This window comes from Nonomuraea sp. NPDC049480 (assembly GCF_044465905.1).
Taxonomy (GTDB): Bacteria; Actinomycetota; Actinomycetes; order Streptosporangiales; family Streptosporangiaceae; genus Nonomuraea.
Map to the genome: position 1 here is coordinate 111,972 of NZ_JBITMD010000012.1, position 55,035 is coordinate 167,006.

Sequence of the window (55,035 nt, forward strand, 5' to 3'; positions counted from 1 at the left end):
TCCCTCGCGGGGGTGCTCGACCTCGTCGAAGGCGACCGGCGCTGGCTCAGCTCCGGCGCCGTCGCCGCCGCACTCGGCCGGCGGGTGCCTCGCGGCGCGCAGGCATCCCACGGTCGCTCTCCGCATGCCGACGACGAGACGGTCCGCCTCTACATCGCCGCGTCCCCGCTGCTGAGGCTGCCGCTCGGCGTGCGCCAGCTCGTCGTCCAGGGCTCGGCCGACGACCTGGACCTGGTGGACTTCGGACGCCGGTACACGCAGGCGGCGCGGCAGGCCGGGGACGAGGTGACCTATCTGGAGATGCCCGGCGACCATTTCGACGTGATCACCCCCGCCACCCCCATCTGGCAGGCCACGGCCGAGGCCATCGCCGGAGCCCTGGCGTGACGGCCCGCCTGGACATGGCCGCCGCCCCGCCGTACGAAGGAAGTATGGAGGTCACGATCGTCGGCGCCGGTCTCGTCGGCTGCCTGCTCGCCTGCTTCCTGGCCCGCCGCGACCACCACGTCACCCTGTACGAACGCCGCGAGGACCCACGCGAGCAGGGTCCCGACCGCGGCCGGTCGATCAACCTGGCCATCTCCGAACGCGGCATCGACGCCCTGCGCCGCCTGGGACTGGACGGAAAGGTGCTGGCCGAGGCGCTTCCCATGGCGGGCCGGATGATGCACGCCCCCGACGGCGCCCTCGCCTTCCAGCCCTACAGCGCCGACCGGGCCCACGCGATCAACTCCATCGGGCGCGCCGACCTCAACAGGGAGCTCCTGGACGCGGCGTCCGCGCTGCCGAACGTGGAGGTGCGGTTCGGGCACAGGCTCACGGGGCTGGACGAGCGGCGCGGGAGGCTCGAGTTCGGGGCGCGGACGGTGGACGGGGTGCGCGTGGTGATCGGCGCGGACGGGGCGTACAGCGCGGTCAGGGCGCGGCTGCAGCAGCTGCCGGGCGTGAGCTTCAGCCAGGACTACCTGGACTACGGCTACAAGGAGCTGTCGATCCCGGCGCGGGACGGTGAGTTCGCGATGGATCCCGGCGCGCTGCACATCTGGCCGCGCGGCCGGTCGATGATGATCGCGCTGCCGAATCCGGACCGGTCGTTCACCTGCACGTTGTTCTGGCCGCACGAGAGCATCGCCGCCCTGGACAGCCCGCGGAAGATCAGGGCGTACTTCGCCGGGCACTACCCGGACGCGTTCGAGCTGATGCCCGGCCTGGTGGAGGCGTACCAGGGGAACCCCGTCGGGCACCTGGTCACGATGCGCTGCTCGCCCTGGCACGTCAGCACGGACGCCATGACGATCGGGCTGGCCGGCGACGCCGCGCACGCCATCGTGCCCTTCTACGGACAGGGCGCGAACTGCGGGTTCGAGGACTGCGTGGAGCTGGACCGCTGCCTGGCCGAGGCGGGGGACGACTTCCCGCAGGCGCTGGAGCTGTTCGAGCGGCGCAAGGAGGACACCGACGTGATCGCCCGGCTCGCCCTGGACAACTTCGTGGAGATGCGCGACAAGGTCGGCTCCCGGATGTTCCTGGCGGGCAAGAGGATCGAGCACGCCCTGGAGCGCGTGCTGCCCGGCTACGTCTCCCGGTACGAGCTCGTGTCGTTCTCGACGACCCCGTACGCCGAGGTCGAGCGCCGCGTCGCGCGCCAGCGCCGCTGGGCCGCGGCCGGGGCGGGGGCGGCGATCCTGGCCCTCGGCCTGGCCGCGGCCGGCCGCCGCACCCGACCGTGGGGACAAAACGGACAACCCATAGCATGACGGGGTGATCGTCGGAGAAGCGCTCGGCCTGCTCGGACTCGGCGTCGCCGCCGGTGTGGTGAGCACGGTCGTGAGCCTCGCCTCGGTCGTCTCCTACCCGGCGCTGCTGGCCTTCGGCTTGCCCCCGCTGACCGCGAACGTCACCAACACCGTCGCCCTCGTCTTCACCGGCATCGGCGCGGCCGCCGGATCGCGGCCCGAGCTGGCCGGGGAGGGCCGCCGGGTGCTCGCCCTCGGTCCCGTGGCCGCGCTGGGCGGTGCGACGGGCGCGTTCCTGCTGCTGGTGACCCCGGCCAGGACGTTCGAGCTGATCGCGCCCTGGCTGATCGCGATGGCGTCGCTGCTGCTGGTCCGGCCGCCGTCGGGGCGGCCGCACGGCGAGCACGGGGTGCTGGGACGGGTGGCGCTGTTCGCCGTGACGATCTACGTGGGGTATTTCGGCGCGGCCGGCGGCATTCTCGTGTTCGCCGTGCTCACGGCCATGCTCGACCGTTCCGCGGTCAAGCTGAACGCGATGAAGAACGTCATGGCGGGGCTGGCGAACGCGGTGGCGGCGCTCGGGTTCGCGATCTTCGGGCCGGTCGACTGGGGGGCCGCGCTGCCGCTGGCGGCCGGGTTCCTGGTGGGCGGGTGGGCCGGGCCCAAGATCGCGCGCCGGATGCCGGGGCACAGCCTGCGCTATCTGGCGGCTGCGTGCGGGCTGGCGGTGGCGATCAAGCTGGGCTGGGACTCGTACGCGCGCTGACGGTCAAGCCGCGCCGGTTCTCGCGTCCACCGGACCCCGGCCCGCCGAGGCGTGCTCGGCGACGAGCGCGGCGAAGCGCATCGTCACCTCCCGCCAGATCGGCGTGGACACCGGCTCGTCGGCGACCGCCCTGGCGTACACCGCGCCGGGGTCGAAGCCGTCGGCGCGCCACTCGCGGATGCGCGACGGCAGCACCTCGGGATGGAACTGCACGCCCCACGCCCGCTCGCCCACCCGGAACGCCTGGTACGGGCACGCTTCGGTCTCCGCCAGCCAGACGGCGCCCGCGGGCAGCCGGGTGATCGCGTCCTTGTGGTGCTCGACGGCCTGCACCACCGGGGGCAGCCCGCGGAAGAGCGGGTCGCCCGCGGCCTCCGGCCGGATGGTGAGCGGGACGCTGCCGTTCTCCGGCGCGCCCGCGTCGCCCGTGACCCGGCCGCCCGCGACCTCGGCGAGCATCTGCCCGCCCAGGCAGATGCCGAACAGCGGCACGGCCTCCGCCAGCGCCTGCCCCACCAGCCGCCGGGCGCCGGCCAGCCACGGCGCCCGGTCGTCCTCGCCGGGCAGGTAGCCGCCGCCGAGCACGATCAGCGCGTCGTGGCGGAGCCGGGCGGGCAGGGGGTCGCCCTCGTGGGCGAGTACGACGTGCAGCTCGTGCCCGGCCTCGGCCAGCCAGCCGCCCAGGCGGCTCGGGCCGCCGCTCCGGCTGTTCTGCACGATCAGCACGTCACCCATCACACGCCTCCGCCATCCACTCGGTGATCCGCTCGTCCACGTCCTCGACGCGGGTGAGCTTGAAGAAATGCCACACGCGCCCGCCGGGCGCGGGTAACGTCCTGGCGATCAGCGGGTGCGCGACCCGCCGGGGCAACGCCAGCGCCAGGGACAGGCTCCGGGCCTTCGGCCGCACCTCGGCGAACTTGCGCTCGCTCTTGAGGAACACGCCGACCCGCACCGCGTCCTCGTGGATCGGACCGAGACGCCCGATCAGCAGGTCGTAGATCTCCCGGTAGACGGGCGGGAACGGCGCGAACGTCTCGTCCACCGTGCAGCCGGGCACGCACACGTGCGACTGCCGCTCGCGGGCGAACTCCCGATCGCACTCGGGGCAGACCCACCGGGTCACGGCAGGTTGGCCGCGCGGGCGGTGTGGCGCAGCAGCAGCGCGGTCGTCACCGGGCCGACGCCGCCGGGGACCGGCGTCAGCCCCCCGGCCACGTCCGCGACCGCGTCGAAGTCGACGTCGCCGGTGAGCCCGCCGTCGGCGGTCGGGTTGGTGCCGACGTCGATCACGACCGCGCCCGGCGCGACGTGCCCGGCGCCGATCAGCCCGGCCCGGCCGGCGGCCGCGACCAGCACCTCGGCGGAGGAGGTCACGGAGGCCAGGTCGCGGGTGCGCGAGTGGCAGACGGTGACGGTGGCGTGCCGGTCGAGCAGCAGGTGGGCGAGGGGTTTGCCGACCACGGTCGAGCGGCCGACCACCACCGCGCGCCGCCCCCGCAGATCCACCTCGTAGTGGTCGAGCAGGGCCATGACGGCCGCCGCCGTGGCGGGCGGGAAGGCCGGCAGCCCGGCGGCCAGCCGCCCGAGCGACAGCGGGTTGGCGCCGTCGACGTCCTTGCGCGGGTCGATGGCCGCGGCCAGCTCCTGCGCGGAGGCGCCCGCGGGGAGCGGGGTCTGCAGCATCACGCCGTGCACGTTGGGGTCGCCGCTGAGCCGGGCCAGGGTCTCGCCGATCCGCTCGGGGGCGGCGTCCGGCCCCAGGTCGACCACGTCGCAGGCGATGTCCACGCCGGCCGCCGCCTTGGCGATCGACCGGACATACCACAGGCTGGCCTCGTCGCCCGTGGCCACCACCACGGCCAGCCGCGGTTGCCGGACCGTCGCGGCCTCGGCCTGGGTCTGGGCGCGGATGGCGGCGGCCAGGTCCTTCCCGGTCAGCGTCTTCAACGGTTGATCTCCTCGCGTACCTCGGCGGTCACCCAGTCTGCCCTGGCGACGGCCGCGTCCACGCCGGAGACGCGGATCTTCAGCTCCTCGCGTACTCGCTCGTCCTTGATGCCGCCCAGGTTGATCTCGACGTTCACCCTGGCGGTGGTGAGCGCGGCGCGGGCCGCCTCCGCCGCGGCGGCCACGTCGGTGACCACGTTGCGGTTGCCGATCGGCAGCAGCAGCTCGCACAGCTCGATCACCCGCGTCGCGGCCTCGACCACCCCGGCGGGCGGCTCGGCCGCGCCGGCCAGCGCCCTGGCGATCGCGGCGCTGCGCTCCTCGCCCTTGGGCAGCCGGTAGGCGTCGGTGACCGCGGTGAACGCCGCCGCGTCCTCCTCGGCCAGCCGCAGCGCCCGCGTCCGCAGCGTGTCGGTCTCCGCGATGACGGCGACGACGGTCTCGGCGTGGCCGGCGTACTTCTCGCCGGTGCTGTAACGGGCCACCATGCCCAGCAGCGCGGCGGCCTGCGCCGCGTGCAGGGCTGCCGTCGCGCCGCCGCCCGGCGCGGGCACACGGTCGGCCAGCTCGGCCAGGAAGTCGACGATCTTTGAGTCGCGCATGGCGGCATTCTGCCAGGCCACGCGGCCCTCACTCGCGGTACATCGGCCGTGTGGCGTCCTCGGGCCGGGTCTCCGGCTGGTGGTACGGCGCCGGCGCGGGGGTGTACGCGGGCGAGTAGACCGCCGGTTGGGCACCGGCCCGCCAGCGCGACGGGAACACCGAGACGACCAGCAGCGTCACGCCGAGGGCCAGCTGGAGTCCCGTATATCCCAGGGTGAGGTAGCCGTTCTCCAGGGCGGCGGGCAGCAGGTTCTGCGGCATCAGCCGCGCGCCGGTCACCATCTCGATCAGGGGGACGGCGCCCAGACCGGTGTAGGACAGGCCGCCGAGGAGCGAGGCCACGGGAGACAGGCGCGAGCCGGCCAGGAGGGCGAGGCCGATTCCCGCGGCGACGAGCGCGCCCACCGCGAGCCAGGAGACCTGGAACGCCACCTGGGCTTGGGTGCGGAGTTCGCCGACGCCGAACCACAGCCCGGCGGCGACCAGCGGAGGAAGGAGCAGCCCTGCGACCACTCCGAGAGCATGACGGGCACCATTTGACATGATCGAACCCCGTTTGTGTGGTTGGAGCCCAACCTACCGCGCGGTGTCGCGCCGCGTGGCGTGGTCTCCGAGTCCGCTTGGTGCGGACGAGTTCCGTGAGGACGCTGAGAGCGTCAGATCGTTTCTGCAAACTCCCTGTGAACGTGCAGCGAGCCTTTGCCTGAGGCGGCACACGCGGGCATCGTGGGCCGCATGAGACCAGCGATCCTGAAGACCGCACTCAGCGCCTTGATCGTGCTCCTGCTGGGCCCGTTGCTCATGACGGCGCCCGCGCAGGCCACCTCGAAGCCCGATCAGTTAGCGCTGCCCAACGGGTTCCAGCCGGAGGGTATCGCGATCGGGCCCGGGCCCTATGCCTACTTCGGCTCCCGCGCGACCGGTGACATCTACCGGGCCGATCTGCGCACCGGTGAGGGATCGGTCATCAGCAAGGGTCCGGGCACGCCTTCGCTCGGGCTCAAGACCGACGCGCGCGGCCGGCTGTTCGTGGCCGGCGGGACGGGCGGCAACGCCCGGGTGATCGACCTGCGTACCGGGGAGGTCGTCAAGTCGTACCAGCTGACCACCGACCCGGCGTTCGTCAACGACGTCATCCTGACCGGCCGCGCCGCCTACTTCACCGACTCCCGCAACGCCGTCCTGTACAAGCTGGAGCTCGGCCGCGGTGGCGCGCTGCCCGCCGAGGCCACCACGATCCCGCTCACCGGCGCGATCCAGTACACGACCGGCAACAACGCCAACGGCATCGCCCCCAGCCCCGACCACAAGTCGCTGCTGATCGTCCAGTCGAACACCGGCAAGCTGTTCGAGGCCGACCCGTCCACCGGCGTCACCACCGAGGTGGACCTGGGCGGCGAGCTGCTCACCAACGGCGACGGCCTGCTGCTGTCCGGCCGCACCCTGTACGCCGTGCTCAACCGCGCCAACACCGTCGCCGTCATCTCCCTGGCCCGCGACGGCTCGTCAGGCAAGATCGTCAAGCGCCTGACCGACCCGCGCTTCGACGTCCCGACGACGGTAGCCGCCTTCGGCAACCGTCTCTACCTGCCCAACGCCCGCTTCACGACCACGCCGACGCCGGACACCCCGTACAACGTGGTCGCGATCAAGCGGTGACGCGGGCGGCGGTCCCGGCTCAGCTCTTGATCGTGTAGCTGTCGCCGTAGACCTTCCACTTCAGCGGTGGTTCGAGGTCGAGGTTGCCGTTCTTGAGGAACACGCGCTGCATCGTGTCCACCCGGCTCGTGTCCTCGTGCGCCTCCTCGGCCTTCATCGCCGCCTTGCGCGCGTCCAGGAACGCGTTGAGGTACGTCACCTCGTTCCCGCCCTGCGCCGGGGGCTTGGCCTTGGCCAGGGCGGTCTTCCTGATGCCGCCGAAGCTCAGCTTGTCGCTGCCGGGCCCGTGCATGACCATGGCGTCGTAGTAGACGAACTGGCCGAGCGCCCGCAGCCCGTCCTTCTTGGCCTGCCGGACGGCGGGGTTGAAGTAGACGCGGTCGCGCTCGTCGTTCTGGGCCCGCTGGAAGACGGAGTCCTTGGCGGCCGTCTTCCAGTCCTTGGTGAAGTTCGGGTCCAGGCCCTTGTGCGAGTCGGTGCCGTTGACCTTGCGTAAGGCGGGCAGGTATTCGGCCAGGACGTTGCCGGGCTTGCGCTCGGCGTAGAGCTCGACGAGCTCCAGCATGTCGCCGGTGCCGGAGCAGAAGCCGATGATCCCGGCCGTGTAGCCGCGCTCGTCCTCGATGTCCTCGATGTAGCCGTACTGGGCCTTCCAGTCGAGCGAGGAGTTCTCCGCACTGGACACCAGGCGCATGGCGATGTCCTTCTTGTGCGGGTCGGTGAGGTCTGTCGCGGCGGTGACGCCGGTGACCGTGAGGGAGAGAGTCAGGAGAGTGGCTGTCAACACCAGAGGGGCTCCTGGTTCGTTAGGAAAGATTCCTAACGAACCATACTCTTGGGGCTGGTGTGAAACTAGCGGGATGGGCGGAGTGCCGCGAGTTGCTCCTCGAACGGCACGACCTCCTCGTGCTCCGCCCGCGCCCGCGGCGCGCGGTGCAGCAGCAGGTCGGACAGCTCCTCGGCGGCGCGCTCGATGCGCTCGCCCAGGCCGTCGGTGAAGGCGTCGCGCCCGCCGCCCCAGTCCTCCGAGGCGGCGTACACGGCGGTCGGCACGACGACGGCCCGCAGGTACGCGAACAGCGGCCGCAGCGCGTGCTCCAGCGCCAGCGAGTGGCGGGCGGTCCCGCCGGTGGCCGCGATCAGCACGGGCTTGCCCGCGAGCGCCGTGTTGTCGAGCACGTCGAAGAACGACTTGAACAGCCCGCTGTAGGAGCCGCTGAAGATGGGCGTGACCGCCACGAGCCCGTCGGCCTCCGTGACCGCCTCGATGGCCTCGCGCAGCCTGGCGTTCGGGAACCCGGTCACGAAGACGTTCGCGATGTCCACGGCGAGTTCGCGCAGCTCGATCACGCGGGGCGCGCCGCCCTCCGGCAGCCGCCGCCGCACCGCCTCGGCGAGGCGGTCGGCGAGCAGGCGGGTCGAGGAGGGCTGGGTCAGCCCCGCCGTGACGACGACGAGCTTCATGGGGTACTCCTTCAGGCGTCGACGGGCTCGGTGGCGGCGGGCTCGGTGGCGGCGGTCTTGGCGGCGGCGGTCTTGGCGGCGAGCAGGGAGGCGTGCGTGGGCGCCTCCGGCACCTCGGCCGGCCGCCCCTTGGCGAACTCCGCGCGCAGCACCGGCACGACCTCCTCGCCGAGGATGTCGAGCTGCTCCAGCACGGTCTTCAGCGGCAGCCCAGCGTGGTCCATGAGGAACAGCTGGCGCTGGTAGTCGCCGAAATAATCCCTGAACCGCAGGGTCCGGTCGATGACCTGCTGCGGGCTGCCCACGGTGAGCGGGGTCTCGGCCATGAACTCCTCCAGCGACGGGCCGTGGCCGTACACGGGGGCGACGTCGAAGTACGGGCGGAACTCGCGTACCGCGTCCTGGGAGTTCTTGCGCATGAACACCTGGCCGCCCAGCCCCACGATGGCCTGCTCGGGCGTGCCGTGGCCGTAGTGCGCGTACCGCTGCCGGTAGAGGCCGATCAGCCGCTGGAAGTGGTCCTTCGGCCAGAAGATGTTGTTGGCGAAGAAGCCGTCGCCGTAGTAGGCGGCCTGCTCGGCGATCTCCGCGCTGCGGATCGACCCGTGCCACACGAACGGCGGCACCCCGTCGAGCGGCCGCGGCGTCGCGGTGAACCCCTGCAGCGGCGTGCGGAAGCGGCCCTCCCAGTCCACCACGTCCTCGCGCCACAGCTTGTGCAGCAGCGCGTAGTTCTCGATGGCCAGCGGGATGCCCTGCCTGATGTCCTGGCCGAACCACGGGTAGACGGGCCCGGTGTTGCCCCGGCCCATCATGAGGTCCACCCGCCCGTCCGCCAGATGCTGCAGCATGGCGAAGTCCTCGGCGATCTTCACCGGGTCGTTGGTGGTGATCAGCGTGGTGGCGGTGGACAAGATGAGGCGCTCGGTCCTGGCCGCGATGTAGCCGAGCATCGTCGTGGGGGACGACGGCACGAACGGCGGGTTGTGGTGCTCGCCCGTCGCGAACACGTCCAGCCCGACCTCCTCGGCCTTGAGCGCGATCGTCACCATCGCCTTGATCCGCTCGTGCTCGGTCGGCGTCCTGCCGGTCGTGGGGTCCGTGGTCACGTCGCCCACGCTGAAGATTCCGAACTGCACTTTAGTCACCATCCATGACTGTTGAAACTTTGACGGCTACGGTAGCGCTAGGCCCTCCCCGGATATTCCATCATCTTCCGGGTGCGTCTCAGTCCTGGCGATGGGCGGCGCGGGCGCGGAACGCGGCCGCCTTGGCCCGGTTGCCGCAGCCGCGCATGTCGCACCAGCGACGGGTGCGCCGATGTGAGGTGTCGACGTAGAGCCGGGTGCAGGGCGCCGCCTCGCACTCCCTGATCAGCACGGCCTCCGGGCCGCCGAGCAGCTCGGCGGCCGCGCGTGCCGTGCTGGAGAGCGCGGCCCGCAGGTCGCCGGCGCGCTCCAGGCCGTGCCCGGTCAGTGCGACGCTCGCCGGCGGGTGCCGGGCCGCCCGGTTGAGTACGTCCCGGTCGGCCGCCTCGTACGGAGCTCCGGTCCCGGCCGCGGAGGCCAGCCGGTAGATCGCCTCCCGCAACGCGACCGCCAGGTGGAGGTCGTCGTCGCTCGCGGCGGGCGGCGCGTCGAGAAGCCGGGCTGCGACCGTCCACCGGGCCAGGTCGGCGGGCGTCGCCAGCAGGTCGATGCGCTCGTTCCGCCGGTGCCCGATCGTGCCGGCCAGGTCGAGACCGAGGTTCCCGCTGACGAAGGTGAAGTCCATGGCCTCATCGTAACCGGATTGACAAGTTACTTCTGGCGCTGCCAGGGTGAGTAACCGGCAAATCAGGTTATTTATGAAGGGTGTGAAGCCGTGGCGACGTCGCTCTCCACCACCGGTGGCAGGACGCGCCGCCGGTACGGGGCCAGACACCGGTGGGTCGTCCTGGCCGTGGGCGTCGGGGCACAGGGCAGCTTCTCGGCGATGTTCTCCGGCATCCCGGTCACCGGGATCGCGATGCGCTCCGGCTACCACCTGTCCACCGGGGAGCTCGGGCTGGTGCTGGCGTGTCTGGGGCTGGGCGTGGCGGTGTCCGACATCGTGTGGGGGCTGCTGACCGACAGATTCGGGGACCGGCGCATCCTGCTCGTCGGGCTGACCTCGACCGGCGCGCTGCTGGCGCTGATGGCGGCGGCCTTCACGCCCGGGGACGGCGCGGGGGTGGTCGCGCTGGCCGCGTGCCTGCTGGCCGCCGGAGCGCTGGGCGGGAGCGTCAACGGCGCCTCCGGGCGCGCGATCATGACGTGGTTCGCGGACGGGGAGCGGGGGCTCGCGATGAGCATCCGCCAGACGGCGATCCCGGCGGGCGGCGCGGTCGGCGTCGCCCTGTTGCCCTGGCTGGCCGGGTCGTACGGCTTCCACGCGGTCTACGCCGCCCTGGCCGCGCTCTGCCTGCTCGCGGCGGCGGCCACGTGGCGCTGGCTCCACGAGCCCACGATGCACCCGGCCCGAGCGGCGGACGACGCGACGGCAGCCGCCGACGCGACGGCCGGCACCGAGGCGGCCGCCGTGACGAAGGCGGCGGGGCGGTCGCCGTTGCTGCGGTGGGACATGTGGCGGGTGGCGCTGGCCAGCGCCCTGCTGACCGTCCCGCAGTTCGCCGTCCTGTCCTTCACGGCGATCTTCCTGCACGACGTCAAGGGCGAGGGGGCGGCACTCGCCAGCGCCACAGTCGTGATCGCCCAGATAGGCGGCGGCGCGGCCCGCATCTGGACGGGCCGCCGCACCGACCGCCGGGGCAACCGCCGCACCTACCTGCGCGGCATCGGTGCGCTCACCGGCGTCGCCATGGCGGCCGCCGCCGTGCTGACCGCCGCCCCCACCCCCGTCGCGGTGACCGCCCTGGCGCTCGGTGGCCTGCTGGCCAACTCCTGGCACGGCGTCGCCTACACGGAGATCGCCGCCATGGCGGGCGCGGCCAGGGCGGGCACCGCGCTCGGCCTGGAGGGCACGACCGTGTTCGCCGCCACGTTCCTCACCCCGCTGCTCATCCCCGTCGTCCTCGCGGCCGCCTCCTGGGAGGCGGTGTGGATGCTCGCGGCGGTCGCGGCGCTGCTGGCCGTCCCCCTGGCCCCCGGCCAGAAGGGGGTCACAGCGCGTTGATGCCGGCCGGGCCGAGGATCCGCTCGGGAGCGCCACGCTCGGCGACCGTGATCATGGCCTGGCCGATCCGCTCCGTCGTGGTCACCGCCGACGGGAACAGCCGCCGCAGCACCGGGTAGAGATGGCGCGTCACCATGTACGCCAGCCGGTACAGCCGCGTCCGCGAGGTGACGCCGTGCAGGGGCTGGATGTAGCCGGGCCGGAACATGTACGCCTCGAACGGCAGCGCCAGCAGCGCGTTCTCGGTCTCCCCCTTCACCCGGGCCCACATCGCCCGCCCGTGTGCGTCCGTCCCGACCCCCGACACGTACACGAACGTCGAGCCGGGATTGAGCCGGGCCAGCGTGTTCGCCACGGACATCGTGTAGTCGTACGTGACGTGCCGGTAGTCCTTCTCGCTCATCCCCGCCGACGAGACGCCCAGGCAGAAGAAGCATGCGTCGAAGCCCGCCAGGTCCGCCTCGATCGGCGCCAGGTCGAGCAGGTCGCCGTGGACGATCTCGCGCAGCTTGGCGTGGGTGATCCCGGCCGGGGCGCGGCCGACCGTGAGCACGGCCGACACCCGCTCGTCGACCAGGCACTCCCGGAGCACGCCCCGCCCGACCATGCCGGTCGCCCCGAAGATGATCACGTTCATGCCGGGCTCGCCCCGATCGTCTCGATGATGTCCTCAGGGAGAGGATAGGGCCGCTCGACGGGCACCAGTCCGTCCACGCCGGCGCCGCTCCGGACCGCCGCGTGCACCTCCCGCGCCAGGTCCGTGACGTCGGTGATCGCCATCGTCCACGCGTCCACGTAGCGACGCACCGCCTCCCCCGACAGCCCGATCTGGATGGACCGGTACGGCAACGCCTGGTGGTGCGCCCCCCGCTCGGGATCCCACTGGATCCGCACCGGGCTGCGCCACCACGGCGGGACCGGCGATGGCCGCGTCGTACGCCTGGTAGACGGTGATCGAATCGTCGGTGTACGCGGCGCGGATCTGCCGGTAGGGCACGGTCATCCCGTCATTGTGCCGAAGATCCCGTCCAGGGGGACCGGGCCAGGTCGCGCACCGCGTCGGCCAGGCGCGCCTCGGCGGCCCGGGGGATCGCCAGGCCGCGCGTGGAGATGCCGATCGCCCACCGGGTGCCGGGCACCACGGCGCTCGCGCAGGCCACCTCGTCCCTGAACTGCCCGTGCTCCTCCACCACCTGCCCGGGCCGCAGCCCCGACAGCTCCGCCTCGACGTCCTCCACGCTGGCCGGCGTCACGGAGGTGAAGCGGCGCAGGCCGTACCCGGTCAGGACGCGGCGCCGGGCGCGGGACGGCAGCGACAGCAGCAGGGCCTTGCCGAGCGCGGTCGCGTGCGGGGCCGTCTCCAGGCCCGCCTGCAGGTCTTCCAGCCACGGCGAGCGCGGCCCCTCCGCCACGTCCACCACGACCAGCCGCCCGTCGGACAGATGCGCGAGATAGGCGGTGTGGCCGGAGACGGCGGCCAGGTGCCGCAGCACCGCCGAGGCGTGCGGCGGCCGCTCGAACGCCTCCAGCATCTCGTGGAAGCGCTCGGCCACCTTCGAGCCGACCAGGTAGTCGCCGTCGGGCCGCCGATGCAGGTAGCCCTCGTAACACAGGGTCCGTACCAGGTGGTAGGAGGTGGACAGGTTGAGGCCGCATCGGCGGGCGATGACCTTGACCGGAAGGGGCCGGTCGGCCCGCGCCACCACCTCCAGCACGCGGAGCGCGCGCGAGACGCTGCGGATCAGATCGCTGGGTTCTTCGTCATCGGTCATCATCCCAGGATCTGCGCCATTTGAAATCGGGACCCTACCCCAGGCGACACACCCGTCCGACGATGAGGACATGCCGGATATACCGCAGTGGGCCAGTCAGGCGTTGTCCGGGGTGTACGACCCCTGCTGCCGGGAGAAGGGCATCTCGGTCGTCGAGATGGGCCTCATCAGGTCGGTCGAGGTGGACCAGGACGGCCGGGCCCGGGTCGAGCTGCTGCTGACGTCGGGCTGGTGCCCGTTCGCCGCCCGCGTGCTGACCGAGGTGCGCGACCGGATCGAGGAGCAGCCCGGCGTGGACCGGGCCGAGGTCGAGGTCGTCTGGGACGAGGCGTGGACGGTGGACCGGCTCTCGCCGCGGGCGGCCCGCCTGCTGCGCTTCCTGCCCGCCCCCGCGCAGGTGCCCGACAAGGAGGACTATCTCAGGAGGGAGCTGCGATGATCGACGATTTCTTCGTGTTCGACAGCGTCGCCCACGTGTTCAACTTCGAGCCCAAGAACGCCTACGGCTCGGCCGGGCAGATGTTCTCCAACCACCTGTACGCCTTCCACACCACGCTCACCCCCGAGGGCGAGACCAAGCTGCCGCCCGAGGAGTTCCTGAGGCAGTGGACGATCGAGGACATCCGCCGCATGGTGTTCGAGGAGTCCGACACCGACATGCTGGTCGCGATGCCGCTGCCGCTCACCGACCTCTACCACGACGGCCTGTCGCCCTGGCAGGAGTGCGCCGAGCTGGCCGCCCGCGACCCCGACCGGACGGTGTTCTGGGGCTCGGTCAACCCGCTCGAAGGGCGCAAGGCGCTCGACCTCATGGAGCGCCAGGTGGGGGAGTTCAACGCGCGCGCGTTCAAGCTGTACAACGTCCGCTACGACTACGGCGCGCCGTACCCGTGGCGCATGGACGACCCGCGCGTGGCGTTCCCGATCTTCGAGAAGGCCCGTGACCTCGGCGTCAACCTGATCGGCGTGCACAAGGGCGTGCCGCTCGGCCCGCAGCCGATCGAGCACACACAGACCTGGGACATGGACGGCGCCGCCGCGAACTTCCCCGACATCAACTTCGTGATCTTCCACGTCGGCCTGCCGTTCATCGACGAGACCTGCTGGCAGCTCATCCGCTACCCCAACCTGTACGCCGACCTGGCCGCCACGATCAACTTCATCGTGCGGGCGCCCAGGATGTTCGCCGAGATCATCGGCAAGCTGCTCTTCTGGTGCGGCGAAGACAAGATCATCTATGGCTCGGAGGCGCCGATCTTCCATCCGCAGTGGGCGCTGCGCGCGTTCAGGGACTTCCGGATCCCGCAGGACATGTGCGACGGGTACGGCTACCCGCAACTCACCGACCAGGCCAAGCGCAAGATCCTCGGCGAGAACCTGCTAAGGCTGCATGGCCTTGGTCCGGTGCACGGCCTGTAGCAGCCCGATCGCGAGCAGGCCGGCGACCGTGGCCGAGCCGCCGTACGACACGAACGGCAGCGGCACGCCCACGATCGGCATGAGCCCCACCGTCATGCCCACGTTCACGAACGTCTGGAACGTGAGCCACGACACCACGGCCCCGGCCAGCACGGTCCCGTACGGCGAGGCGCTGTGCCGCGCGATCGACAGCCCGCGCCACAGCAGCACGCCGATGGCGAGCACGATGGCGGCGGCCCCGGCGAAGCCGAGCTCCTCGCCCGCGACGGTGAAGATGAAGTCGGTGTGCTGCTCCGGCACGAAGTGCCCGGCGGTCTGCTCGCCGTTGAACAGGCCCTTGCCGGACAGGCCGCCGGAGCCGATCGCGATGCGGGCCTGGGCGGCGTTGTACCCCACGCCGCCCGGGTCGGCCGCCGGGTTGGCCAGCACGAGCAGCCGTTCGAGCTGGTACGGTCGCACCAGCCCCAGCTTCCACGCCGCCACGCCCGCGCCCGCGGCCCCGGCGACGAGCACCAGCAGCCACCGCTTGGGCGCGCCGGACACCAGCAGCGCCCCGGTCACCATGGCCGCGAACACCAGCATCGTGCCCAGGTCCGGCTGCAGCGCGATCAACCCGATCGGCACCGCCGCCAGCACCAGCGCCAGCAGCACCCCGCCGAACCCGGGCCGGTGCTGCCCGTCGCGCAGCTCGCCGAGCGGCACCGCGAACGCCAGCGCGAGCGCCACCTTGGCGAACTCCGACGGCTGGAACTGCACCCCCGGCGCCAGCACGATCCACGAGTGCGCCCCGTTCACCCGCACCCCGAGCGGGCTCAGCACGCCCGCCAGCGAGACCAGCGCCAGCACGTAGGCCAGCGGCACATATGCCCGCAGCACCCGCAGGTCGCACCGGGACACGAACCACATCAGGACCAGCCCGATCCCGACCGCCACCGCCTGCCGGACCAGCAGCGCGTAGTCGCCTTCCATACGCGTGGCCGACCACACCAGCAGCAGCCCGGTCACGGACAGGGCCAGCGCGAGCAGCGTCAGCGTCCAGTCGGGCGCGGCCAGCGTCGGCGCCCAGACGACCCGCCGCTTCCCGGTGATCGCGATCATCCCCGCTCCTGTGTTGAATGGTCGCGCTCACTCGGCCCTCGCTGGTCACGCGAGCTACCGCTCTCGGGCCTGAACGTTCGCCGCTCCAGTGTCGAATGGTCGCGCTCACTCGGCCCTCGCTGGTCACGCGAGCTACCGCTCTCGGGCCTGGACGTTTCCGTCAGTTCGATGATGCCCTCCCAGATGTCGCGGGCCGCCGGCGCCGCGCCCTCCGCGCCCCGGCCGCCCTCCGACAGCACGACGACCACGGTGTAGGCCGGATCCGGGGCGAACGAGGCGAACCAGGAGGTGTCCCGCCGCCCGAACGACTCCGCCGTCCCCGTCTTCCCGGCCACCGCGACCTTGCCGAACGGGAAGCCCTTGAACGCGCCCTCCGCCGTGCCCTTCCTCGGCACCTGGCTCAGCGCGGCCCGCATGAACCGCAGCGTCTCGGCCGAGGCGGGCAGCTTGCCGGCCACCGGAGGCGTGATCGTCTTGATCGCGGTCCCGTCCGGCCGGACGACCTTCTGCCCGACGCGCGGGTGGTGCAGCGTCCCGCCGTTGGCGATGGCCGCGTACGCCCGGGCCAGCTGCAGCGGCGTGACGAGCACGCCGCCCTGCCCGATGGAGAAGTTGGCCGCGTCGCCGCCCCGCCACACGCCGCCGCCGCGGCAGTTCTCCCTGGCGATGGCGGTCAGGTACGCCGCACGCCCCTGATCGGTCATCTCCGGGTAGCCCTTGACCGCGCGACGGCAGCTCTCCTTCCGCGTGGCCTGCCAGTACGCCTTCTTCGCGGCGGCATCGGGCACCGCCCCGGCCGCCTCGCCGGGCAGATCGACCCCGGTCGGCTCGCCGAAGCCGAACCCGCGGGCGGTCTTCTGCATGGTCTCGGAGCCGCGCTGCCACAGCTCGTCGGCCAGCCGGTAGAAGATCGTGTCGCACGACTCCACCAGCGCCCCGTGCATGGTCATGATCCCGAGGTCGGCGCTGGCGAAGTTCCTGAACACCCGGTTGCCCACGGTGTAGCCGCTCGGGCAGTCGTAGAAGGCGCCGAGGCCGTACCCGGCGGACGCGGCCGCCGCCACCGACGTCACCTTCCAGGTGGAGCCGGGCGCCCACTCGCCCTGCACGGCCTGCGACAACAGCGGCAGCCGTTTGTACTCGCGAGCGGTCACGCCGTCGGTCCACACGGCCGGGTCGTAGGCGGGCAGCCCGGCCAGCGCGACCAGCCGCCCGGTCCTGGACTCCATGACCACGGCCGCGCCCGACTCCGCGCCGGCGGTGGCCAGCGCCCGGTCGAGCGCCTGCTCGGCGACGGTCTGGATGCGGGAGTCGATGCTGGTCACGAGCGTGTTGCCGGGGACGGGCGGATCCTGGCGGAGCGTCCTGGTGACCCGCCCGGTGTTGTCGACCGCCACGTCGCGCCGGCCCGGCCGTCCGGCCAGCTCGCGGTCGTACACGCCTTCGAGCCCGTCGCGGCCCTCGGCACCCTGCACGTACCCCAGGGTGTGCGCGGCCGCCGGGCCCAGCGGGTAGACCCGCACCGGGCGCAGCTCCGTCCGCACGCCGGGGAAGTCCTGCTGCCGCTCGCTGATCTGCAGCGCCACCGGCGCCGTGACGTTCTCGGCGACGGGGATCGGCTCGTACGGCGACCCCTGCCAGCACGGCTGCGGCACTTGCGGCCCGCACAACCGGACCTTCTCCGCGAGCTGCCGGTACGGCTGCCGCAGCACCTTCCCGAGGCGCTCCAGCACCGCCCGGCCGCCGTCGGGCTGGTGGGCCAGCTCCACGGCGTCCACCGTGACCACCGGCCTGGTCCGGTTCGTGACCAGCGGGCGCCCGGCCGCGTCGAGAATCTGCCCCCGGACGGGCGGCACCGCGACGGTCCTGATCCGCACGTCCGCCGCCGCCCGCACGTACTGGGCCCCGTTGACGACCTGCAGGAACCACAGGCGTCCCACCAGCGTGGCCACCATCGCCACGACGACCAGCCGCAGGACGAACAACCTGGCCCTAGACACGCCGCATCGCCATCCTCGGCTCCACCACGGAGGGAGAGCGGCGGCGGCGCGGCAGCACGGCGCTCACCGCCGTCCCGAGCGCCACCGTCCAGCCCAGCGTCCACGGCAGCGCCGCGACCACCGCCTGCCACGGCTCGTCGCCGAGCGCCACCGCCGCGCCCGCCTGCAGCAGCGTGCCGAGCGCGGCGCCCACGGCGCCGACCAGCCAGGGCCTGCCCTCGCGCCACCGGCCCTCCGGCAGCGGCCTGCCCTGCTGCAGGCGCCCCGCCAGCAGGCCCGTCACGGCCAGCACCAGCGCCGTGCGCCCCACCGTGCCGTCGGCGGGCGGCGTCACGTCGGCGGCCAGCCCGCCGGCCAGCCCGGCCACGCACCCCCAGACCGGCCCCCTGGACTGCGCCAGCCACACCACGGCCAGCACCACCAGGTCGGGCCCGCCCCAGGGCGACCTGTTGACCAGCAGCACCTGCAGCAGCGGCGCCGCGAACAGCAGCAACACCAGCGCCACGGCTCACCTCCCGGGAGCGGGCACGACGACCGCGACCAGGTCGAGGGCGGACAGCCGGGCGGCCGGCCGCACCAATGCCGTGCGCGTGGCCGCGCCCGGCACGCTCTCGACCTTCTCGACCGTGCCGATGGGCAGGCCCGCCACGTACGGCCTCCCGCCCGCCGAGCCCAGCGTCACCACCTCGTCGCCGGCCTGGAGCGGCGCGTTCGGGTCGAACAGGCTCAGCCGCAGCCGGCCCTCGCCCGGCAGCCCGGTCACCACGCCCAGCTCGCCGGAGCCCGCCATGCGCGCGCCCACCGACGAGCCGGGATCGGTGATCAGCGACACCGACGCGGTGGCCGGGCCCGCCCAGGTGACCTTGCCGACGAGGCCGTCGGCGTTCAGCACCGTCACGTCGCGTACGACGCCCGCCGCCGAGCCGGCGTCGATGGAGACCTTCTGGCCCTGCCCGAACCCGACCACGTGCGCGGCCACACCCTGCAACCGCGCCGCCGCCTGGCTCTTCGCCCCGGTCGCCCCGGTCGACCGCAGGTCGGACCGGAGGCGCACGTTCTCCTGCTCCACCGCCCGCAGCCGGGCGTTCTCCTGCTCCAGTGCCCGCAGGCGGCCCTCGCCGCCGACCGACCGGGTGACCATGCCCACCGCGCTCTGGACCGTGCCGTACACCGTGGAGCCCGCCGCGCGCAGCGGTGCCAGCGGCATGAGCGTACGGTCGACCGCGACGAGCAGGACACCGGCGAGGAGCACGAGCAGGACGATCGTCCGCTTCACCGCCGGGACCAATCGGGCAGCAGGACGTCGCGCATCGCCTGGAAGCGCTCGACGCAGCGGCCCGCGCCCAGCGCCACCGAGTACAGCGGCTTGTCCACGACCCTGATCGGCATGCCGGTGGCCTGGCCCATGCGCTCGGCCAGACCGCGCAGCAGCGCTCCGCCGCCGGTCAGCACGATGCCGTTGTCCAGCAGGTCGCCGGCCAGCTCGGCCGGGCACTGGTCGAGCGTCGTCTGCACGGCGTCGATGATGTTCTGCACCTGGTCCTCGATGGCCTCGCTGATCTCCTCCGAGGTCACCGTCGCCGTCTTCGGCAGCCCGCTGACCAGGTCGCGGCCGCGTACGGGGGCGCTGGCGTCCGGGGCGATCGCCCGCGGAGCCGCGGCCGGCTGCGCGGCGACCTGCTTGGGCCTGGACCGGAACGGGTTCCACCGGCTCGGGGCGGGCGGCGGCTCGAGCCCCTCCTCTTCGACGACGATCGGCGGCAGGCCGCCGCCGGCGGGGACGCCCACCCGGTGCTTGCCCCGGGGAGCGATCTCGGCGCCCTGGGCGGGCGCGGGCCGCACCATGCCCAGATCGATCTTCAGTCGCTCGGCGGTACGGTCGCCGACCAGCAGCGCGTGCTCCTTCTTGGCGTACGTGATGATCGCCTCGTCCAGCTCGTCGCCGCCCACGCGCAGCGACTTGGCGACCACGACGCCGCTCATGGAGACGATGGCGACCTCGGTGGTGCCGCCGCCGATGTCGACGACCATGTTGCCGGTGGCCTCGCCGACCTTCAGCCCGGCGCCGATCGCCGCGGCCATCGGCTCCTCGATGATGTGCACCCGCCGCGCGCCCGCCTCGTAGGCGGCCTCCTTGACCGCCCGCTGCTCGATGGAGGTGGTGCCGCTCGGCACCGCCACCACGATGCGGGGCTTGGCCAGGAACCTGCTGGGGTGGGCCTTCTGGATGAACATGCGAAGCATCCGCTCCGCCGCGTCCAGGTCCGCGATCACGCCGTCCTTGAGCGGCCTGATCGTGGCGATGTGCGGGGGAGTACGGCCCATCATGCGCTTGGCCGCCTTGCCGACGGCCACGACGGTGTTCTTGTGAAGGTTGATCGCGATGACGGAGGGCTCGTTCAGCACGATGCCCTTCCTGCGGACGTACACGAGAGTGTTCGCGGTACCTAAGTCGACCGCTATGTCATGACCGAGAAGACCCAATGCGAATGCCATGTGCCGCACAGCCTTTCGACCCGGGATGGGCAGGGGGACACTGCCCGCACTCGCGCTGCCCCCGGCGGTCTCACCGCAAACGAGATATCTCTGTAGCCGCGGCCGTCTTCGCAGGTCAGAGCGGGCTGTAGGGCGGCGTTCACATCCCGGTCATGGACCGCCCCGCACCCGCAGGTCCATTCCCGCACCGCCGGCGGCATCCGCTCGGCCGGCGCCCCGCAGACCGAGCACAGCTTGGACGAGGGAATTACCTGACGGCTCCCGTCCGGGCCCGGCCGCTCAGCGGGCGGTGCGCCAGCTCTGCTCCTCCACCAGCTCCGTGCTGCGCCACCCGTCCGGGGTGCGCCGCATGCGGTGGTGGTACCAGCCGCCGCCGTGCAGGAAACCCTCGGTGCCCGCGTCGGTCATCTCCCGCGTCGGCGCGAGAGTGTCGGTGAAAGGGGCGCTGACGTGCGCCTCGCCGTCCCGGAAGTCGATCGCGGGCGCGCCGATCAGGTGCAGGCGGCCCGGCCAGTGCGCGAGCACCTCGGCCAGCCACGCCTTGACCTCGTCCCGCGTGCCCTTGATGCCGCCCGCCGAGGTGTAGTCGATCACCGCGTCCTGGCTGAACACCCGGTCGAGCAGGTCCCACTGTCCGGAGTCGACGGCGCGGGTGTAGCGGGCCAGCAGGTCGGCGATCTCGAGGCGGTCGGCGATTTCCTGAGCGTCCATGAGGTGATCGTCGCGCTAGGAGTGCTCCGTGACCAGCCCTGTCAGCCGTTCACGCGAGGCACGTACGGTGAACGCCTCGCATCCGGCGCAGAAGTAGCCGCGGCCGAACGTGAACTCCACCGCCCCCTTGCCCAGGTTCACCAGCAGGCGCTCGTTGTCCACGCTCACCGTCCGCGGGTTCTGCCGGGCCGGCATGAGAGACCGCAGCGCGTCCGCCATCCGCCGCCGGCCCTCCGGGGTGAACGCGACCGGGGCGAAGATGTCGTGCACGGTGAGCGCCCGGCCCGCGGCGACGTCGTAGGTGACGGCCCGCCGGTGCTCGCCCGACATGAGATAGCGGACCGAGACGATCTCCGCGTCGTCGCGTACCAGGACGTAGGTCCCCGTCACCGCCCCGGTGGCCGCCGGGTTCGCGCGCAGGTCCCGCAGGGTGTCCCCGACGCGCTCGCCGACCGGCGCGAACAGCGCCGCGTTGATCCGCTTCGCGTCGCGGCCGGTGGCACGCGGGTAGGAGACGTCGACCGTCAGCCGCGGCCGCTGCTCGCGCCAGACGGCCTCGCCGATCGTGACCGGCTGAGGCCCGGCGGGCTGCCGCGCGGCGGGGACCACCGCGACGACCAGGAGCAGCGCGGCGGCGTACAGGAGGGCCGTGCGCCGCACCGTCACCACCAGCCCGGCCGCCGCGAACGGCCCGGCGAGGAACCCCGCCTGCAGCCCCGCCACGGGGTCAACCGGAAGCTGGGCCAGCCCGCCGGCCACCACCGAGAGCCCCCACACGGACAGCCAGGGCGACAGGCGGCGCTCCGCCAGGTTCGACCGGGCCAGGCCGAGGTAGACCAGCCCGGCCAGCAGCAGGACGTAGAGGCCGGCGGCGAGGTTCTCCAACGCCGTCTGCCGGACGGACAGCGCGGGCACGGCGCTGCCCGCCTCGACGCCGAACCCGTGCAGGGCCCCCGCCACCACGGCCACCACCAGCGCCGCCCCGGCCGCCCGCGCCGCGAGCATCCCGCGCTCGCGCCGGGACGTGACGTGCTCGCGCGCCTCCTCCTTCCAGGCCCGGTACCGCTCGGCCAGCTTCCCCCAGGTCTCCTCGCCCTCCAGCTCGACGATCCGGACGAACCTGGTGAGGCCGACCTGCGAGTGCACGATGAACAGCAGCGCGGCGAGCCCCGGCACGACGAGGCCCGTGAAGACCGCCGCCTCCCCGGCCGGCGAGATCCCCAGCAGTCGCTCACCGGTCACCGCGTAGGCGATCACGCTGCCCGCGTTCCAGCCCAGCGCCGCCGCCAGCGCCAGTGCCGCCAGCAGCAGCAGGTAGTCGGACGCGGGGAAGAGCCGCACGAGCTGCCCGCGCACCGCGACGTACACCAGGACCGCCGCCGACACCCCGAACACCGCCGCCACGGCCCACAACCAGACCATGGCGGTCGTGCCCAGCACGGGGTCGGGCGGCGCGAGAAAGGCGAGCGCCCGTGCGACCAGCGGAGTCTCGGCGTCGTACGTCCGCCGCGTCAGCAGCGTGTACCGCGACGTGACGGCCAGGCAGAAGTACGTCAGGGCGAGCGCCGCCCCCGCCACGAGCAGGCTCCACCGCCGATCGGGCCGCACCGGATCCGGCGCCGCTGCCGGCCGCTCCCTGCCGGGGAGCACGATCTGGAGCCCGGTGCCGGCCAGCGCGAGCAACAGTGGCGGCACCGCGATCTGGGCCGGCTCGGCGACCAGCGTCGCCCCGATGTCGCGGGCGTACTCCACCGCCCAGGCCGCGTCGAGCGGGGCGGCGAGCAGCAGTTCCCGCATGCCGCGATCGATGGCGACGACGGCCGCGTACACGATGGGCGCCGCGCACAGCGCGATCCACGCCAGCACGAACGCCCGCCCAGGCCGCCCCTCCACCGGTAATCGCCGCCGCAGAGCCCCCTCCAAATAGCTCGCCACGATGGCCGCCAGCACCACGGCCACCTGGTGGAAGTAGCCCAGCGACAGCGGCAGCCAGGCCAGCAGCGGCTCCCGGTCCCGGATGAGAACGCTCCACACCACCGCCCAGCCCACCACCAGGAACGGCAGCACCCACCGGCGCGGCCGGAACGCCCGCTTCGCGACCTCTAGGGCCTTCGCGGACTGGGCGCCCTTCGCGGGCTTGGTGGCCTTCGCGGGTTTGGTGGCCTTCGCGGGTTTGGTGGCTTTCGCGGGCTTCGCGATCTCCGATGGTTTCGCGGGTTCCGGGGCAGCGGCGGGCAGCGTACGCGTCACGGCCAGCGCCGCCAGCGCGGCCACCAGCGCCGTCGCCATCCCCCAGGACGCGGCGTACGTCGCGGGACCGGCGAACGCGGCCTCCCGCGCCCGCGCCCACGCCAGCACCGTGAGCACCCCGGCCGGCCCGCCCGCCAGGCACCAGCACACCACCAGCCCGACCCCCGACGCGCCGAACCCCGACCATCTGAACACGACATAAGCCCCGGCCGTGACCGTCACGGAGAACCCCGCCAGGGCCGCCGCCGTGATCACCACCGATCCCCCGCCCAGGCCGGGGAAGACCAGCGCCCCCGCGAACGGCCGGCCGAGCAGGAACCCGCCCACGGGCGGCAGGGCGCACAGGCCCGAGACGATCAGCGCGCAACTCGCGGCCGCGAGCAGGAACATGCGGGTCGATTTCGCCACGTTCCGTCCTCTGCCCGCACGGGGTCGCCTCGCGCATCGTGGTGACCGGGAAGTGACCGGCGGGTGAGCGCGCCCGCGTGCCACGCGGGCGGGCTCACGACCCTGGATTCGCACACCGCCGGCGGAGCAGCCGGGCCGGCCGGAGCGCCGGGTCAGCACCACCGGTGCCGGCAGCACCTGTGATCAACCGGAACGACGAAGCCCCAGACTCGCGGCGTGTGCCGTGAGCTGGGGCTTCATCTCCCGCGTGACCGGGTCGGACCTGGTCCGCCATGGAGCCTGGTGGACGATACTGGGATTGAACCAGTGACCTCTTCCGTGTCAGGGAAGCGCTCTCCCGCTGAGCTAATCGTCCTTGTGAGGTGGCGACGGGATTTGAACCCGTGTGGACGGCTTTGCAGGCCGCTGCCTCGCCTCTCGGCCACGCCACCGAGCCGGAAGCTCCGAGCGGAAGACGGGATTCGAACCCGCGACCCTCACCTTGGCAAGGTGATGCTCTACCACTGAGCCACTTCCGCCTTCGCCCCGCTCGCGCCGGGCGACGAGAGAACTCTAGCGAATCCTGGCCCAGTCCCCAAACTGGAATACCGCCGCCCGCTCAGCTGTGACCGCCGTTGACCGTGACCCGCTGGCCGGTGATGAACGCGCCCCCGTCCGAGGCCAGGAACGACACCGCCGCAGCCACGTCCGCGGGCGTGCCCATCCGGCGCAGCGGCACCTCCGCCACGTAGCCGCTCTGGTCGAGGTCCGCGTGCCGCTCCACCGGGATCCAGCCGGGGGCGACGACGTTGACCGTGATCCCGTACGGGCCCAGCTCGCGCGCCCACGCCTCGGTCATCGCGTGTTGTGCGCCCTTGGCCGCGATGTACGCCGACATGCCGGGCAGGTTGCGGTCCACGATGTCGGAGCCGATCTGGATCACCCGGCCGCCGCCCCGCTCCCGCATGCCGGGCAACACCGACTGAACCAGCAGCGTGGGGCTCTTGACGAAGAAGCGGAGCTGGTCGAGGTGGTCTTCCCAAGTGAGCTCCGCCAGGGGGATGGACGGTTGCGGCCCGGTCGCGTTGGCCACCAGCACGTCCACCGGGCCTAACCGCTCGGCCACCCGGGCGGCCAGGTCCGCTACGCCGGCCTCGTCCGTGATGTCGGCCGGGTACGCCTCAGCGGTGCCGCCCGCGGCGCGGATCCCGGCCACCACCTGCTCCATGCCTGCGATGTCCCGGTGGGAGTTGACGGCGACGGCCAGGCCGTCGGCGGCCAGCCGGCGCGCGATCACCGCGCCCAGGCCGCGGGAGGCTCCGGTGACGAGGGCGACTCTTGTCATGACGCTCGACTCTAGCCGTCTTCAGCGGCTCGGCTGCAGGCCCGCCGGGTGCGGCCCTTCGGTCTGCAGGCGGTACTCCCGGCCGGAGACGGCTCGGTTGTGGTCGATGACCCGCTCCGACGGCGGCCGCTCCCCGTCCATGACGGCCCGCTGCATCCGCTCGAAGCGTTCGTGGGCCTCGCGCACGTAGCCGGTCCCGAGCGTCGTCTGATCGATCTGGGTGGCGATCAGGTGGCGGATGAACCGCTTGTTCGGCTCGAACGTCACGGGCGGCGGCAGGGCGGGGGCCAGGACCTGATCGGGGTCGCGGCCGTCGAACCGCTTGAACAGCTCGGCGGCCAGCCGCAGGTGCTCCAGCTCCATGTTGAGGTGCAGCTCCCAGATGCTCTTCACCTTCGGGTCGGACTCGGTCTCCATGAAGGAGTAGTAGAGATAGCACTCGTTGTACTCGTGGTTGAGCAGCCGCTCCCACCAGCTCTCGCCCGGGTCGACCAGCGACTCGTAGTGGGTGACGTGCTCCTCCTCGATCAGCCCGATCTCCTGGTAGAGCTGCCGCGCGATCGGCTCCATCTGCGTGGGGCCCACGTTCATGTAGTAGTTCATGGTCTGCTGCTCGGCGGACATGATCGTGAGCGCGTGCAGGCGGGACAACGGCTCGGTCCGGCTCCTGTCGTACGGCTGCCGCACGTTGTCGCGGCCGTCCCGGTGGTGCAGGTACGTCGGCCGTCCCGGCATGACCTCGGTCAGGTTGTCGACGATCTTCTCGGCCTTGCGGTGCTCGATCATCTCGTACAGGTTGGCGTAGCGGTACAGGTGGTCGAAGTCCTCCAGCACGCCGAACTCGTAGGCCTGGCGCAGATACGGATCCGGCTCCATGCGGGCCACCCACGCGGTCAGGTCCACCGCGACCTGCTCGTAGGCGATGGTGGTCTCCAGCACCGAGGACACCCCGGGCAGCAGCCAGTTGACCGCCTTCTGCTGCTGGGCCTCGATGTAACGCACCCGCGCGAGCTGCCGTTTGAGGTCGGTGCCGGGGCAGTGGCGGGCGAGCTGGTCGTCCAGCGGGATACCCCGCTCCTGCAACGGATCGAAGGCCATGTCGCCGCCCGTACCCGGGGGCCTGGCGGGCAACCTCCGCGTTGCGTCCCGGGAAGGCCCGGGTTCGGTAAGGAAGCGCGTGCCCGCCGCGGCCCCCGGGTAGGGCGCCAGCGTGGCTGAACAAGATGTGATCGAGCTGCTCATGGCACAGCACGGGCGGATCAGGGACCTGTTCGACGAGGTCGAGCAGGCATCCCCGGACAAGGTGGAGGAGGCGTTCGGACGGCTGACGCGGATGCTCTCGGTGCACGAGACCGCCGAGGAGGAGATCGTCCACCCGTACGCGCGCAGGAAGCTCGACAACGGGCAGGGCGTGGTCGCCGACCGGCTGGGCGAGGAGAACCACGCCAAGCGGCTCCTCCTCGACCTGCACCGGGACGGCGTGGACCACTCGCGGTTCTGGGAGCGCCTGACCGAGCTGCGCACCGCCGTCATGATGCACGCGCGGGGCGAGGAGCGCTACGAGTTCGCCAGGCTGCGTGCCTGCACCTCCACGGCCGAGAGGCGGGCCATGGCGGCGGCGGTCCGGGCGGCCGAGACCCTCGCGCCGGTGCGGCCGCATCCCGGCACGGAAACCGCCGTCAAGAATCTGCTGATGGGGCCGCCCCTGGCGATCATGGACCGGGCCCGTGAGGTGATCCGCAAAGCCCTCGGCAAGGGCTGAGGGCATCCTTCGACGCTGGGCGAAATGTCGGCGTACTAGCGTCGTCGGCATGGAACACATCGCTCGCGACGCCGACATCGCGCCCGTCGCCGCGCTCATCGCGGACCCGACCCGGGCGGCCATCCTGACGGCGCTGCTCGACGGGCGGGCGCTGGCGGCCGGCGAGCTGGCCAGGATCGCCGGCGTGAGCGCCGCCACCGCGAGCGCGCACCTGGCCAGGCTGCTCGACGGCCGGCTGGTGGACGTCGTGCGCCAGGGCCGCCACCGCTACTACCGGCTGGCCGGTCACGAGGTGGCCGAGGTGCTGGAGGTGCTGGCCAGGATCAGCGCCCGGCCGCCGGTGCGGTCCCTGCGCCAGTCCCGGCAGGCCAGGCTGCTGGAGGAGGCCCGCACCTGCTACGACCACCTGGCCGGGCGCGCCGGCGTGGGGCTGCTCGACGGGCTCAGGGCGGGCGGCTACTACGCGGCCTGCGACCTGACCGGCGAGGGGGAGCGGCTGCTGGCCGGGCTCGGCGTGGACGTGGCGGCCGCGCGGCGGTCGAGGCGCCGCTTCGCCCCCGAGTGCCTGGACTGGACCGAGCGCAGGTCGCACCTCGGCGGCGCGCTGGGCGCGGCGGTCACCGAGGCGCTGTTCTCCCGCGGCTGGTACCGAAGGGGGACCGTGCCGAGGGCGGTGATCCTCACCGACGAGGGCAGGGAGGGGCTGTCGAAAGTGTTCCCAAGTAAGGAGCTAACATCGCATACGCCAGTTACCTAACAGCGAGAGAGAACCACCATGCGCGACAACGGAGTCGTGAACGTAGGCCCCGAGCCCCTGACCTTCCATGACCTGATCGACGTGGCCCGGCACGGGGCCGCCGTGCGGCTCACCGACGACGCCGTGGCCGCCATGGCCGCCGCCCGCCAGCGGGTGGACGAGCTGGCCGAGAGCCCGGTGCCCGCGTACGGCGTCTCGACCGGGTTCGGGGCGCTGGCCACCCGGCACATCGACCCGGCGCTGCGTACCCAGCTCCAGCGCTCCCTCGTGCGCTCCCACGCGGCCGGCAGCGGCCCCGAGGTGGAGACCGAGGTCGTGCGCGCGCTCATGCTGCTGCGCCTGCGCACCCTGGCCTCCGGCCACACCGGCATCAGGCCGAACACCGCCAAGACCCTGGCCGCGCTGATCAGCGCGGGGATCACGCCGATCGTGCACGAGTACGGCAGCCTGGGCTGCTCCGGCGACCTGGCGCCGCTCGCGCACGTCGCGCTCACGCTCATGGGCGAGGGCGTCGTACGCGACAAGGACGGCAAGATCCAGCCCGCGGAGGAGGCGCTCAAACAGGCCCGCATCGAGCCGGTCGAGCTGGCCGCCAAGGAGGGCCTGGCGCTCATCAACGGCACCGACGGCATGCTCGGCATGCTCGTCCTCGCCATCGAGGACCTCACCAGGCTGGTCAGGACGGCGGACGTGAGCGCCGCGATGAGCGTGGAGGCGCTGCTGGGCACCGACCGGGTGTTCATGCCCGAGCTGCAGGCGCTGCGCCCGCACCCCGGGCAGGCGCTGTCCGCCGCCAATATGACGAAAATTCTCCATGACTCGGGCATCATGGCGAGCCACCGCGACCCGGAGGCCTGCACCCGCGTCCAGGACGCCTACTCGCTGCGCTGCGCGCCGCAGGTCGCCGGCGCCGCCCGCGACACGATCGCGCACGCCGCCACCGTGGCCGGGTGGGAGCTGGCCAGCGCCGTCGACAACCCGGCCGTGCTCGCCGACGGCCGCGTCGAGTCCAACGGCAACTTCCACGGCGCGCCCATCGCGTACGTCCTGGACTTCCTGGCCGTCGTGGCCGCCGACCTGGCCTCGATGTCCGAGCGCCGCACCGACCGGTTCCTGGACGTGGCCCGCAACCACGGGCTGCCCGCGTTCCTGGCCCACGACCCCGGCGTGGACTCCGGCCACATGATCGCTCAATACACGCAGGCCGCCATCGTCTCCGAGCTGAAGCGGCTGGCCGTGCCCGCGAGCGTGGACTCCATCCCCAGCTCGGCCATGCAGGAGGACCACGTGTCCATGGGCTGGTCGGCCGCGCGCAAGTTGCGCAGGTCGATCGACGGGCTCACCCGCGTGCTGGCGATCGAGGTCCTCACCGCCGCCCGCGCGATCGACCTGCGCGCCCCCCTGGAGCCCGCGCCGGCCACGGGCGCCGTGGTGAGGGCGCTGCGTGAGACCGTGCCCGCCCCGGGCCCCGACCGGTTCCTGGCGCCGGAGATCGACTGCGCCGTACGCCTGGTGGCCGACGGCGGCGTGGTGGCGGCCGCCGAGTCCGTCACAGGGCCGCTGGCCTGATCGAGGGCAGGGCCACGATCAGGTCCACCTCGAGCAGCAGCCCCGGCATGAACAGCTTCGACACCTCCACGGTGGTGCTGGCCGGGGGCGTGCCGGTGATGTGCTTGCGGCGTACCGCGCCGTACTCGGCGCGCCGGTCCATGTCCGTCAGGTACGTCCTGATGAACGCGATGTCGTCGAACGCGGCTCCCTGGTCGGCCAGGATGCGTTCGACGACCTGGAAGACGTACTCGGCCTGGGCCGCCATGGAGCCCTCGCCGACCACCTTCCCGCTCTCGTCGAAGGCCGCCACGCCGGAGACGTAGAGCGTGTCGCCTACGCGGACGGCATGCGAGTACATGCCGTTCGTCGCGGGAATCGTCGAGAGGTTGAGCGGCACGGCGCGGGACGCGGGCCCGCCCCCGACGTGGCCGGCGATGGCGGTCAGGTCGCGGTCGCCCAGCCCGGCCGCCCGCGCCTCCTGCAGCCGCTTCCTGGCGGCCGTGGCCAGCGACGCGCCCTCCCAGGCCCCCAGCTCCAGATCCTTGGTGGCGTGGGCCAGGGAGTAACGGGTGTGCGCGGAAGGCGTCCGCAGCCGCTCGGCCAGGACGCCGAGCGGGGTCCCGGCCAGCACGTCGATGAGCGCCTCGCGGTCCACGCCGTGCGCCGCGCCGTACGCGTACGTCTCGGCCAGCAGCACCTGCGCCGGCACGATCGCGCTCATGACGGCGATCTTCATGGCCGCGCCCGCCCCCAGAGGCCCGGCCTCCCGCACGGATCCGAACACCGACAGCACCTCGCGGCACCCCGACAGGTCGCCGCCGGCCAGCACGGTCAGCGTTCCCTCGGCCGCCGGTCCCACGCTGCCCAGCACCGGCGCGTCCACCAGCCCCACCGACGCGGGCAGCAGCTCCCGCAGCTCCCGCACCGCCTCGGGCCCGATCGTGGACATCTCGACCACCGTCGCGCCGGGCCGCAGCCCCGGCAGCGCCGCCCCCAGCACCTCCCGCACCGCGGCCGGGTCGCTGAGCATGGTGATGACCAGATCCGCGTTCTCCACCGCCGCGGCCGCGGACACGCCCGTCCCGCGCCGCCACGTCGTCACCTCGTGCCCGGCCGCCACGAGCCGCCGGGCCATGGGGACGCCCATGCGTCCCTGTCCAAGAAAAGCAATCACGCGCCCCAGTGAACCCGGATGCGAGGTATTCCACCACCGACTAGATTGCATACCAGCCATGCTTGACGTGAATGCCTTTGACACCGCCGCCCTCCGCCTCTTCGACGAGGTGGCCCAGAGCGGATCGTTCACCGCCGCCGCCGAGCTGCTCGGATACACCCAGTCGGCGGTCTCCCGCCGCGTCGCGGCGCTGGAGCGCGCCGCCGGCGGGCCGCTCTTCGAGCGCCTCGCCCGGGGAGTACGCCTGACGCCCGCCGGGGCCGCCCTGCATCGCCACGCCGTCGCGGTCCTGGACCGGCTCGAACGCGCGGGCGAGGAGCTGGCCGCCATCCACGACGGCCGGGGCGGGACGCTGCGCGTGGGCGCGTTCGCCGCCGCCAACGTGGACCTGGTGCCCGGCACACTCAAGCGGTTCGCCGAGCGGCGGCCAGGCGTCGAGCTGCGCCTGGTCGAAGGGCTCACCGGGTGGCTGATGGAGCGGCTGCGCGCCGGGGCTCTGGACGTGGCGGTGATCAGCGACTATCCGGCCGGGCTGCCCGCCGACGCGCCGCGCACCGTGCCGCTGGGCGAGGACCGGCTGTTCGTCGCGCTGCCCGGCGGCCACCGGCTGGCCGGCGACCCCGACGTGGACCTGCGCGACCTGGCCGAGGAGTCGTGGATCGAGGCGGCCCCGCACGGGCAGCCCACGCTGCTGGTCACCGCGTGCGCGGCCGCCGGCTTCACGCCGCGCAGCGGGCTGAGGGTGGCCGGGTGGTCGGGCAAGTTCGGATTCGTCGCCGCCGGGCTCGGCGTGACGCTCGTGCCGGAGCTGGCGGTGCGGGCCGTACCCCGGGATCTGGTGTTGCGGCCGCTGCGCGGGATGGCGCCGGCGCGCAAGGTGTACGCGGCCCTGCCGGGCGATCCTCTGCCCGCCGCGCTCGAACTCGTCGAATTGCTGGGAGAATGGAAGGCGTGTACGACGGCTTCGCCCACTTAGGTCACACTCTCGCCACCGGACTACGGGACGTGACCTCCGACCTCGCCGCGCTCGACGGCGAAGGCTGGTGGGCCGTCGTCGCCGACTACGAGGGCAAGGTGACGTGCGCCCGGTTCGACCGGGTGCGTCAGGCTTCCCTGCCCAGGCCGGCCGCCCCCTGGCACGGGCCGCACGCCGGCCAGTGGCGCAGCTCGCTCGACCGGGACGCCTACGAGCGCGGCGTGCGGACCATCCGCGACTACATCGAGCAGGGCGAGGTCTACCAGGCGAACCTGTGCCGCATCCTGACCGCGCCCGTCCCGCGCGACGCCGACCCCCTCGCCCTGGCCGCCAGGCTCGCCTCGGGGAATCCCGCGCCGTACGCCGGCGTGATCCGGATCCCCGGGCTCAGCGTGGTGTCGGCGTCGCCGGAGCTCTACCTGTCGCGTGACGGCGACGTCGTCGAGTCCAAGCCGATCAAGGGCACCGGCGCCACCGCCGGCGACCTGCTCGACAAGGACTACGCCGAGAACGTCATGATCGTCGACCTCGTCCGCAACGACCTGGGCCGGGTCGCCGCCGTCGGCTCCGTCGAGGTGCCGTCGCTCTGCGCGGTCGAGGCGCACCCCGGGCTCGTCCACCTCGTCTCCACCGTGCGCGCCCGGCTGGCGCCCGGGGCGGGCTGGCCCGAGTTGTTCGCCGCGACCTTCCCGCCCGGATCCGTCACGGGCGCGCCCAAGTCGTCGGCCCTGCGCATCATCAATGAGCTCGAACCAGCACCCCGCGGGCCGTACTGTGGGGCCGTGGGCTGGGTCGACGCCGACCGGAAGCGGGCGGCGCTGGCCGTGGGCATCAGGACATTCTGGATCTCGGCCCTGGCTCACGGCGAAGGCGAGATCCGGTTCGGCACGGGAGCGGGCATCACGTGGGGCAGCGACCCCGGGCGCGAATGGCTCGAGACCGAGCTCAAGGCAGCCAGGCTCATCGCTCTGGCATCCACAGGAGGAGACTGAATGAACATCCCTGTCTGGGTCAACGGGGAGCTGATCGACCCCGCGCGGGCCACCGTCTCGGTCTTCGACCACGGGCTGATGGTCGGCGACGGCGTGTTCGAGACCATCAAGATCGTGAACGGGAAGGCGTTCGCGCTCACCAGGCATCTCGACCGGCTCAAGCTCTCCGCCCAGCGCATGGACCTGCCCGAGCCCGACGCCGAGGCCATCGCCGACGGCGTGGCCAGGTGCCTGGAGGCCGCGCCCGCCTGGGAGCTGGGCCGCATCCGGGTCACCTACACCAGCGGCCCGGGCCCGCTCGGCTCCGACCGCGGCGACCAGGGCACGACCTCGGTCGTCATCGTGGACGAGCAGAAGTCGTTCCCCGCCACCGCCAACGTCGCCGTCGTCCCGTGGCCGCGCAACGAGCGCGGCGCCCTGTCCGGCGTCAAGAGCACCTCGTACGGCGACAACGCCAAGGCCCTCCTGCACGCCAAGAAGCGCGGCGGCGGTGAGGCGATCTTCGGCAACCTCGCGGGCAACCTCTGCGAGGGCACCGGCTCCAACATCTTCATCGTCCGCGGCGGCCGCCTGCTCACCCCGACCTTGGACTCCGGTTGCCTGGCCGGCGTCACCCGGGCTCTGGTGCTGGAGTGGTGCGGCGGCGAGGAGACCGACGTCCCGCTGTCGGCCCTGTACGAGGCCGAGGAGGCGTTCCTCACCTCCACCACCCGCGACGTCCAGCCGATCAAGCTGGTGGACGACACCGAACTGCCGGTCGCGCCCGGTCCGATCACCACCAAGGCCATGCGCGTCTTCGCCGAGCGCTCGGCCGCCGACCTGGACCCCTGATCCTCCCGGCCCCGCCCGCACCAGGGGCGGGGCTTCTACATTCGCTCTATATTCGGGCGTTCTTCTCGCGCGGCATCGATCGGCGGCGCTAAGATCCCCGCAACATCGCCTCCGATCAACGGTGAGGTCAGATGAGTGGGGATGGCGGCGCGCCGTTGCCGCCGATTTCTGAAATGGGTGCGATCGTCTCGGTCGAGCGCGTGCTCGCGCGTACTCCGGCCCTGGCCGTCCTGCTCCCGATGATCCAGGTGTACGCCTCGGGCTGCCTGCTCAGCCTCGACGTCGTGGCCCGCAAGGCCATGGCCCCGCGCGGGCTCGCACTGCAGCTCGACTCGGCGTTCTCGGGCGAGGAGAGCACGTCGCTGCACGTCTCGCTGCGCTACGCGGACGGGGTCGAGGTCGACTCGGGCAAGGACCACAATTGCGCGCCGCCGCACCTCTCCTGGTTTCCCGGGGGCGTGCGCGGCGACGCGTCCTTCACTCTCTACCAGATGCCCTTGTGGTTGTTCCCGCTGCCGCCGCCCCAGGACTTCCTGCTGACCGTGGAATGGCCGTGGGCCGGCATCGCACCGGAGCCGGTGCGTCTCGACGGCGCCGCCATTGCGGGGGCGGCGACGCGGTCGACGCACTGCTGGCCCGAATAGTGGACCCAGTAGCGGACCCACCAGTGGATTCAGTAGCTCTTCTGGGTCTGGACGTTGAAGTCGTCCATTTTGACCTTCTTGGCCGGGTCGGTGAGCGGGTCGTCGATCTCCAGGACGTCCAGGCCCTCCATGATGTCGCTGGAGTAGATGTAGCCGTTGTAGTAGTAGGCCGACCAGGAGCCCGCGATGCCGCCCTGCCGGGCCGGGCCGCGCTCGAAGAAGCCGATCTCCTTGGGGTTCGCCGAGTCGGTGAAGTCCCAGATCGACACGCCGCCCTGGTACCACGACTGCACCATGATGTCCTTGCCGGGCACCGGGATCAGCGAGCCGTTGTGGGCCACGCAGTTCTCGTTCTTCTGCTGCTCCCTCGGGATCTTGAAGTAGCCGCGACGCTCCAGCTTGCCGTTCACCAGGTCGTAGACGGCGTTGGCGCCCTTGGTATCCGGGGTGTTGCGGTCGCACGTGGCCATGCCGCCGCCGCCCAGCTCGTCGCTGAACACGACCTTCGTCCCGTCGTTGTTGAACGTCGCCGAGTGCCAGATCGAGAAGTTCTGGGTGTCGGTGAGCTGCTGGAGGACCTTCGGGTTCACCGGGTCGGAGATGTCGAGGAGCACGCCGTCGCCGAAGCAGGCGGCCGCGGCCACCCTCTTCTCGGGGTAGGCGGTGATGTCGTGGCAGCCGGAGGCGAATTCGGCGGCCTGACGATCAGGGAAGATGTTCGGCTTCGACACGACTTTTGCGGATTGGGGCGACCCTAGCGGGACTTCTACGACTTGAAGGAGTTCGTGCGGGGACGGGCAGGTCTCCGAGTCGGGCTCGGGGCCGGGCGAGGAGACGTACACGTACAGGCTGTCCTGACCGGGCACCATCGTGTGGGTGTGCGAGCCGCACTCGGTCTGGACGGCGCCGACGTACCGCGGACTCTTCTTGTCGCTCACATCGAAGATCCGCAGCCCCTCCCAGGAGCGCTCGTCGTCGCCCGCGTCGCACTCGGGGCCGCTCATCGGCTCGTCGATGGACAGGATCAGCAGGTCTTCGTAGATGGTGACGTCGTTCTGCTGTCCCGGGCAGGCCACCTGGCTCACGACCTGCGGCTTCGTGGGGTCGCTGATGTCATAGATGGAAAAACCGCCAAAGTTTCCCACATAGGCGTAGTCGCCCTGGAAGGCCAAATCGGTGTTGATATCGTCCGCCCCGTCGAACGGGGCGGTCTTCCGCACGTGGGCGACCTGCTTGACGTTGTCGCTGGTCATGACGCCGCTACCCCCGGCGGTGCCGGTGGCCTTGCTGGCTGGAGCGCTGGTCTCCTGCAGTGTGGTCGCGGGTGTCGCCGGCGGCTCTTCAGCCTGCGGGCCCGCCGCGCACGCGGAGGCCAGCAGAAGCACCGTGCACAACACTGCTCCGCGCAACTTGGCAGAGATCAACGCGTAACCCCTTTGTCTCGTAGTCCACTATGGAAGCTATGTCAGCAGGTTCGTGGATGCGTACGGCCTTCGTCACGGTTATGGCGATATTCGCCCTTGCAGCCTGCTCTGAGGAGCCCGTACGCGAGCCCTCGCCGGTCGGCACGGACGCGCCCGTCCTGGTGCCGGGAAGCCCGGGAGCGCCGGCCCGTACGGCGACGCCGGGAGAGCGGGTCGGGCAGAGCGCGAAGCCGGCGGTGGCGTCGGACGTGCGCTTCGCGGAGGCCATGATCCCCCACCACCGCCAGGCTCTGGAAATGACCTCCCTGGTGAAGGACCGCACCACGACGCCGGTCATCCACGCGTTCGCCGGCTCGATCGCGGCCGCCCAGACCCCGGAGATCAAGGCCATGACCGGCTGGCTCGCCGAACTGGGCCGCTCGGCCCCGGCCGGGCACGCGCACGACCAGGCGGCCGGGTACGGAATGGCGTCACAGGAGGAGCTGAACGCGCTGCGCGCCGCCAAGGGGAGCGCCTTCGACCGCATGTTCCTGCAGCTGATGACCAGGCACCATGAGGGCGCGGTGAAGATGGCGGGAGAGGAACTGGCCGGCGGGCGCGACCAGCGCATGCGGCTGCTGGCCAAGGACGTCTATTCCGGGCAGAGCATCGAGATCGCCCGCATGAGGAAGGCCCTGGAATCAATCCGCTGAAAACGGACGACCCCGGGCGGTGGCGGGCGGGCCTCAGTCTGCCTGCCGGTGCGCGGAGTCGTGTCGTACGGGGATGCCTTGGCCTTGAGGACGCTCAGGAGGGCCAGAGCATGTTCGTCAGCTCGGCGTCCAGATCCATGAAGTCGGTCTCGCGACCGGCCGGCACCTTCTCGTAGGTGCGGTGCAGGAACTCGGTGAGCGGGGCCAGCGGCACCTCGAAAAGCGCCTGCCCGAAGGGGGACGTCAGGCTGATATGGAGCGTGCGCTCACCGTCGGCGCGCGCCGGCCAGACCTGTACGTCGCCGTCGCCGACACGCCTCACGATGCCCACGGTCAGCAACTCGCGGGCGAAGATCCACTCGACCGGCTCGTCGTTCCCTACGTGGAAGGCCATGCGGATGGCGTACGGATCGTCGGCCGTGTAGCTCAGTCCGGCGAGCAGGGGGACGGTAGTACGGTCGGGGACCACAAGCCGAAGGCCAAGCTCGGCGGAGACGGTGGTGCTGTTCATCGTCAGCCAAACCTTTTCGTCGTAGGTCCCCTCTACGGGGCTTTCACTGCTCTGACGGACTTCGTCCTGAGCTATGACGCGGAACGAAGAAACCTGTAGGAAAGATTCCGCTCCAGGGGCCTTCTGTAACGCACATCACAGCTGGACATTTAGGCATCTACCAGGCTAAACGGCATCAATCGGGTCGTATTTGCAAGGGTTTTGCGTGCTGTGGATCCTGCCCCGGCGGCGCCGACCATGAACGTTTCTCGCGAAAAGATCGCGACCGATGCGTTCCGGAACACGACGATGGTATGTCACCGACCCGTGCCGCCGGTGGGCAACCGCCGCCTTTCACCTGAATCCCTCCCTCGCCATCCCCCCGGCGCCCCTCCCGATCACATTCGCTTCGCCAGCAGGTGCCGGAGTGCGGTATGGTTTTTCCCGTCGGCACCGCGAGGGACCGGCAGGGCGGGCGATTAGCTCAGCGGGAGAGCGCTTCGTTCACACCGAAGAGGTCACTGGTTCGATCCCAGTATCGCCCACCAACGTCAAGGGCCACACCCCACACGCGGGAGTGGCCCTTTTGATCTTTGTGCAGCAGCGAAGTGCAGCGGTCCTCCCCGTTGAGACTGTCTCCGAGGCGCCTGAGAGCGTTCCTGGTGGCCTGGAAGGGGCCTCGCTGTAGAACGGAGGTCCGGCAGTTGCGGGCCGAGGGCGGAAGAACGTGAGCATGGCGGTGTCTCACATCACGCACCCGTTCTTGTGGTGGTTCTGGGGTCCGGCCGCGGTCTCCGCTATGCGCCGGTAGTCCGGGCAGTGGGTGAAGTCGTCTGCTGTGCACTGCATGAGGTGCTCGATGAGCGCCTTGGAGGCCGATATTTCGTGAAGCCGGCGTTCCAGTTCCGCGTGGTGCCGCTGGAGGAGTGCCTGGCGCTCGGCCTGGCCGGAGACGGTGAGGATCTCGCGGATCTGCTCCAGGCTCATGCCGGCCGCTTTGGCGCGGATGATCGTCAGAACGCGGATGACGTGGTCGCGGGTGTGTGACGTGGCTGTGGCCGCCAGGTCAGCATAACGACGGCATGATCAATCGAATTCTCCCTGGCGTGGGAGGAGACGTTGATGCAGGATCCGGCGCGGGTTCGAGTGTCGGGGCCGCTGGCACCCGACCACAATCAGGCAAGACCCCTGATCTGCGATTTCAGGTTGAAACGAGCCCAATGCACGTGGCTTCCATGACCACCCGGCCGACCCCGAGCGCGTGCAGATGATCGGCCAGGCCCAGCAGCGAGCGGGTCATGGTCGAGGGCCCATGCCGGCGAGGACCGCTTGGAGCACGCGGTCGAGGTAGGCGGGCGTCAGCGGCTCGTGTGTGATGAGCAGCCTGTAGTACAGCGGTCCTGACAGGATCTCGAAGGCCAGGTCCAGGTCGAAATCGGGGGCGAGCTGCCCTTGCTCTTGGGCGGCCTTGAGGCGGGCCAGGGTGTCGGCCGTCTGTGGCCGGATGAAGCGTTCGTTGAGGGCGGCGGCGACTTCGGGGGTGTGCTGTGCCTCTCCTATCAGGTCTCGGTACAGCGGTCCCCATGGCGGCCGGGCCAGCAGGTCGACGGCCCGGTGCATCACCTCGCGCAGATCGGCCACGATGTCGCCGGTGTAGGGATGTTCCAGGCCTGTGGTTCTTGAGCTGAGAACCGCGTCGAGGAACAGCAGGGCCTTGGAGGGCCATCGGCGGTAGATGGTGTCTTTGCCGACGCCGGCCCGGGCGGCGACCGCCTCCATGCTGAGCTTGGCGTAGCCGACCTCGAGGGCCAGGTCGAGCGCGGTCTGCATGATCGTTTCGGTCCGGTCGTCGGAGCGGCGGCGGGCGTTCATGATGCCACCATACCGGGACGGGACGTTTGGTTTGACAATGAAGGGACGTTTCCCGCACGCTGAGCACTGTCATACGGGACGGCCAGTCCCGTTATCCGGTTCAAACAGACATGGCGCAGGTGTACTTGCGGCACCCGCGAGACAACCTTCAGGAAGGGACGATTCGTGACATCCGCTGTTCCCGCCGATCCAACCGTGGTGCATCCCATGCCCGGGCAGCCGAGGCTGGTGCTGCTGAAGCCGCTGATCACCTCGCCGCTGATCGAGGTCGGGGAGTTCTCCTACTACGACGATCCGGATGATCCGACCGCCTTCGAGATCCGCAACGTGCTCTACCACTATGGGCCGGAAAAGCTGATCATCGGGAAGTTCTGCGCGCTTGGCGAGGGCGTACGGTTCATCATGAACGGCGCCAATCACCGCATGGACGGCCCCTCGACGTTCCCTTTCCCGATCATGGGTGGTTCCTGGGCCGAGCACTTCGACCTCATCACCGGCCTGCCCGGACGGGGTGACACCGTAGTGGGAAATGACGTCTGGTTCGGCTATCGGTCCATGGTGATGCCCGGCGTCCGCATCGGGCACGGAGCGATCATCGCCTCCGGGGCCGTGGTCGTCGACGACGTGCCCGACTACGGCATCGTCGGCGGCAACCCGGCCAGGCTCATCCGCCGCCGCTACAGCGACGCCGACATCGACCGCCTCCTCGCCCTGGCCTGGTGGGACTGGCCGCTCCAGCACATCAGCGAGCACGTCCGCACGATCATGTCCGGCAGCATCGACCATCTGGAGAACGCGCGCCCGCGCCCCGGAGCCGATGATCCACTCGCGCTTCCAGCACACCACGGTTCCAGCACGCGGGAATCGAGCCACCATGAGTGACCCGCAGGTGGAGCGCACCGTCAAGGCGACGTTCGAGATCGCTGAGTTCGACGAGAACGTGTATGACGAGCGCGCCGAGGCGCCCAAGCTGACCCGGGTCACGATCCGAAAGCGCTACCAGGGCGTGATCGAAGGAACGGGCGTCGCCGAAGTGCTCACAGCCCAAGGCGACGCCGGCGGTGGCTACGTCGCCTCGGAGCGCATCGAAGGCACGCTCGACGGCCGCCAGGGCACCTTCGTCATCCAGCACTGGGGGCTGGCCGATGGAGCCGAGCAGAGCAGCGAAGGAAGCATCGTCCCGAACTCCGGGACAGGAGAACTCGTCGGGATCGCCGGTCGCGCGATGGAACGCGAGTTCCAGGTCCTCACGCTGGTCTGCACGTTGTGAGATCACCAGAGCCAGACCTCGGCCACCACGTTCCTAGGAGAAGGCGGCCAGCGCGATGCGGAGGGTTCGCTGGTTCTGGCCGGAGGCCTTGGCGTCGGTGGAGTTGACCGAGTAGACCAGGGTACGGCTCAGGTCGCGGGTCGCGCCGACCCCCGCGGCATACCCGTAGCGGGCGCCGGTCTTACCGTAGGCGACGATCCCGCCCGGCAGCACGAGCCTCGTCATGCCGGAGGTGTAGACGGCGGGCTGGTTGCCGCACTTGTCGTGCATCTTCACGTCCGGCACGGTGAACATCGGCTCCAGGTGCGCCTTGGGGACGAGCTTTCCGGTGAACAGCGCCTTGACGAACTTCTCCAGGTCCGCGGCGGTGGAGATGAGGTCGCCCGAGGCCCAGGTCGAGGTGACGCTGGTGGTGGTCATGTCGACCACGTGGCCGTCACCGAAGGCGATGGCGTTCTGGAAGCCCGCGGGGACCACCTGGTAGCCCTGGTGGTGCGGGCCGCGGATGCGCGGCGAGGCGCCGGGCAGGTAGCTGTCGCGCATGCCGGCCGGGCGCAAGATCCTGGAGGTGACCTCGTGCTCGTACGAGCGCCCGGTGACCTTCTCGATCAGCAGCCCGGCCACGAACGTGTTGATGTTGAGGTAGTGCTGCCGGGTGCCGGGCGGGAACTCGATCGGGCTGCGGACGGCCAGTGCGACGTACTCCTCCGGCGTCCAGGTCTTGAACCGGGTCCGGTAGACCCAGTCGAACGTCTCGGGCAGGGTGGGCGACGGCAGCCCGCTGGTGTGGTTGAGCAGCTGGCCGACCTGCACCTTGGGGTAGGAATCGGGCAACAGGCCGGGCAGGTGGTCCTGGACCGCGTCGTCGAGCGAGATCCTGCCCTCGGCCACGAGTTGCAGCACCACGGCGGTGGTGAACATCTTGGTCACGCTGCCCGCGCGGAACCGTACGTGCGCCGACGCCTTGCGCCGGGAGGTGAGGCCGGCCACGCCGGTCACGCCCTTCCACGAGCCCTTGCTGCCGCCCACCCGGACGATCGCGGCGGTGGCGTCGGCCGCGGGCAGCCCGGCGATGGACTGCTGCAACGCCACGCTGTTGATCGGTGGGGTGGGCGCGTCCGGGTCGGGCTGGATGACAACCGGCGGCGGGCAGGCGCTCGGCGTGGGTGCCGGGGTCGGCGTGGCCGCCTGGGCGGGCGTGGCCACGAGGAGGGTGGCGAGAGCGAGGCCGGCGGCTGCCAGTTTCATCGGACTATCTCCAGGTGAGAGAGGTGCTGTCGCGGTGTGCCCATCCTGTCGATCACGCCGCGGCAGCGGATCGCCGGTGCGACGGATTCGTCCTCACTCCTGCGAGCGAGCGCGCGAATCGCCCGTACCGGCGATGTCGGCGGCCCCTTGGCAAGCCGACGATTTCCCCCATGAACAATGGTTGGTGCCTCCACCGCCTGTGGTGACGCGCCGCGGAGAAGGGTGAAAAGAAGGAATGGGGCTCCGCCCCAACCCCGGCCCTCCTCGGAGATGGCCAAGATCGCTCAAATGTGCGGGTCGGGCGGACGCCCGATGATCTACGCTGTGCGATGTGTCCGAGAATGAGGCATCGGCGTGCCGGTGGATCTGGCGCAGGCCGCCCGGCTGTTCCACGCCGCCGCGGCGGCCGGGGACGCGGTCGCCGCGTACAACCTGGGGATGATGTACCTCCAGGGGCAGGGCGTCGGCCGCGATCCCGTGGCGGCCCGCCGCCTGTTGGGTCAGGCGGCGGAGGGCGGCGTCGCCCACGCGTTCGCCGCGCTCGGCGACCTGCTGGCGGAGCTGGGACAGGACCGGCAGGCCAGGGAGCACTACGTGCGTGCGGCCGAGGAGGGTCTCCCGGCGGCGATGTGGGCGGCCGGGGGCCGGCTGCGCGACGGCCTGGGCGGTCCCGCCGATCCCGTCGGGGCCGTCCGCTGGTTCCTGCGCATGCTCGACCACGGCGACGGAGACGGGGTGCACGAGGCGATCCAGCTGGCCCGCGGCATGACCGACGCGCAGATCAGGGAAGCGGCCGGGCTCGCCGGACGGCCCGCCGACGGCGAGGTCCTGATCGGCATCGTCCGCCGGGAGGGGACGTGAACGAGGTGCCGGGTGAGGCGATGCGGGCGGTGGCGCGGGCGTACGGGCTGGGAGAGCCGGCCGGGCCGGCCGTGTACGCGGCGCGTGGCGAGCTGGGGCGGATCTGGCGGCTGGAGACCGGGCGCGGGTCGTGGGCCGTCAAGGAGCTGCTCGTGCCGGCCGAGGAGAGGGGCGCGCGGGGGGACACAGAGTTCCAGCTCGCCGCCAGAGAGGCGGGGCTCAGGCTGCCGCGGCCCGTCATGACGGTGGACGGCGATGTGCTGCTCGACGGGCGGTGGCGGGTCTACGAGTGGGTCGATCTGGCGGGCGGCGAGGTGGTCAGCGGGGCCGAGCTCGGTGCCGTGACGGCCGGGTTGCATCAGGTGGGGCATCCGGCCTGGGGGCCGGCGGATCCGTGGTTCTCCGAGCCGGTCGGGCCGGCCGGGTGGGAGGCGCTGGCCGCGGCCGGTGGTGAATGGGCGGCGGCGCTGGAGCGGGCCCTTCCCGAGCTCGTCGCGCTGGACGCCCTGGTGATCCCGCCCGCTCCCGAGTCCCTCACCACCTGCCACCGCGACGTCAACGTCGAGAACGTCCTGCGCGCATCCGACGGCGGCGTGGTCGTGCTGGACTGGGAGAACGCTGGCCCGGCCCGCCCGGCGTGGGAGCTGGCGAAGATCCTGGTCGATCTGTCCCTGGAGGACGCGGTCGCGGCATACCGGGCCTATCGGGTGGCGGACGGTCCGGAGACGCTCGCCGAGCCGGCCGGCTTCTCCATGGCGATCGCCGAGCAGGGACATCTCCTGGAGTTCTACGCCCGCCGCGCCCTCTCCCCGGAGGAGTCCGAGGACAACCGGGCCAGGGCCCGCGCGCGGCTGCGCACGATGCTCGACCGGCCGCTGACCCCCGCGAGAATCGATGCTCTCCTCGCGGCCTTGTGACGCACCCGGTTCAGCGGCCGCGCAGGATCAGCCGCAGTTGCCGCCTCGGCCGTTTGGCCTGCCACGCCACCCGCTCGTTGGCCTGCGGGAACGGCTCCTCGGGCACGGCCACACCGAGGAACGCGCACAGCGGCTCCCACCCCTCCCTGACGTCGAACACCAGCAGCCGGTCGGCCGGGATCGCGGTCTTGACCTCGGCGATGTGCCGCTCGTAGACGTCGAGAACATGTGCGCGGTCGTCGATGCGGCCGCCGAAGATCGGGTCGATGACGGTCGCCCTGGCCATCCGCGGGTACAACGCGAAGTCCGGAGCCCGCCGCGCCACCAGCCACCGGACCACCCGGCGGCGCAGAGGCAGCCGCCGCTCGGCCAGGGCGCTGCGGAAGATCGTCTCGCTGACGCTGTCGTACCAGCGGCCGGGGTCCCGGACGGTGAGGATCACTTTGGCGCCGGGGTAGTGCGCGGCCAGCTCGCGCCAGTACGCCGCGGCCGGCCAGTCCAGCGCCGACCGGAACCCGCGCAACACCTCGTCCCAGTCGCGTGATCGCCCCTCGCCGACGTCCAGCCACTGCCGCACCCGGTACGGCTCCGCGATGACCGCTGACATGTGGTAGCACGGCCCGTACCCCAGTAACTCGAGGGCCGCCTTCAGCGACCGCGTGCCCGTCCGGCCGAACCCCGCGCCGATCACCTTCACGTCGCCCTCACCATCCGTACAGCTCTGATGCGTCTCTGATCCGCGCCCTCTACCGTGAGTCCAGTCTTATGACGAGATGCCGCGAATGGACAGAGGAGCCGGCCATGCTCTTCCCGCACCCCCTGCTCGACGCACTACGCGACGCCCCCGGCACACCCGCCTTCGAGCACGGCGGCCGGACCGTTCCGAGGGGCGAGCTGCTGGAGCTGATCCGGCGGCTGGCGGGCGCGATGGCCGACGCGGGGCTGGGCCCGGGCCGGGCGGTGGCCGTGCGCACCGCCGTCACGCCCGAGGCGTTCGCCGCCCACATGGCCGCGCACACGCTCGGCTGCCGGGTCGTGGGCATCCGGCCCGGGTACGCCCCCGGCCAGCTCGCGCACGTGCTCGCCATGGATGTGGACGCGGTGCTGGTGGACCCGACGACGGCGGCCCCGGAGCTGTTCGTGAAGCCGGCGCTGTCGCTGGGCCCGTGCGCGGGGGCGGCGGACCTGCTGGCGCACCCCGACGACGGCCGGCCGCTCACCGTGGAGGCCCGCCCCGGCGACGTGGCCGCGCTGGTGTTCACCAGTGGCAGCACCGGGCGGCCCAAGGGCTGTGCGATCAGCTACCGGGCGCTCAGCGAGCACTGGGTGTGGCAACCGCGCAGGTGGTCGCCGGTGGCGGCGGCCTTCGCCCGGGGCTTCGAGCGCTACCTGCTGTTCGGCACGCTGGCCAGCATGGTGGTGATGGAGTTCGCGGCGCCGTGCCTGCTGGGCGGCGGCACGGCGGTGATCCCGGAGGACGACGGGCGGCCGCTGTTCCCGTACGCGATCGAGCGCCATCGCATCACCGGGTCGATCATCACGGTGCCGCGGCTCTACCAGATGCTGCGCCTGCTGGAGGAGGACCCGGCGGACGTGGGCAGCCTGCGGGCGCTCATGGTGTCGGGCTCGCCGATCAGCGCCAGGCGGCTGGCGGAGGCGGCCGAGCGGCTCGGGCCCGTCGTCTACCAGGGGTACGGCCAGACCGAGGCGGGCAACGTGGCCATGCTCACGCCGGAGCACATCGCGGCCGGGCGCGGCCTGGACTCGGTGGGCCTGCCGCATCCCGGCGTCGAGATCGGCGTGCGCGACGAGGACGGGCGGGAGCGGGCGCCGGGGGAGACCGGGGAGATCCACGTGCGCAGCCCGTACCTGATGTCGGGCTACTGGGGCGAGGAGGAGGAGACCCGGGACACGCTCAGGGACGGCTGGCTGCGCACCCGCGACCTCGGCCACGTGGACGAGGAAGGGTTCCTGCACCTGGCCGGGCGCACCCGCGACGTGATCATGGTGAACGCCATGGTCGTGTACGCCGGCCCGGTCGAGCGCGTCCTGACCACCCATCCGGACGTCGGCGAGGCGTACGTGGCCGGCGCCCCCGACGAGGCCACCGGCGAGGCCGTGCACGCGTTCGTCGTCCCGTCGCCGGGGCGCGCTCCGGACCTGGCCGAGCTGTCGGCGCTGGTCAGGGCCGAACTCGGTGAGGACAGTGTGCCCAAGACGATCACGATGGTGCCCGGTGTCCCCGTCGCCGCGAGCGGCAAGCCCGACAAGCGCGCCCTGCTGGCCCGGCACGCCCTCTGAGCAATCTCTGAGCAATCTCTGAGAATCGCGCGCCAACACTGATGTTTGTCCTTTCAATCACTTCGTTGTGACGGAGGCGTCAGTGGCCGACAATCCCCTGGACTACCTGGTGATCGGCGCGGGCCCGGCAGGACTGCAGCTGGGGTACTTCCTGCACCGAGCGGGGCGGACGTACCAGATCCTCGAGGCGGGTCCCGCGCCGGGCCAGTTCTTCGGCACCTTCCCGCGCCATCGCACGCTCATCTCGATCAACAAGAAGCACACCGGCTGGGACGACCCCGAGCTCAACCTGCGGATGGACTGGAACTCGCTGCTGTCGGACGACCCCGAGCTGCTGTTCACACGCTACAGCGACCGGTATTTCCCGCACGCCGGCGACATGGTGCGCTACCTCGGCGACTTCGCCGAGCGGACAGGGCTGCGGATCGCGTACGACGCCCGGGTGGTCCGGGTCGACCGCCCCGGTGATCAGCGCGGCGTGTTCGTGGTGACCGACGAGCGCGGCCGCCGGTGGGAGGCGAGCCGGGTGATCGTGGCGACCGGCGTCACCCGCCCCAACGTCCCGCCCATCCCCGGCGTCGAGACCGCCGACCTGTACGGCACCGTCTCCACCGACCCGGCCGACTACGTGAACCAGCGGGTGCTCATCATCGGCAAGGGCAACTCGGCGTTCGAGACGGCCGACAACCTCATGGAGACCGCCGCCGTCATCCACGTCGCCGGCCCTCACTCCATCCGCATGGCCTGGCGCACCCACTACGTGGGCCACCTGCGCGCGGTCAACAACGGCCTGCTCGACACCTACCAGCTCAAGTCCCAGAACGCCCTGCTCGACGGCGACGTCCGGCGGATCATCCGCCGGCCGGACGGCACCTACCTGGTCACGGTGGCCTTCGCCCGGGTCGACGAGGTCACCAAGGACATCCCGTACGACCGCGTGATCCTGTGCACCGGGTTCCGCTTCGACGCCTCGATCTTCGCCGGCGACTGCCGCCCCGACCTGGTGATCAACGACAGGTTCCCGGCGCTCACGCCCGCGTACGAGTCGGTCAACGTCCCGGATCTCTACTTCGCCGGCACGATCACCCAGTCGCGCGATTTCAAGCACGGCACCAGCGGCTTCATCCACGGCTTCCGCTACGGCGTCCGCGCCCTGCACCGCATCCTGGAGTCCCGTTACCACGACGTCCCGTGGCCGGCCAGGATGATCGCGGCCCAGCCGGGACCGCTCGCGACCGCCGTCATCGACCGGGTCAACCGCACCTCGGCCCTGTGGCAGCAGTTCGGGCTGCTGGCCGACGTGATCGTCGTCGACGGCGACGGCATCGCCCGCTACCTGGAGGAGGTGCCGTACGACCTGCAGGGCCCGCCGATCGGCGAGCGCGGTCACTTCGCGATCACCCTGGAGTACGGCCCCGACCACGACAAGGCCGACCCGTTCGACATCGAGGTGGCCCGCATCAGCCAGAGCGACTCGGCCCGCGCCCACGAGGGCCACTACCTGCACCCGGTCGTGCGGCATCACCGCCCCGGACGGCCGCCGGTCGCGCACCACATCACGGAGAACCTGGAGAACGAGTGGGACTCCGAGGAGGTCCACATCGAGCCGCTCCGGGCCTTCTTCGCCCGTCAGACCGCGTCCGCCATGTCCGTTCCGATCTGAATCATGGACATGTGGACGCTGCGCGACTTCGAGGCGGAGGCCCGCGCCCGCCTCGACCCCGCGCACTACGACTACTTCGCCGGTGGCGCCGGGGACGAGGTCACGGTACGGGCCAACGAGGCCGCGTTCGCCCGGCTCGGGCTGCTGCCGCGGGTGCTGCGCGGCGCCGGCAAGCTCCAGACGGACGTCACCCTGCTCGGCAGCCGCGCGGCCATGCCCGTGCTGGTGGCGCCGACCGCGTTCCACCGGCTCGCCGATCCCGAGGGCGAGCGGGCCACGGCCCGCGCGGTCGCCGCCGCCGAGACCATCATGATCGTCAGCATGGCCGCGACCGTCGCCGTCGAGGACGTGGCGGCCGCGGCGCCCGGCGCCGAGCTCTGGTTCCAGCTCTACCTCCAGCCGGACCAGGCCTTCACCGAGGAGATCGTGCGCCGCGCGGAGGCGGCCGGCTGCAAGGCGCTGGTCGTCACCGTGGACTCGCCCGCGCTCGGGTTGCGCGAGCGCGACCTGCGCAACGGCTTCCACGACCTGCCCGAGCACCTGTGCTGCGAGAACCTGCGCGACGGAGCTCGCGGTGACCGGGTCCGGCCCATCGTCATGGCGCCCGAGCTGTCGTGGGAGCACCTCGACCGGCTCAGGGAGACGACGTCGCTGCCGATCGTGCTCAAGGGCGTCACGCACCCGGCCGACGCCCGGCTGGCGGTCGGCCACGGCGCCGCGGCGATCATGGTGTCGAACCACGGCGGGCGGCAGCTCGACACCGTCCCGGCCGCGATCGACCTGCTGCCGGACGTCGTCGCGGCGGTCGGCGGTGCCGTGCCGGTGCTGATGGACGGCGGCGTGCGGCGCGGCACCGACGTGCTCAAGGCCCTGGCGCTGGGCGCCGCCGCGGTCGCGGTCGGCCGGCCGGTGATCTGGGGCCTCGCGGCGGGCGGCGAACGGGGTGTGGCCCGTGTGCTCGGCCTGCTGCGCGCGGAGGTCGAGAACGCGCTCACCCTGTGCGGCTGCGCCTCCGTCCACGACCTCGACCCGGGCATGGTGCGACGGCCATGCTGATCGCGATCGTGCTGGCCGTCGCCGTGCTGGCGAGCCTGCCGTGGTGGCTGCCCGGACGCGTGGTGGCGTTGCGGGTGCGGGTCTTCAACCGGATCAACGGCGACGAGGCCATCCCCGTGCCCGGCGACCTGGTAAGCGTCGACCGGTTCAAGGAGGTCTACTCGCATCCGGCGGCGAACGGGCGCAGCAAGGGCGCGGCGCTGTCGGACCTGTTCTGGTACTGGCTGTCGCCCGGCCCCGAGATGCACCAGGAGCACCTGGAGGCGGGGGAGCGGTACGACGCCGTGGCCAGGACCACGCGTGCCCTGCTCGCCGTGCCGCGCGGCGAGGTGGAGGAGCTCGCCCGCCGCTGCGCCGCCCGCGCGCTGGACGGCGCCCGCGGCACGGTGCGGCTTCGGGACCTGATGATGCCGCTGTGGGCCGAGTTCTCCTACGAGCTGGTCTTCGCCGAGCCGTGCCCGCGCGAGGCCCGCGACCTCATCGCCGGCAACGCGAACGACGTGGTCGCCGCGCTCAAGTGCACCGGGCTGCGCCACATGGAGCGCCGCGACCGCCTCACCCGTTACCTGCTCGGCCGGCTCTCCCGCGTGCGGGTCCCGCTTCCGCCGGACCTGACGCCCCGTGAGCAGGCCTTCTACCTGCAGGGGACGTTCTTCAACACCGCCGTCGTGCAGATGTCGGAGGCCATGGCCCACCTGCTGATGGTCCTCGCCCAGCACCCCGGCGTGCAGGACGATGCCCGCGACGCGGACGACCGCCACCTCGACCACGTGATCGCCGAGACCATGCGGCTCTACCCGCTGTTCGGCATCGCCCACCGCGTCACCACCGGCGACATCGAGGTCGACGGGCGCACCACGATCCCGGCCGGGTCCGTGCTGTGCTTCAACTACCCCGAGTTCCACCGCGCCGGCTTCGCCGACCCGGACCGCTTCGACCCGGGCCGCTTCGACCCCGCCGAATCCTTCAAACCCGCCAAGGAGCTCAACCACATCCCGTTCGGCGTCGCCGCCAACCGCCCCTGCCCCGCCTGGCGGCTGGCCCCGATCGCGATGCGGGCCGTCACCCGTGAGGTCCTGCGCGGGCACACGCTCGTCACGTCGGCCGCGCACACCCGGTCCCTGCCCAACCGGGGACCGTGCCTGCTCATCCCCCGGGGCGAGCCGGCACCCGGCCGCGCCGCGCTGGCCTGGATGCGCCTGCGCGACCGCTGGGAGGACGTCTGGCGCAGCCTCGTCCAGCTCGTCCTCGGCACCTACATGGTGTGGGACGCACGCCGGCAGCGGCTGTGCGAGCGCCACTTCGCCCAATGCCCCGTCACCCATCACTGAGCGGAGATCGGCATGCCTCTTCTGGCCCAGATCACGGCGCCCGACCCGAACCTGGCCCTCATCCTCAAGGTCTTCCCCGCCCTCGTCGTCATCCTGCTCACGTCGGCCCTCTGCGGCCGGCTGGCGCAACTCGTCATGCAGCCGCGCGTGCTCGGTGAGATGGTGGCCGGCGTGCTGCTCGGGCCCACGCTGTTCGGCTGGCTGTTCCCCGGGACGCAGGCCGCGATCTTCCCGCCCGAGGTCAAGCCCGTCCTGTACGTGCTCAGCACCATCGGCCTGACCCTCTACATGTTCCTCGTCGGCGCCGGCCTCGACCACAGCGCCCGCACCCCCGGCGAGGTGCGCAAGGCCTCCGTGCTGGCCGCCTCCGGCATCCTGCCGTCCGTGCTGCTGGGCTTCGGGGTGGGCCTGCTCCTGCACGGCACGCTCTCGCGCCCGGACGTCAGCCCGTTCCAGTTCGCCCTGTTCGTCGGCGGCGCGCTGTCGCTGACCGCGTTCCCGATGCTGGCCAGGATCCTGTACGAACGCGGCCTGGAGAACTCCCCGATCGGCCGCCTCACCCTGCTGGCCGCCTCCATCGACGACGCCCTGGCCTGGTGCATCCTGGCGATCCTTTCCGCCATGCACCTCGGTGCCGGGCCCACCGGCGCGCTGCCCACCATCGGGCTGACCGCGCTGTTCGCGATCGTCATGCTCAAGGTCGTCGCGCCCCTGCTGCGGCCCATGGGCAGGACCGTCGAACGCACCGGCCGGCTCGGCCCCACCGCCATGTACGCCGTCGTCCTCATCCCGCTCACCGCGGGCTGGCTGACCGACTGGATCGGCGTCTACGCCGTCTTCGGCGGCTTCTTCGCCGGCCTGGCCATGCCCCGCGACCCGGCCTTCCGCCAGGCGCTGCACGGCCGCATGATGGAGGTCGTCTCGACGCTGCTGCTGCCGACGTTCTTCACCTTCTCCGGGCTCAACACCCACCTCGGCGGCATCGCGGGCGGCGCCATGCTGCTGGCGTTCGGGCTGATCCTGGCCGCCGGGTTCTGCGGGAAATACTTCGGCTGCGCGCTGGCGATGCGGGGGCTCGGGTTCGGCCGGCGGGAGTCGTACGCGGTGGGCGCGCTCATGAACGCCCGCGGCCTGATGATCCTCATCTTCATCAACATCGGCCTGGCGCAGGGCATGATCACGCAGGAGCTGTTCGCCATGCTCGTGCTCGTGGCCGTGCTCACCACCGCCGCCGCCCTGCCGCTGTACAAGCTGGCGCTGCCGGCACGGCTGGAGCGCGCCGTCGAGCCCGCCGGGGAACCGCCACTGGAGGAGCAGGTCATCAGGTCCAATTCCGGATAAAAACGCAGACAGGGATGGATGCCATGATTTTCTAACGGGTCAATGGTCAAGTGGACCTGGTATTTCCCTGACACAGGTGTCAACGTGGTCTGGTGGCTGGGACATCGGGCACGGCCGACCTGCCCTCCCGTCGGCTGCTGCTCATCGAAGACGACCGCGAGCTGGGGCACATGCTGGTCGATCTGTTCACCGAACAGGGATACACCGTCGACCTGGCGCTGGAGGGGCAGCGGGGGCTGCATCTGGGGCTGAGCCGCGCGTACGACGTGCTGATCGTCGACCGCGGCCTGCCCGCGCTGGACGGGATCGACCTGCTGCGCCGGCTGCGCCGGCAGGCGGTCACCACGCCGGTGCTCGTGCTCACCGCCTTCGGCTCGGTCGCCGACCGGGTCTCGGGGCTCGACGCGGGGGCCGAGGACTACCTCGTCAAGCCGTTCGACGTGGAGGAGCTGCTGGCCAGGGTGCGGGCCCTGCACCGCAGGAACCTCGACCAGGCCACGCTGCTGCCGCTCGGCGCGGGCTGGCTGGACTCCGAGGCGCACCTCGTACGGCTGCCGAGCGGGGAGCAGGTGACGCTGTCGGGACAGGAATGCCGGCTGCTCAGCGCCCTCGCCACGCGGCCGCGGCAGGTGCACACCCGCACGTCGCTGCGGCAACGGGTCTTCGACGGCGCGCAAACGGAATCGATCGTGGACACCTACGTCTACTATCTTCGCAACAAGCTGGGACCGGGGGTCGTGTGCACCGTGCGCGGCGTGGGATACCGCCTGGGTGAGCTGTGAGCAGGCGGAGGGCTCCGCGTCACGACCGCCCAGGACCGGAGCGGCGGCTGCTGGTCAACGCCCGGCGCAGGCTCACCGTGCAGGTCGCCGGCGCGATCTCGGTCGTGCTCGTGCTCGTCGGCGCGATCGTCTACTGCTTCATGGCGCACGAGCAGGGCGCCGGCGCGCGGCGCGAGCTGTCCGCCGCCGTCCGGAGCGCCCCGGTCGCGCATCCGCCGCCCTGCCTGTGGCTGTACGAGCAGCGCGGCGGCGCCGTCCAGAGCTCACCGGGCGCGCCTGCGACGCTCCCGGTGCGCGCCGAGCTGGAGCGGGTCGCCCGTGGCGGCGAGCCGCGGGCCACCGAGGTCGAGGTGGCCGGCCACGCCTACCTCGTCCGCACCGAGCGCCGCGGCGACGCCGTCGTCCAGGCCGCCATGGACCTGCGCTACCAGGCCGCCGAACGCAGCAGGCTGCTGCGCACGCTCGCCTTCGCCGAGATCGCCGGACTGCTGGCCGCCCTGCTCGTCGGCCAGGTCATCTCCCGCCGCGCGATCTCCCCGCTCGGCGAGGCGCTGGCCCGCCAGCGCCGCTTCGCCGCCGACGTCAGCCACGAGCTGCGCACCCCGCTCACCCGGCTCAACACCCGCGCGCAGCTGCTGGCCCGCAGGATGCGCGGCGGCACGGACCCGATCCTGCTCATCGACGAGATGGACCAGCTGGTGCGGGGCAGCAGGCAGCTCGGCGAGGTGGTCGAGGACCTGCTGCAGTCGGCCCGGTTCAACCAGCTGCGGCGGCCGTTCGGCCCCGTGGACCTGGCCGCGCTGGCCGCCGAGCTGGCCGTGGCCGACAACGCCCGCGCCCAGGCCAGGGGCGTGACGATCGAGGTCCGCTGCGACGGCTCGGGCGACCACGTCGTACGCGGCGTGGAGTCCGCGCTGCGGCGCGTGATCTCCGCGCTGCTGGACAACGCCCTGGGCCACACACGCCCCGGCGGCCACATCTGGGTGACGCTCACCGGCGACGCCGACGTCGTCCAGCTCACGGTCAGGGACGACGGCGCGGGCCTGGACCCGGCCGACACCGAGCGCCTCTTCACCCGGTTCGTGGGCGGGGGGTTCGGGCTGGGGCTGGCGCTCGTACGGGAGGTCGTGCACGGCCACGACGGCACCATCACCGCCGACGGGCGGCCTGGAGCCGGCGCCGTCTTCACCATCCGCCTGCCCGCGGAGACCTCCGGTTCGCCGGCCGAGCCGGAACCGGACGCCCCGCCGGCCCGCGAGCCCGCATGGGGCACGCATCAGCGCCCCCTGCCTGGGTAGCCGGGAGCCGATGCGCATCGAGGACTGGTTTCTCACCGAGGAGGAACGGGGCAACCGGGCGACCAGGCTGCGGCCGTGGTCGGCGGGCAACGACGTGCGCCCGCTCGTGCACGGCGCCGCCTACTTCGCCGAGCTGCTGGCCGGCCTGGAGGAGCTCGGCGAGGACGACCTGCTGCTGTTCGCGGACTGGCGCGGCGACCCCGACGAGCGGCTGGCCCCGGACGGGCCGACCGTGGGCGCGGCGATGGACGCGGCCGCGGCGCGCGGCGCCCTCGTCCGCGGCCTCATCTGGCGCTCCCACCTGGACCTGCTGCGTTTCAGCTCGGCCGAGAACCGCCACCTGGGCGAGGAGATCGAGGGCTCCGGCGGCCAGGCGCTGCTGGACACGCGGACCAAGCCGGGCGGCTCGCACCACCAGAAGTTCGTCATCCTGCGCCACGACCGCGACCCGGGGCGGGACGTGGCCTTCGTGGGCGGCATCGACCTGTGCCACAGCCGCCGTGACGACGCCACCCACGAGGGCGACCCGCAACGCGCCCCCATGCCATCCGTGTACGGCCCCCGCCCACCCTGGCACGACGTCCAGGTCGCCGTCCGCGGCCCCGCCGTGGAGCAGGTGGAGCAGGTGTTCTGCGAACGCTGGGAGGACCCGGCCCCCGAGACCCGCGACCCGCTGCGCCGCCTGCGCGACCACGTCGAACGCCTCGACGACGCCCCCGCCCTCCCCACGCCCGGCCCGCCTCCGCCCCGCGCCGGCCATCACACCGTGCAGCTGCTGCGCACCTATCCGGCCCGGCGGCGTGGCTACCCGTTCGCGCCGGGCGGCGAGCGCAGCATCGCCCACGCCTACCGCAAGGTGCTGGCCCGGGCCCGCTCGCTGATCTACCTGGAGGACCAGTACCTGTGGTCGACGGACGTGATCGAGCCGTTCGCCGCGGCCCTGGAGCGCGAGCCCGGCCTGCGCATGATCGTCGTCGTGCCGCGCCACGCCGACCAGGACGGCTGGCTGGCCGGCCCCGCCAGCCTGATCGGCCGAGCCGACGCGCTGCACCGGCTGCGGACCGCCGGCGGCGACCGGGTCGGCGTGTACGACCTGGAGAACCACCACGGCACCCCGATCTACGTCCACGCCAAGGTGTGCGTGGTCGACGACGTCTGGGCGGCGGTCGGCTCCGACAACGTCAACCTGCGCTCGTGGACGTACGACTCCGAGCTCAGCTGCGCGGTACTGGACGAGCGTGAGGACCCCCGCCCGCCCCACGGCGCGCTGAAGTTCGCCCGCGACCTGCGCCTGACGCTCATGGGAGAGCACCTGGACCTGCCCGAGGAGGAGCACGACGGGCTGTGCGACCCGATCGCGGCCTTCGACGGGTTCGCCCGGTCCGCGTCCCGCCTGGAGCGCTGGCACCAGGACGGCCGCACCGGCCCCCGCCCGCCGGGGCGGCTGCGCCCCCACCCGTCCCCGGCCCTGTCGCCGATGCGGAAGCTGCTCGCCCTGCCGCTCTACCGGTTCGCCATCGACCCCGACGGCCGCCCGCCGTCCCTGCGCCGGTCGGGCAGCTTCTAGAGACGCCTTTCGCACGATCGCCTCTTCCGCGCCTTCCTCGTGGGGCCCGTGGAAACGGTGATCTGGATCGCTGCTAGTGTGCGGCGGATGAGCGGACGTGGAGTTCTCGTCACCGGCGCGTCGCGAGGGATCGGGCGCGCGATCGCGGCGGCGTTCGCCGAGCAGGGCGACCGGATCGCGGTCCACCACCGGGACTCGCCTGACGAGGCCCACAGCCTGCTGGGCGGGCTGCCCGGACAGGGCCACACCGTCGTCCGGGCCGACCTGGCCGACCCCGAGGACGTCCGGCGCATGACCGACGCGGCGGCCGAGGCGCTCGGCCGGATCGACGTGCTCGTCAACAACGCCGGGATCTACCTCCACCACCCGATCACCGAGCTGACCTACGAGCAGTGGCAGGCGGCCTGGCGGCGCACCCTCGACGTCAACCTCGTCGGCGCCGCCAACGTCATCTGGTGCGCCGTCAAGCACATGCCGGCCGGCGGCAGGATCGTCAACGTCTCCTCACGCGGCGCCTTCCGCGGCGAGCCGGACAGCCCCGCCTACGGCGCCAGCAAGGCCGGGCTGAACGCGCTGGGCCAGTCCCTGGCCGTCGCGCTCGCGCCGCACGGCATCGCCGTGGCCGCCGTCGCGCCCGGCTTCGTCGAGACCGACATGACCAACGAGCACCTCAAGGCGCCGCGCGGCGACGCGATCCGCGCCCAGAGCCCGTTCGGGCGGGTGGCGCGGCCGGAGGAGATCGCCGCCGCCGTCGTGTACCTCGCGTCACCGGCCGCCGAGTGGGCCAGCGGCGCCGTACTCGACCTGAACGGCGCCTCGTACCTGCGGTGACGCGGGGCTGCGCCGCGACGCCGCACCCCGCACCCCCGCGGATGATGGCGCGAAGATGGTGATCATGGCGTGGTCGCGGGCTATTGTGGCTCTCAGGGCACTTCGGGAACTCGCTCGGAGGGGGACGGTGTGGCCAGAGGCTGGGGTTGGGCGTTGGCGTCTCTCGCGGCCTCCGTCGGGGTGCTCCTGACCGGCATCACCCTCTACGTGCGCCTCGGTCCCCTCGCCGCGGTCGTCGCCGTGCTGCTCGCCCCCATCGTCCTGTGCGGCTTCGTCGTCGTGCACGACGTGTTCCGCCGCAGGGCCGTCACCGCCGAGGAGCAGCGCCTGCTCGCCCTGGAACGCGACCACGTCCGGCGCACCGTCGACCTCATCGCCGATCCGTCGCTGACCGAGGAGGAGCGGCTGGCCGTCCTCGACTGCTTCATCCCCCGGCTGGGCAGGGAGGTCTCGGGCCTGTCGCACCGGGACAGGTTCGTGGTCGTCTCCGAGCTGCCCCCGCCCGCGCGGGCGCTCCTGGCCCGCGCCAGACGGGCCGTCAACGTCGTCTACCGGTCCCGGGTCATGCAGCGGCGGTTACTCGACGGCCTGGCCA

58 protein-coding genes and 4 tRNA genes (2 of these 62 running past the window's edge) are annotated in these 55,035 nt (G+C 72.0%); 30 read left to right on the forward strand and 32 right to left on the reverse strand.

Annotation, left to right across the window (positions count from 1 at the left end; genetic code table 11):
- The 3 genes in view from ACIBX3_RS31700 to ACIBX3_RS31710 are tightly spaced (at most 4 nt apart) and all read left to right on the forward strand, a layout consistent with a single transcriptional unit that may run on beyond the window.
- Positions 1–387 carry the 3' end of an alpha/beta hydrolase gene (locus ACIBX3_RS31700; protein ID WP_397123368.1) on the forward strand. 699 nt of this gene lie to the left of the window's left edge, so the window shows 387 of its 1,086 coding nt (coding positions 700–1,086); its start codon lies beyond the left edge, outside the window; it ends in the stop codon at positions 385–387.
- Positions 384–1,757, forward strand: a complete 1,374-nt coding sequence (locus ACIBX3_RS31705; protein WP_397123370.1) for an FAD-dependent oxidoreductase — start codon at positions 384–386, stop codon at positions 1,755–1,757. The genes ACIBX3_RS31700 and ACIBX3_RS31705 overlap by 4 nt, the downstream gene beginning before the upstream one ends.
- A gap of 4 nt (positions 1,758–1,761) precedes the next feature.
- The gene (locus ACIBX3_RS31710; protein WP_397123372.1) at positions 1,762–2,502 is read left to right on the forward strand and encodes a sulfite exporter TauE/SafE family protein; all 741 of its coding nucleotides are present in this window, start codon (positions 1,762–1,764) and stop codon (positions 2,500–2,502) included.
- 3 nt (positions 2,503–2,505) lie between these two features.
- Here the strand turns inward: ACIBX3_RS31710 and ACIBX3_RS31715 are convergent, their stop codons facing one another.
- The 5 genes from ACIBX3_RS31715 to ACIBX3_RS31735 are packed head-to-tail and all read right to left on the reverse strand — an operon-like array spanning position 2,506 to position 5,568.
- Entirely contained in the window at positions 2,506–3,237 is a 732-nt protein-coding gene (locus tag ACIBX3_RS31715) for a type 1 glutamine amidotransferase (RefSeq protein WP_397123374.1), read from the reverse strand.
- Positions 3,230–3,628, reverse strand: coding sequence for a DUF5655 domain-containing protein (locus ACIBX3_RS31720; RefSeq protein WP_397123376.1), 399 nt, complete (start codon positions 3,626–3,628; stop codon positions 3,230–3,232). The genes ACIBX3_RS31715 and ACIBX3_RS31720 overlap by 8 nt, the downstream gene beginning before the upstream one ends.
- The gene (locus ACIBX3_RS31725; protein WP_397123378.1) at positions 3,625–4,452 is read right to left on the reverse strand and encodes a bifunctional 5,10-methylenetetrahydrofolate dehydrogenase/5,10-methenyltetrahydrofolate cyclohydrolase; all 828 of its coding nucleotides are present in this window, start codon (positions 4,450–4,452) and stop codon (positions 3,625–3,627) included. Before ACIBX3_RS31725 ends, ACIBX3_RS31720 begins: the two co-directional genes overlap by 4 nt.
- Positions 4,449–5,054, reverse strand: a complete 606-nt coding sequence (locus tag ACIBX3_RS31730; RefSeq protein WP_397123380.1) for a cyclodeaminase/cyclohydrolase family protein — start codon at positions 5,052–5,054, stop codon at positions 4,449–4,451. The genes ACIBX3_RS31725 and ACIBX3_RS31730 overlap by 4 nt, the downstream gene beginning before the upstream one ends.
- 28 nt (positions 5,055–5,082) lie before the next feature.
- Positions 5,083–5,568 (reverse strand): hypothetical protein, encoded by a 486-nt coding sequence (locus ACIBX3_RS31735; protein WP_397123382.1) that lies wholly within the window; start codon positions 5,566–5,568, stop codon positions 5,083–5,085.
- Between the two features lie 222 nt (positions 5,569–5,790).
- Here ACIBX3_RS31735 and ACIBX3_RS31740 point away from each other — a divergent pair, with 222 nt between their 5' ends.
- Positions 5,791–6,714, forward strand: a complete 924-nt coding sequence (locus tag ACIBX3_RS31740; protein ID WP_397123384.1) for a superoxide dismutase — start codon at positions 5,791–5,793, stop codon at positions 6,712–6,714.
- Between the two features lie 19 nt (positions 6,715–6,733).
- Here the strand turns inward: ACIBX3_RS31740 and ACIBX3_RS31745 are convergent, their stop codons facing one another.
- From ACIBX3_RS31745 to ACIBX3_RS31760, 4 genes are all read right to left on the reverse strand, one after another.
- The gene (locus ACIBX3_RS31745; protein ID WP_397123386.1) at positions 6,734–7,501 is read right to left on the reverse strand and encodes a chitosanase; all 768 of its coding nucleotides are present in this window, start codon (positions 7,499–7,501) and stop codon (positions 6,734–6,736) included.
- A gap of 65 nt (positions 7,502–7,566) precedes the next feature.
- Positions 7,567–8,178 (reverse strand): FMN reductase, encoded by a 612-nt coding sequence (locus ACIBX3_RS31750; RefSeq protein ID WP_397123388.1) that lies wholly within the window; start codon positions 8,176–8,178, stop codon positions 7,567–7,569.
- A gap of 11 nt (positions 8,179–8,189) precedes the next feature.
- Positions 8,190–9,317, reverse strand: a complete 1,128-nt coding sequence (locus tag ACIBX3_RS31755) for an LLM class flavin-dependent oxidoreductase (RefSeq protein ID WP_397123390.1) — start codon at positions 9,315–9,317, stop codon at positions 8,190–8,192.
- Between the two features lie 88 nt (positions 9,318–9,405).
- Positions 9,406–9,951, reverse strand: coding sequence for a CGNR zinc finger domain-containing protein (locus ACIBX3_RS31760; RefSeq protein ID WP_397123392.1), 546 nt, complete (start codon positions 9,949–9,951; stop codon positions 9,406–9,408).
- A gap of 90 nt (positions 9,952–10,041) precedes the next feature.
- On the opposite strand from ACIBX3_RS31760, the gene ACIBX3_RS31765 reads away from it, so the two are divergent.
- Positions 10,042–11,331: an MFS transporter gene (locus ACIBX3_RS31765; protein ID WP_397123394.1), complete on the forward strand. Its 1,290-nt coding sequence runs from the start codon at positions 10,042–10,044 to the stop codon at positions 11,329–11,331.
- Here the strand turns inward: ACIBX3_RS31765 and ACIBX3_RS31770 are convergent.
- From ACIBX3_RS31770 to ACIBX3_RS31780, 3 genes are all read right to left on the reverse strand, one after another.
- The gene (locus ACIBX3_RS31770) at positions 11,318–11,968 is read right to left on the reverse strand and encodes an NAD(P)H-binding protein (RefSeq protein WP_397123396.1); all 651 of its coding nucleotides are present in this window, start codon (positions 11,966–11,968) and stop codon (positions 11,318–11,320) included. The two genes, ACIBX3_RS31765 and ACIBX3_RS31770, sit on opposite strands and share 14 nt — an antisense overlap.
- Positions 11,965–12,225 carry a DUF4291 family protein gene (locus ACIBX3_RS31775; RefSeq protein ID WP_397123398.1) on the reverse strand — a complete coding sequence of 87 codons (261 nt, stop codon included), beginning with the start codon at positions 12,223–12,225 and terminating at the stop codon, positions 11,965–11,967. The genes ACIBX3_RS31770 and ACIBX3_RS31775 overlap by 4 nt, the downstream gene beginning before the upstream one ends.
- Positions 12,226–12,338: 113 nt before the next feature.
- Positions 12,339–13,103 carry an IclR family transcriptional regulator gene (locus ACIBX3_RS31780; RefSeq protein ID WP_397123400.1) on the reverse strand — a complete coding sequence of 255 codons (765 nt, stop codon included), beginning with the start codon at positions 13,101–13,103 and terminating at the stop codon, positions 12,339–12,341.
- Between the two features lie 70 nt (positions 13,104–13,173).
- Between ACIBX3_RS31780 and ACIBX3_RS31785 the strand changes: the two genes are divergently transcribed.
- Both ACIBX3_RS31785 and ACIBX3_RS31790 read left to right on the forward strand, forming a co-directional pair.
- Positions 13,174–13,542 (forward strand): metal-sulfur cluster assembly factor, encoded by a 369-nt coding sequence (locus ACIBX3_RS31785; RefSeq protein WP_397123402.1) that lies wholly within the window; start codon positions 13,174–13,176, stop codon positions 13,540–13,542.
- Positions 13,539–14,522, forward strand: a complete 984-nt coding sequence (locus tag ACIBX3_RS31790) for an amidohydrolase family protein (RefSeq protein ID WP_397123404.1) — start codon at positions 13,539–13,541, stop codon at positions 14,520–14,522. The genes ACIBX3_RS31785 and ACIBX3_RS31790 overlap by 4 nt, the downstream gene beginning before the upstream one ends.
- On the opposite strand, the gene rodA is transcribed toward ACIBX3_RS31790, so the two are convergent.
- From rodA to ACIBX3_RS31855, 13 genes are all read right to left on the reverse strand, one after another.
- Entirely contained in the window at positions 14,484–15,620 is a 1,137-nt protein-coding gene (gene rodA, locus ACIBX3_RS31795; RefSeq protein WP_397123406.1) for a rod shape-determining protein RodA, read from the reverse strand. The two genes, ACIBX3_RS31790 and rodA, sit on opposite strands and share 39 nt — an antisense overlap.
- Positions 15,617–17,620, reverse strand: a complete 2,004-nt coding sequence (mrdA, locus tag ACIBX3_RS31800; RefSeq protein ID WP_397123408.1) for a penicillin-binding protein 2 — start codon at positions 17,618–17,620, stop codon at positions 15,617–15,619. The genes rodA and mrdA overlap by 4 nt, the downstream gene beginning before the upstream one ends.
- Positions 17,613–18,125, reverse strand: coding sequence for a rod shape-determining protein MreD (locus ACIBX3_RS31805; protein WP_397123410.1), 513 nt, complete (start codon positions 18,123–18,125; stop codon positions 17,613–17,615). The genes mrdA and ACIBX3_RS31805 overlap by 8 nt, the downstream gene beginning before the upstream one ends.
- Before the next feature lie 3 nt (positions 18,126–18,128).
- The gene (gene mreC / locus ACIBX3_RS31810) at positions 18,129–18,896 is read right to left on the reverse strand and encodes a rod shape-determining protein MreC (protein WP_397123411.1); all 768 of its coding nucleotides are present in this window, start codon (positions 18,894–18,896) and stop codon (positions 18,129–18,131) included.
- Entirely contained in the window at positions 18,893–20,116 is a 1,224-nt protein-coding gene (locus tag ACIBX3_RS31815) for a rod shape-determining protein (RefSeq protein WP_397123413.1), read from the reverse strand. The genes mreC and ACIBX3_RS31815 overlap by 4 nt, the downstream gene beginning before the upstream one ends.
- Positions 20,080–20,364: a zinc ribbon domain-containing protein gene (locus ACIBX3_RS31820; RefSeq protein ID WP_397123735.1), complete on the reverse strand. Its 285-nt coding sequence runs from the start codon at positions 20,362–20,364 to the stop codon at positions 20,080–20,082. The genes ACIBX3_RS31815 and ACIBX3_RS31820 overlap by 37 nt, the downstream gene beginning before the upstream one ends.
- A 31-nt stretch (positions 20,365–20,395) precedes the next feature.
- Entirely contained in the window at positions 20,396–20,827 is a 432-nt protein-coding gene (locus ACIBX3_RS31825) for a nuclear transport factor 2 family protein (RefSeq protein WP_397123415.1), read from the reverse strand.
- Positions 20,828–20,842: 15 nt separating this feature from the next.
- On the reverse strand, positions 20,843–23,485 hold the full coding sequence (locus ACIBX3_RS31830) for a hypothetical protein (RefSeq protein ID WP_397123417.1): 2,643 nt from the start codon (positions 23,483–23,485) through the stop codon (positions 20,843–20,845).
- 280 nt (positions 23,486–23,765) lie between these two features.
- Positions 23,766–23,840, reverse strand: a tRNA-Val gene (locus tag ACIBX3_RS31835).
- A 5-nt stretch (positions 23,841–23,845) separates the two neighbouring features.
- A tRNA-Cys gene (locus tag ACIBX3_RS31840) sits at positions 23,846–23,916 on the reverse strand.
- A 15-nt stretch (positions 23,917–23,931) separates the two neighbouring features.
- A tRNA-Gly gene (locus ACIBX3_RS31845) sits at positions 23,932–24,003 on the reverse strand.
- Between the two features lie 80 nt (positions 24,004–24,083).
- Entirely contained in the window at positions 24,084–24,809 is a 726-nt protein-coding gene (locus tag ACIBX3_RS31850) for an SDR family NAD(P)-dependent oxidoreductase (protein ID WP_397123419.1), read from the reverse strand.
- A 21-nt stretch (positions 24,810–24,830) separates the two neighbouring features.
- Positions 24,831–25,907, reverse strand: a complete 1,077-nt coding sequence (locus tag ACIBX3_RS31855) for a hypothetical protein (protein WP_397123421.1) — start codon at positions 25,905–25,907, stop codon at positions 24,831–24,833.
- A gap of 112 nt (positions 25,908–26,019) precedes the next feature.
- On the opposite strand from ACIBX3_RS31855, the gene ACIBX3_RS31860 reads away from it, so the two are divergent.
- From ACIBX3_RS31860 to hutH, 3 genes are read left to right on the forward strand one after another with little or no spacing between them, the layout of a single operon-like run.
- Complete coding sequence (locus tag ACIBX3_RS31860; protein ID WP_397123423.1) at positions 26,020–26,571, forward strand: hemerythrin domain-containing protein; 552 nt, start codon at positions 26,020–26,022, stop codon at positions 26,569–26,571.
- A gap of 49 nt (positions 26,572–26,620) precedes the next feature.
- Complete coding sequence (locus ACIBX3_RS31865; protein WP_397123425.1) at positions 26,621–27,328, forward strand: ArsR/SmtB family transcription factor; 708 nt, start codon at positions 26,621–26,623, stop codon at positions 27,326–27,328.
- 18 nt (positions 27,329–27,346) lie between these two features.
- Positions 27,347–28,897 (forward strand): histidine ammonia-lyase, encoded by a 1,551-nt coding sequence (gene hutH / locus ACIBX3_RS31870; RefSeq protein ID WP_397123426.1) that lies wholly within the window; start codon positions 27,347–27,349, stop codon positions 28,895–28,897.
- Here hutH and ACIBX3_RS31875 read toward each other — a convergent pair.
- The gene (locus ACIBX3_RS31875) at positions 28,878–30,053 is read right to left on the reverse strand and encodes an NAD(P)-binding domain-containing protein (RefSeq protein ID WP_397123428.1); all 1,176 of its coding nucleotides are present in this window, start codon (positions 30,051–30,053) and stop codon (positions 28,878–28,880) included. The genes hutH and ACIBX3_RS31875 overlap by 20 nt on opposite strands.
- A 58-nt stretch (positions 30,054–30,111) precedes the next feature.
- Here ACIBX3_RS31875 and ACIBX3_RS31880 point away from each other — a divergent pair, with 58 nt between their 5' ends.
- The 4 genes from ACIBX3_RS31880 to ACIBX3_RS31895 all read left to right on the forward strand — a co-directional run bounded on the left by ACIBX3_RS31880 (position 30,112) and on the right by ACIBX3_RS31895 (position 33,496).
- Positions 30,112–31,029, forward strand: a complete 918-nt coding sequence (locus ACIBX3_RS31880; protein ID WP_397123430.1) for a LysR family transcriptional regulator — start codon at positions 30,112–30,114, stop codon at positions 31,027–31,029.
- The gene (locus tag ACIBX3_RS31885) at positions 30,996–32,021 is read left to right on the forward strand and encodes a chorismate-binding protein (protein ID WP_397123432.1); all 1,026 of its coding nucleotides are present in this window, start codon (positions 30,996–30,998) and stop codon (positions 32,019–32,021) included. The genes ACIBX3_RS31880 and ACIBX3_RS31885 overlap by 34 nt, the downstream gene beginning before the upstream one ends.
- The gene (locus ACIBX3_RS31890; protein WP_397123433.1) at positions 32,022–32,852 is read left to right on the forward strand and encodes an aminotransferase class IV; all 831 of its coding nucleotides are present in this window, start codon (positions 32,022–32,024) and stop codon (positions 32,850–32,852) included.
- A gap of 173 nt (positions 32,853–33,025) precedes the next feature.
- Entirely contained in the window at positions 33,026–33,496 is a 471-nt protein-coding gene (locus tag ACIBX3_RS31895; protein WP_397123435.1) for a hypothetical protein, read from the forward strand.
- Positions 33,497–33,525: 29 nt separating this feature from the next.
- Here ACIBX3_RS31895 and ACIBX3_RS31900 read toward each other — a convergent pair whose 3' ends face one another.
- Positions 33,526–34,893 (reverse strand): LVIVD repeat-containing protein, encoded by a 1,368-nt coding sequence (locus tag ACIBX3_RS31900; protein ID WP_397123737.1) that lies wholly within the window; start codon positions 34,891–34,893, stop codon positions 33,526–33,528.
- Between the two features lie 65 nt (positions 34,894–34,958).
- Here ACIBX3_RS31900 and ACIBX3_RS31905 point away from each other — a divergent pair, with 65 nt between their 5' ends.
- Positions 34,959–35,612: a DUF305 domain-containing protein gene (locus tag ACIBX3_RS31905; RefSeq protein WP_397123437.1), complete on the forward strand. Its 654-nt coding sequence runs from the start codon at positions 34,959–34,961 to the stop codon at positions 35,610–35,612.
- 94 nt (positions 35,613–35,706) lie between these two features.
- Here the strand turns inward: ACIBX3_RS31905 and ACIBX3_RS31910 are convergent, their stop codons facing one another.
- Positions 35,707–36,123, reverse strand: a complete 417-nt coding sequence (locus ACIBX3_RS31910) for an SsgA family sporulation/cell division regulator (RefSeq protein WP_020547189.1) — start codon at positions 36,121–36,123, stop codon at positions 35,707–35,709.
- Between the two features lie 452 nt (positions 36,124–36,575).
- On the opposite strand from ACIBX3_RS31910, the gene ACIBX3_RS31915 reads away from it, so the two are divergent.
- Positions 36,576–36,650 (forward strand) — tRNA-Val (locus tag ACIBX3_RS31915).
- A gap of 196 nt (positions 36,651–36,846) precedes the next feature.
- On the opposite strand, the gene ACIBX3_RS31920 is transcribed toward ACIBX3_RS31915, so the two are convergent.
- Positions 36,847–37,167 (reverse strand): MerR family DNA-binding protein, encoded by a 321-nt coding sequence (locus tag ACIBX3_RS31920; protein ID WP_397123739.1) that lies wholly within the window; start codon positions 37,165–37,167, stop codon positions 36,847–36,849.
- Between the two features lie 231 nt (positions 37,168–37,398).
- On the reverse strand, positions 37,399–37,974 hold the full coding sequence (locus ACIBX3_RS31925) for a TetR/AcrR family transcriptional regulator (RefSeq protein WP_397123438.1): 576 nt from the start codon (positions 37,972–37,974) through the stop codon (positions 37,399–37,401).
- 207 nt (positions 37,975–38,181) lie between these two features.
- Between ACIBX3_RS31925 and ACIBX3_RS31930 the strand changes: the two genes are divergently transcribed.
- Both ACIBX3_RS31930 and ACIBX3_RS31935 read left to right on the forward strand, forming a co-directional pair.
- On the forward strand, positions 38,182–38,856 hold the full coding sequence (locus ACIBX3_RS31930; RefSeq protein ID WP_397123440.1) for a CatB-related O-acetyltransferase: 675 nt from the start codon (positions 38,182–38,184) through the stop codon (positions 38,854–38,856).
- 7 nt (positions 38,857–38,863) lie between these two features.
- Positions 38,864–39,244: a DUF3224 domain-containing protein gene (locus tag ACIBX3_RS31935; RefSeq protein ID WP_397123441.1), complete on the forward strand. Its 381-nt coding sequence runs from the start codon at positions 38,864–38,866 to the stop codon at positions 39,242–39,244.
- 33 nt (positions 39,245–39,277) lie between these two features.
- Here the strand turns inward: ACIBX3_RS31935 and ACIBX3_RS31940 are convergent, their stop codons facing one another.
- Entirely contained in the window at positions 39,278–40,492 is a 1,215-nt protein-coding gene (locus ACIBX3_RS31940; protein WP_397123443.1) for a serine hydrolase domain-containing protein, read from the reverse strand.
- 348 nt (positions 40,493–40,840) lie between these two features.
- Between ACIBX3_RS31940 and ACIBX3_RS31945 the strand changes: the two genes are divergently transcribed.
- On the forward strand, positions 40,841–41,353 hold the full coding sequence (locus ACIBX3_RS31945) for a tetratricopeptide repeat protein (protein WP_397123740.1): 513 nt from the start codon (positions 40,841–40,843) through the stop codon (positions 41,351–41,353).
- Entirely contained in the window at positions 41,350–42,270 is a 921-nt protein-coding gene (locus ACIBX3_RS31950; protein WP_397123444.1) for a phosphotransferase enzyme family protein, read from the forward strand. The genes ACIBX3_RS31945 and ACIBX3_RS31950 overlap by 4 nt, the downstream gene beginning before the upstream one ends.
- A gap of 10 nt (positions 42,271–42,280) precedes the next feature.
- Here ACIBX3_RS31950 and ACIBX3_RS31955 read toward each other — a convergent pair whose 3' ends face one another.
- A complete protein-coding gene (locus ACIBX3_RS31955) occupies positions 42,281–42,967 on the reverse strand; it encodes a sulfotransferase family protein (protein ID WP_397123446.1) in 687 nt (228 codons plus the stop codon).
- Between the two features lie 104 nt (positions 42,968–43,071).
- Here ACIBX3_RS31955 and ACIBX3_RS31960 point away from each other — a divergent pair, with 104 nt between their 5' ends.
- From ACIBX3_RS31960 to ACIBX3_RS32005, 10 genes are all read left to right on the forward strand, one after another.
- Positions 43,072–44,571 (forward strand): class I adenylate-forming enzyme family protein, encoded by a 1,500-nt coding sequence (locus tag ACIBX3_RS31960; protein ID WP_397123448.1) that lies wholly within the window; start codon positions 43,072–43,074, stop codon positions 44,569–44,571.
- A gap of 82 nt (positions 44,572–44,653) precedes the next feature.
- Positions 44,654–46,234, forward strand: a complete 1,581-nt coding sequence (locus tag ACIBX3_RS31965; RefSeq protein WP_397123450.1) for an NAD(P)-binding domain-containing protein — start codon at positions 44,654–44,656, stop codon at positions 46,232–46,234.
- A gap of 3 nt (positions 46,235–46,237) precedes the next feature.
- Positions 46,238–47,290 (forward strand): alpha-hydroxy acid oxidase, encoded by a 1,053-nt coding sequence (locus tag ACIBX3_RS31970; protein WP_397123451.1) that lies wholly within the window; start codon positions 46,238–46,240, stop codon positions 47,288–47,290.
- Positions 47,284–48,621, forward strand: a complete 1,338-nt coding sequence (locus ACIBX3_RS31975; protein ID WP_397123453.1) for a cytochrome P450 — start codon at positions 47,284–47,286, stop codon at positions 48,619–48,621. The genes ACIBX3_RS31970 and ACIBX3_RS31975 overlap by 7 nt, the downstream gene beginning before the upstream one ends.
- A 12-nt stretch (positions 48,622–48,633) precedes the next feature.
- Positions 48,634–49,962, forward strand: a complete 1,329-nt coding sequence (locus ACIBX3_RS31980; RefSeq protein ID WP_397123455.1) for a cation:proton antiporter — start codon at positions 48,634–48,636, stop codon at positions 49,960–49,962.
- A 92-nt stretch (positions 49,963–50,054) separates the two neighbouring features.
- On the forward strand, positions 50,055–50,744 hold the full coding sequence (locus tag ACIBX3_RS31985; protein WP_397123457.1) for a response regulator transcription factor: 690 nt from the start codon (positions 50,055–50,057) through the stop codon (positions 50,742–50,744).
- A complete protein-coding gene (locus tag ACIBX3_RS31990) occupies positions 50,741–52,042 on the forward strand; it encodes a sensor histidine kinase (protein ID WP_397123459.1) in 1,302 nt (433 codons plus the stop codon). Before ACIBX3_RS31985 ends, ACIBX3_RS31990 begins: the two co-directional genes overlap by 4 nt.
- Positions 52,043–52,052: 10 nt before the next feature.
- Positions 52,053–53,609 carry a phospholipase D family protein gene (locus ACIBX3_RS31995; protein WP_397123461.1) on the forward strand — a complete coding sequence of 519 codons (1,557 nt, stop codon included), beginning with the start codon at positions 52,053–52,055 and terminating at the stop codon, positions 53,607–53,609.
- 87 nt (positions 53,610–53,696) lie between these two features.
- The gene (locus ACIBX3_RS32000) at positions 53,697–54,440 is read left to right on the forward strand and encodes an SDR family NAD(P)-dependent oxidoreductase (RefSeq protein WP_397123463.1); all 744 of its coding nucleotides are present in this window, start codon (positions 53,697–53,699) and stop codon (positions 54,438–54,440) included.
- A 153-nt stretch (positions 54,441–54,593) separates the two neighbouring features.
- On the forward strand, positions 54,594–55,035 hold the 5' portion of the coding sequence (locus ACIBX3_RS32005; protein WP_397123465.1) for a hypothetical protein. It continues 398 nt past the right edge of the window; 442 of the gene's 840 nt are visible here — the first part of the coding sequence; it begins with the start codon at positions 54,594–54,596; the stop codon falls past the right edge of the window.

What these genes read in the sequence shown, in the direction of transcription:
- ACIBX3_RS31715 (WP_397123374.1), bottom strand. Translation starts at nt 3,237, where the DNA reads ATGGGTGACGTGCTGATCGTGCAGAACAGCCGGAGCGGCGGCCCGAGC.
- ACIBX3_RS31730 (WP_397123380.1), bottom strand. Translation starts at nt 5,054, where the DNA reads ATGCGCGACTCAAAGATCGTCGACTTCCTGGCCGAGCTGGCCGACCGT.
- ACIBX3_RS31740 (WP_397123384.1), top strand. Translation starts at nt 5,791, where the DNA reads ATGAGACCAGCGATCCTGAAGACCGCACTCAGCGCCTTGATCGTGCTC.
- ACIBX3_RS31750 (WP_397123388.1), bottom strand. Translation starts at nt 8,178, where the DNA reads ATGAAGCTCGTCGTCGTCACGGCGGGGCTGACCCAGCCCTCCTCGACC.
- ACIBX3_RS31760 (WP_397123392.1), bottom strand. Translation starts at nt 9,951, where the DNA reads ATGGACTTCACCTTCGTCAGCGGGAACCTCGGTCTCGACCTGGCCGGC.
- ACIBX3_RS31770 (WP_397123396.1), bottom strand. Translation starts at nt 11,968, where the DNA reads ATGAACGTGATCATCTTCGGGGCGACCGGCATGGTCGGGCGGGGCGTG.
- ACIBX3_RS31780 (WP_397123400.1), bottom strand. Translation starts at nt 13,103, where the DNA reads ATGACCGATGACGAAGAACCCAGCGATCTGATCCGCAGCGTCTCGCGC.
- ACIBX3_RS31785 (WP_397123402.1), top strand. Translation starts at nt 13,174, where the DNA reads ATGCCGGATATACCGCAGTGGGCCAGTCAGGCGTTGTCCGGGGTGTAC.
- ACIBX3_RS31790 (WP_397123404.1), top strand. Translation starts at nt 13,539, where the DNA reads ATGATCGACGATTTCTTCGTGTTCGACAGCGTCGCCCACGTGTTCAAC.
- rodA (WP_397123406.1), bottom strand. Translation starts at nt 15,620, where the DNA reads ATGATCGCGATCACCGGGAAGCGGCGGGTCGTCTGGGCGCCGACGCTG.
- ACIBX3_RS31815 (WP_397123413.1), bottom strand. Translation starts at nt 20,116, where the DNA reads ATGGCATTCGCATTGGGTCTTCTCGGTCATGACATAGCGGTCGACTTA.
- ACIBX3_RS31825 (WP_397123415.1), bottom strand. Translation starts at nt 20,827, where the DNA reads ATGGACGCTCAGGAAATCGCCGACCGCCTCGAGATCGCCGACCTGCTG.
- ACIBX3_RS31850 (WP_397123419.1), bottom strand. Translation starts at nt 24,809, where the DNA reads ATGACAAGAGTCGCCCTCGTCACCGGAGCCTCCCGCGGCCTGGGCGCG.
- ACIBX3_RS31855 (WP_397123421.1), bottom strand. Translation starts at nt 25,907, where the DNA reads ATGGCCTTCGATCCGTTGCAGGAGCGGGGTATCCCGCTGGACGACCAG.
- ACIBX3_RS31865 (WP_397123425.1), top strand. Translation starts at nt 26,621, where the DNA reads ATGGAACACATCGCTCGCGACGCCGACATCGCGCCCGTCGCCGCGCTC.
- hutH (WP_397123426.1), top strand. Translation starts at nt 27,347, where the DNA reads ATGCGCGACAACGGAGTCGTGAACGTAGGCCCCGAGCCCCTGACCTTC.
- ACIBX3_RS31880 (WP_397123430.1), top strand. Translation starts at nt 30,112, where the DNA reads ATGCTTGACGTGAATGCCTTTGACACCGCCGCCCTCCGCCTCTTCGAC.
- ACIBX3_RS31885 (WP_397123432.1), top strand. Translation starts at nt 30,996, where the DNA reads ATGGAAGGCGTGTACGACGGCTTCGCCCACTTAGGTCACACTCTCGCC.
- ACIBX3_RS31890 (WP_397123433.1), top strand. Translation starts at nt 32,022, where the DNA reads ATGAACATCCCTGTCTGGGTCAACGGGGAGCTGATCGACCCCGCGCGG.
- ACIBX3_RS31895 (WP_397123435.1), top strand. Translation starts at nt 33,026, where the DNA reads ATGGGTGCGATCGTCTCGGTCGAGCGCGTGCTCGCGCGTACTCCGGCC.
- ACIBX3_RS31905 (WP_397123437.1), top strand. Translation starts at nt 34,959, where the DNA reads ATGTCAGCAGGTTCGTGGATGCGTACGGCCTTCGTCACGGTTATGGCG.
- ACIBX3_RS31910 (WP_020547189.1), bottom strand. Translation starts at nt 36,123, where the DNA reads ATGAACAGCACCACCGTCTCCGCCGAGCTTGGCCTTCGGCTTGTGGTC.
- ACIBX3_RS31925 (WP_397123438.1), bottom strand. Translation starts at nt 37,974, where the DNA reads ATGAACGCCCGCCGCCGCTCCGACGACCGGACCGAAACGATCATGCAG.
- ACIBX3_RS31930 (WP_397123440.1), top strand. Translation starts at nt 38,182, where the DNA reads ATGCCCGGGCAGCCGAGGCTGGTGCTGCTGAAGCCGCTGATCACCTCG.
- ACIBX3_RS31940 (WP_397123443.1), bottom strand. Translation starts at nt 40,492, where the DNA reads ATGAAACTGGCAGCCGCCGGCCTCGCTCTCGCCACCCTCCTCGTGGCC.
- ACIBX3_RS31960 (WP_397123448.1), top strand. Translation starts at nt 43,072, where the DNA reads ATGCTCTTCCCGCACCCCCTGCTCGACGCACTACGCGACGCCCCCGGC.
- ACIBX3_RS31970 (WP_397123451.1), top strand. Translation starts at nt 46,238, where the DNA reads ATGGACATGTGGACGCTGCGCGACTTCGAGGCGGAGGCCCGCGCCCGC.
- ACIBX3_RS31975 (WP_397123453.1), top strand. Translation starts at nt 47,284, where the DNA reads ATGCTGATCGCGATCGTGCTGGCCGTCGCCGTGCTGGCGAGCCTGCCG.
- ACIBX3_RS31980 (WP_397123455.1), top strand. Translation starts at nt 48,634, where the DNA reads ATGCCTCTTCTGGCCCAGATCACGGCGCCCGACCCGAACCTGGCCCTC.
- ACIBX3_RS31995 (WP_397123461.1), top strand. Translation starts at nt 52,053, where the DNA reads ATGCGCATCGAGGACTGGTTTCTCACCGAGGAGGAACGGGGCAACCGG.
- ACIBX3_RS32000 (WP_397123463.1), top strand. Translation starts at nt 53,697, where the DNA reads ATGAGCGGACGTGGAGTTCTCGTCACCGGCGCGTCGCGAGGGATCGGG.